Below are 57671 nucleotides of genomic sequence, written 5' to 3'. Positions count from 1 at the left end.
CTATATCCACCATGGTCACGGATCGGACCGAAGAATACTTTACTACTTCTCGTAATGTCGCTCCTTCTCCCCCTCCTATGATCAACACGTCTTCCAATTTAGAATTCAAGAGACATGCCGGATGGACCAAAGCCTCGTGATAAATATATTCGTCGTTTGCGGCGGATTGGAGCTCTCCATTCACAATGAGAGTTTGACCGATCGCAGGCAACTCGACCAGATCAACGTCCTGAGAAGCTGTTTTACCGGAAAAATACGTATCGGTTTTGCGATAAAAATGCATCTCATCCTTGTCAACGTAATCCAGAACCCAGATCCGATTGTCGATTTCCATGCCTAACTTATCTCCGCTATTCTCGATCATTCTCTCTATAACTCTTTTGTAAAGCCTAAGGTAAAATAATAGATCTCTCTCTTGATATGTTGCCCTTGGTATCGATCGATCAATATCTGTTGTAAGAGAGGATTGGAAGTTGCTCCTTCAATCGCAGAGATCACTGCTTGATTCGCAAGGCCATATTGCTTGGAAGGGTCAACTGTTCGTCCGTCCTTGATTGTCATCGATGTCGTCACATTGTCAAAAAAATAGCTGCTGTCATAGATCTCTAAATTCGGTCGATAAGCCATATTCACGCTGAAAAAGAATTTTCTATAATCGACCTTCGCCTGGGTAGTAATATCCGAAAACCCCGAAAGACGATCCGTTGGGTTATTTTGAAAAATGTATCCTACGGAAGTAGAAGCGATAAACTTCAGATCCTTGGTAATATCGAATTGATGCTGTATTTCAAAGGGAATATAAGCTGATCCCTTATTGATCCCGGTAGTATGGGCATCCGTATCCGGATCCGTAGTTTTATAAAATGATAATTTAGGTTCTAGGAATTTCAGGATAGGCAATTTCCATGAAATAAACATTTGGGTCCAAGAGAAACGGTTTTGGGCCAGAAAAGTATTATAAGAGAACAATCCCACAGAAAAGTTCCCAAAGCGATCCGAATCGAGGAGATCGTACTCCAATAGGATCTCTCCCCCATCGTCTCTCTTCAATCCGTTCTGCTCCTTATAAGGATGCACTACTCTAGGATCGAACGGCAATTTACCTTGCTCCAATTCCGGTTGGTAGTATCCTAACAACTCCATTCCAGAAGGCCCCGTCTGCAAAAACCTTTGGTCCGAGTCCCTGTCTCCTTTATGAGTGAGAAAAATATTGAACCAAAACTCTACGGTAAATTTGTTCGTGACCGGAATCTCAATCGAAGGTTGAAACGTATAGGCAGGAAGGAAGGAGCGATATGCGATATCGTCTCTTTGGCTGATCGACTCACTACCGAAAGTATTTCCTCTAAAGATAAAATCGGAAGCGAACTCTATATTTGTCGTTATCTTCTTCTCTTCCTCCTCTTCTTGCTTGGAAGAAGGTTTCGTAATCGAAATATCTTCTATTTCTTTTTCAGAATATAAAGAATATGAAATAAAGAAGAAGAGTCCGATTGCGAATACCGTCTTTCTCATAGAGCGAATCTTTTCGGACCGAATGCTTTACTTTCCGAAATAATCCAATACTTCGATAGCTAACTCGAGGGAGATGAGGATCACGATCGTATATTCTGCGATCATTCCCCAAAACAAGAATCGTTTCTCTTGGATCTTCTCTTTCAATTCTTCGTAAATATGAGAGACCTTATCCGCAGAATTCAGAAACGTTTCGCAGGCTTCTTGAAATTCCTTTTGAAATCCGTTTTGTTTCTTTAAAAGGCCGAAACGATTGCCACCCAAGATCGGACTTCTGAAAATACTATCTAAACGGACCATTCTGGACCGAAGACCGTCGGATCCGAGTCGGATCTCCTGTGCTTGGAATAATTGAGAGACTTTCACTTGGGAATATTTCTGCATATAGCCCAGAGAAAGAAAGGAGGATAGATCCAAAAAACGGTTTGCCTCTTCGTATCTTCCTAAGGCAGCGGCCGCCAAAATGAGATCCCGATCGCTCACCCCTTTGAACTTTTCTCTAGATAATTTGATTTGGATCGGCGTATCTACCCATCGAGTAGAAAGGAGAAGATCCATAGAAGAATGATGGCCTTTTTCGTTTAAGTGGATCCTTTCATTCTCAAATCGATAGGAGACAGAATCAGAAAGAACAAGGCAATCATAGGGGAATCCAAGCGGATACATTCCCTTTTTCTCCAATTCTAGATCCTCAATGGGATCCAATCGGATCGATGGATCCTTTGGGAAGAACACCAAATAGGCTTTCTCTCTCTCTTTCATTCTATGCAATATCTGAATAACGTGAATAAAATCTACATACTTCTTCGAAGAAAAAGACTAAAATTGGCCTGGATGCTGAAAATACGGGCTATTTCAAAGGTTAAACAAGTGTTGACATTTAGTGAAACATAACTAGGGTCGAACTCAAGGTCTGAGCTTTGTCATTCTTTCAAAGAAAAGTCGGTAGAAATTCGTTTAAGAAAGCCGGGAATTTTATTTTTTCCGCCTTCCTTCTGTTTACCCTTTCTTTCGACGCAGTTATCGACTCTATCGAGATCTATATGGGAGAAGAGCCAAGCCTATCTTCTTCCGAATTTGTATACAGAGCAAGATCACCTCGAGCATCCAGATTCTCGGAAACCAATTCGATCTTTGCGGGCTCTTATTACGAAGCCCAAAACAAACCGTCTAAACAAGACTCTATTCATTCCGCTTTTTACTTTGTTCACAAACTTGCCAAAAGCGCAATTTTCATAGCATACGAATCGAAATCATCCATCTATCAGCCATTACTCATCCAATTTTTACTATCCTTACCTCCTCCCCAATCCGCCTAAATCCACGTTAAGCTGTCCTTTCAACGATAAAATTTAAAGAAACGCATAACGCGTACGTAATTTTAGTTGATCAAACTTCAGCAATATAGTATCAATTGTGGCCAAATTGTGCCCAATTCAGTTTAATTTTAATTAATGCAAGGTTTCGCTCGGATCGAGCCTACAAACAGACTTTCACATGAGCTTATTATTTTTGCGATTACGCACATTGGGAGAAAAAATCCCGCAAAACTTAAAGATCATCGGATCTTATTTCACACTCTATTTCCTAACCTTATTCTTAACAAGGTTGGCCTTCGAGATAGACAATAGTAGTAAAATTGCAGGAGAAGGCTTCTACAAGATACTAGTATCATTTGCCCTAGGCGCAAGATTCGACCTAGCGGTTATTGCCATACTGTTAGGATGGATCTGGTTTTTATCCTGCATCCATTATCTGAATCGGATGAAGTATTATAGACTGGCTTGGGGGACTCTTCCCATTCTGATCTATTTCTGGATGATCGGTTATTTAGTCGCGGACTTCGTTTATTATAGAGAATCGAGCAAACATCTTGGTTACGAAGGTTCTCTTTTTCTGACCGGAGATTTCTTCGTAGTGCTCAAATCGGCGATACGTCACGACTCCTTCCTGATCCTATCATCCTTGCTTGTCGTATTGTTCCTTTTACCATTCTCGATGAGAAGGTTTGCTAAATGGGATCCTTATAAAGGATCAAAATCGGCAAAACATCTGGAATATTCTCAAATTCCTTTGGCCTTGATCATCGTTTTCGTCTTAATACGAGGTGGCCTCCAGAGTAGGCCTTTACGAGTCAGCGACGCGGTTTTTTCGGATAATCGTGCCTTAAACTGCTTAAGCATGAACGGGATCTACACGATGGTTGCCGATATGTTCAATCAATCCGTAAATCAAGATCTAAGAATGTCTAAATTACGTTCTTTGAATATAGTAAAGGACAAGATCTCGTATCCGGGCAGCAAATTCATAAACGATTCCTTTCCTCTAATGAGAGAGACCATTCCCAAAACGAACAAAGGGAAAAGCCCGAATATAGTCATTATCTTGCTGGAAAGCTGGACCGGAAAATTCCTAAAGCCATCTGGTTCAGGGATCGTCGACGGAAAAGAAGTCACACCGGAAATGAACCAGTTGATCCGACAAGGCATGTTCTTCGAACATTTCATTGCAACGGGAGGAAGGACTGCAAACGGACTGTTGTCCACTCTCACTGGGATCCCGGATCTACCCGGCTTGACCGTACTTCGCAGGCAAGAAATCGTTAATAAATTCTCGAGCGTTGCCTCTGTATTGAAGCAAGGTGGATACGAAAGCTATTTCTTATACGGTGGAGATATCACTTTCGATAATATGAACGTGCTCTTTAAGAACTGGGGCTTTGATCATATTCTAGACGAAGAACATATAAAAAGCACGGGGAAGTATGAAACTGGAGATTGGGGTTATTTTGATGGGGATACCCTGCAACATCTGCATGAGCAAATGATGGGAGCAAGAAGTCCATTCTTGATGGTCTCTCTTACCTTAACTACTCATTACCCGTACAGGACTCCGAATAAGAGCTTCGATATTTTCTCGAGCAATGTAACGGATTATGATTATCTAAACTCCCTCCATTACGCGGATTGGGCGATCGGCAAATTCATGGAAAAGGCGAAATCTTCTCCTTATTTCGAGGATACGGTCTTCTTCTTCGTTGCGGATCATTCCCATCATAAGCATTTGGAGCCATTCGAAGACAGGAATATTCCGTTTTTAATATATTCTCCCAAATATGTGAAGCCTTCGAAAGAAGATAGGATCGCATCCCAATTGGATGTAATTCCTACCGTCTTAGGCTTCGTAAATAAGAGCGTAAAATTCTCGTCTATGGGTAGGAATCTTCTGGATCTGGACAAGAACGATCCGGGATTCGCTTACTTTGCCTACGGAAATTTGATCGGCTGGGTTGATAAGGATGTTCTTCTCTATCACTTCGTGGATAGCGAGAAGAAGCACACTTACTCTATGGTGGGAGATAAACCCAATTCTTATTGCGAAGAACATGGTATGGAATGCAAGACGGACGACAATAACGCAAAAGCGTTCTTGAATCTAAGTGAAAACCTTTTGGAAAAGAATCAGATCTTTCCGGAGATGATAGGATCCGAAGCGAATAACTCAAGATACTAAGAGATTTTCTGTCATTATAGGCTAGTTCGATCGCAACTCCCAAACATCGGTTTTGCGATCGAATTCGTCTTTTTTATTGTATAGAGAATTTTCTCAAGGGGACTTCTTCTAACAGAAAGCCGTTACATTAGTATATTAGGAAATTTTGAAATTTTCCTCTATTAACGTCTTAAGCTGAACAATTTGCAGAGGCTTTACAAAAAAGCCGAGAGGATTCGTTTTTGCCGCTCTATCCCTAGTAACCGAGTCCTGGTAACCTGTTACGAAGACTATAGGTATATCTGCCTCGAGTTTAATTTCAGTTGCGGCAGTAACTCCGTCAATCTCGCCCGCAAGAGTGATATCCATAAGAATGAGATCCGGCCGGCCAGCCTTCGCGATCCGCACCGCATCTTCCCCCGAAGTCGCAAGATCCAAGACATTACAGCCGATTTTTTCCAGCTCTCTCTTGACTACCATTGCGGTGATAATTTCGTCCTCTACAACGAGAACCTTCAATTTACTCATTCTGATCTAAACTCGTTTCTTATATATATCAATGGGGAAATCGATGGCACAATAGAAGTTCGGTCCCGTCCTGAATGAGATCTTGCCGGCAAGCTGAATTTCAGAGACTCCTTGGACTAACTGGATGCCCAAAGAAGTACTATTCTTAAAATCGTAATCCTTCGGCATTCCCACACCATCATCCGAATAGTTTAGAACATATCTCCCTGAAGGATCCTCAAAAAAAGAAATGGAAATATTCCCTGAAGAAGAATCTTGAAATGCATATTTCATGGTATTGCTTAAGAATTCGGAAAGGATAAGTCCAATAGGGATGGCAACGTCCATTAAAATCTTCTTATCTTCTACGTCTACAGTAAGATTTACGTCACGGGAACTGTCTTCGTTCGCTCTCAACACGTAATCCGCCAATTCAGAAACATACTTTCGGACCGAGATAGAAGAAAGATCCCTCTCCGCAAATAGTAGTCTATGTACCAAGGAAATCGCATGTATACGATCCTGGGTCCTTTGGGCGATCAACCTTACGCTCTTATTTTCAGGATAGGTTTCCGCCTGCAGAAAGATAAGGCTGCCTATGACCTGTAACGTATTATTGGAACGATGATAGATCTCTCGGATCAAAGCCTCTTTCTCGGATAAGGACTCCGCCAGATCGTGACGGACCCTACCATGCTCGATAATCTCCTCTTTAAGAAGATTATTCGTATCCAGCAATTGCTTATACGGTTTATTGATCGAGGAAATGAAAACTCCTTTGTAGATCAAGTAGAAGGAAACAATCTTATAAATATGCCCTAATATATTATATATATCAAATACAGTGGTATACACTGCAAAAACCAATTCACTGAGTATACAGAAAACGAAAGCATAGAGATAGTATTTATTCGGATCCCATCCGTATTTCCGTATCCTAAACCAATAAGCGATCATCGCGAAGATCAATAACCCCATGGCCAAAAATTCGGAATTCCGTTTAAAAGGAGTAAGTCCTTCGGTGGCAGAAAACGTGATCGGTACAAGAGAAGGATAGAAAGTGATTACTATAAAGGAAACAAGTGAGACCAAGAGCGGAAAGATCAAGAATACCCATCTCAAACGGCCCGAGTTATTTTCGTTCGGAAGGAAGGCGCTTATACAAAAACATAGCGCCGCATAAATCCGGACAATAATCCAATATTGGGTGGACTTATTCGGAGAATTCGATGTAACAAAGTCCGGCATACCTGCGTAGGCCAACATGTGCATCATATCCATTAAAGCAATTCCCAGAAATACTGTCCCAAGGAACAGAGTATGCCTATCCTTACTTTGGGGATAAGTAAACCAACCCACACCGAATATGGACATAGATACAAATATGCTGAATGATTCTGCGATATTGTGAAATAGAAGATACGGAGGGATCCGGGATTCGAAATATAAGGAAGAATGAAAAATCTGAATGATCGGAAAAGGAAGTAAAGCTATTAGCAGTACGATTCCTAATCTGATCTTGTTAACCGTCGAATCCAAACTCTCGTTTCCCATTTCTACCATTCTCGATTGAAATGCAACTTCAAGACGAGAATAAACTCTTCTTGAGGATGACTTGCACGATTGATTTTGTAGACGACGTTAAATCGTTCTGTTTTTGTATCTCACCATCATTCCCGAAAAACGATGGGGTTTTGATGTAGAGTGTATTTGTAGAACGAATTTAATTTTGTCATCCAAATTTTGGACGACGCGTAAAGGGCTAAGTTGATAAATATCAAAGATATTATTTTAATAGCTCCGATTCAGGCAATTCTCCTCTGAGAAATTGCATCAATTGAATCGAAGCGATCTCTGCAAACTCCTCGAATACTTCCTCAACAGTCCATCCTATATGAGGAGTTAGTAGAACATTCGGAAAAGAACGAAGAGGGGAATCCTTACTAAGCGGTTCCTCTCCGAATACATCTAAACCGGCTCCAGCCAAGCGTTTACTTTTCAATGCGTTTACGAGCGCGATCTCGTCGAGGATTGCTCCTCTTGCCGTATTGATAAGAATACTGCCTTCTTTGATCTGTTTAAATCTTTCCGAATCCAAAAGCCCTACCGATTCAGGAGAAAGTCTTAAATGAACGCTAACGATATCGCTCTTCGATAAGAGTTCCTCCAAAGGGATCCTTTTATATTCGCCACCTTCTACTTTCTGAGAACCGGGTCTTTCCCATGCAACTACATTCATATTAAAAGCAGATCTTGCAATTTGGGCAACTCTTGAACCATGACGACCGAGGCCGAGTATCCCTAAGGTTCTACCACTCAGAGTCCTTCCGAGCAAGGACGGCCAATTGCCGTTACGCATTTCGATCTGTGCTTGGGGCAAATGATGTACTAAGCTCAACATCATGGCCATCGTAAGTTCAGGAACAGATTTCAAAGGAGCTTGGACCCTTCTTCCTAAAGCGACTTGGATCCCTCTTTTTACTGCTACATCCTTATCCAGATGATACGCATGACCACCGGTCTGAAGGATCAATTTCAATTTGGGCAGTAAGCCGAATACTTCTTCCGAAAGAGTCGTTCGCTCTCTGATCGCCATCAAGAATTCCGCTTCTCGGATCCTTTCGTAATTCGAACTGAGAATCGACTCCTTCAAAAAGTGAATATCGATCTGATCGGTAAGCCCTTTCCAAACGGAAGAAGATTCTATTCTTCCTTCCCAATCGTCTAATACAAGAAGTAACGGTTTCATACTTGCATCCTACACTATTCTTCCCGATCTAAAAGCAATTCTTCAACGACATGCATCGCATCCCTTCCAGCTCCACCTACAAGAGAAGAAGTAAGTCCGAATTGAAAAAGATTTCCGAGAAAATACAATCCCTTCACATTGGAAATCCCTCTCGGAGCGACAGGCCAGCCTAAATCGTCCAATCGTAAATAAGGAACTTGGATCCAAGAAAAATCTGGCTTAAAGCCGGTGCACCATACGATAGTCGAAACTTGTAGGGTTTTTCCGTCCTGCAACAAAGGAAGTCCATCTTTTGCCCCTACAATCCTAGGCACCCTGATCGCTCCCGAAACGTTTAGGTCTTTCTCCGATTCTTTGATCAAAGGGGCTCCACTAGTAAGGACTTGCCTTCGGATCTTTCTACCGATCGGAGTACGGATTGTTAAGATATTGCTAATAAACCACCAATAGAAACCTGAAAATCTAAAAAGAAGATCCGGTATCTTTCCAGGGATCTTTCCGGATATAAAAGTTTTATGAGTATGAGAGATCTCCATCGCCAACTGAACACCTGAAGTACCTGCGCCAACGATCAGAACATCTCCGTCAGAAAGTTCGGAGGGATTCTTATATTGAGAAGAATGTATTTGTTTTATATCAAATTTTATATTGATGCTAAAATCGGGAATTTTAGGAAAAGAATGTCCCGTTGCGACAATGACATTGGAGCAAGAAAACATTTTTGATTTAGTCTCCAAAGAGAATCCCTTCGGTCCCTTCGTAATTCTTTCCACACTGGTATTCGGAAGGATGGGCAAAGAGAATTTGCGTGAGTAATCCTTTAGATAGCTCGCCATTTCATTCTTGTTTGGAAAGGTATTTGCATCTCCCGGAAACGGATATCCAGGAAGTCCATCGAATCTTCTGGGAGTAAATAGAACGAGAGAGTCCCATCTATTCTTCCACGAATCGCCTACCTCTTTGGAAGAATCCAGGATCAGAAAATCCACTCCTTTCGATCTTAGATAATGTCCAGCGGATAATCCGGCCTGCCCTCCTCCGATTACAATTACTTCCCAATGTTCTTTGATATGATCCTGCATAAATTTGATCTAGCCCAGTTCTGTAAGATATTTCTTACTTACTTGGATCTAAGCGAATGGATTCAAAGAATTATCTGGCGAGGAGCAAGCGAACGGGAACAAACATTAAAAATTTATGAATAAGATCTGAAAATGTTTGATGTCTAAATGAATATTGTAAGCAAATACTCTACTTAACATTCGATTTATTTAGTTTATTTTTCAGCCAAGAAACCGTAGTGAAAAGGAGGAAGATCAATAGGTTGAGAGGACTTTATATGAAACCCGACCTCCTCTGCCCAAAGATGTATTTCCTCTGGCTTAGGACGAATTTCCATTTTAGGACCTCTCGGAGTATTCGGATCGTAATTCCAATGAATGAGTCCCGCAATTCCTCCTGGTCTTAAAATTCGAAAAGCCTCTTTTAATATGGATATCGGATTTTCATGATGAAGTAGATTAAAGACCATCACGTAACTGACTAGGTTTTCATTGAGAGAAGTGCCCTTCTCAACAATATCCTTTTCAAAAACATGAATATTCTCGAGTGAATGAATTTTAGCCTTCTGTTTTAGATCTTCGACTAGATCTTTTTCGATCTCGAAAGCGAGGATAGAGTTCCGATTATATCTTGCTAAAGGAAGAGTGAAAGTCCCATATCCGGACCCAAATTCCACGATGATCCCCTTTGCTTCGAAAAGATCCATTCTTTCTAAAACCAAAGGTACGTCGAAAAGAGATTCCCAATATGCTTTCTCAGGCATCCCGCTGTCTCTTACCTTCATACCGGTATTCGAAAATACATTGACAGTCGGTCAATCAAATATTCAAATATGTATTTGAATATTTGAGGAAGCATGGAACAAAAGAAGACCGGCCGAGAATTCAAGAATTTCATTTACACCGTTCTGGCAAAATACGGTAAAGCCATCTCCGATCCGAAGCGTGTAGAAATATTAGATCTTTTGGTCCAGGCGGAGAAGAACGTAGAAATATTATCCAAAGAGATCGGCATGAGCGTGGCCGCCACTTCTCACCATCTTCAAATCCTAAAAGAATGCAAACTCGTTCGAGACAGAAGAGAAGGACGAAATATCTTCTATCAAATAGAAAGTGCGGGAATCTCAGTCTTCGATACAATCTCCTCTGCCGGAAAACAGTTCAATGCGGAGATCCAAGTAGAAATGGATTCCTTCTTTGATCCCGAACAGAAACTAGATGAACTAGAATATAAAGATTTCATAAAACGGGTATTATCCAAAGAACTCATACTGATCGACGTGAGACCCGAGTACGAGTACAATGCAGGCCATGTCCCCGGATCCATTTCCATTCCTTTGAAGGAACTAAGATCCCAGATATCTAAGCTCCCTAAACGTAAAAAGATACTCGCCTATTGTAGAGGAAAGTATTGCGTTTTGTCCGAAGAAGCGGTGAAACTCCTAAGAAGCGAAGGCTTCCAGGCATATAGGGTTGAAAACGGCCCACTTGAATTCTCTAGCTTAGGGGTCAAATTCCGTAAATCATAGAATGAATTTTTGATTGAAAGACGAGAGAATTAAGAAGAACTACTGAACTCAGGAGAAAAAGAAAGTCCAATCTGTAGCAAACTTCTCTCCTCCAAAATGTTACAAACTGAAACGCTCATACTCTGCCTAAAGGCCGCAACAATCACTCAACTAGGATTTCTCATCCTAAACTTTCTCATTCGGGTAAAGTTCTCTTACCAAAATGTTTTAGGGAGCCTGTTTTCCCTCTCCTTGATCGCTTACTTTATTTGCCCTTGGGTCCATCATTCCAATGTGGATCTGTTCTGGGCAATGATCGTGTATACCGGTTGCCACTCCGTTTCCGTTCTATTCTTCCTTTTCGTATCCAGTCTGTTCGAAGACGATTTCAAACTGAGACCCTGGCATGGAGCCTTATTCCTTTTTGTTAATACATATAGCTCTTATATACTCTTGTTCTCAGGAGCAGCTAGCGACACATCCGTTATTTCTAAGATCCTTTTTAGCTCTCCCCAAGTCTTTTATCTCATCTTGATCCTTTGGACCTTAGCAAAAGTCTTAAACGATAAGAAGATCGATCTACTAGAATCTCGAAGGGAGTTCCGGGTAATCTTTGCCTCCTTAACCGGATTGTATAGCATGGGTGTGGTTTTGGTAGAAGTGATCACCAGGCATGAAGAATATTCCGCCACATTGGATCTGGTAAACTCCTTCTTTATTTTTATATTGGTTTTCTTCATCTCTTTTCGGATCTTCGAATTTCGAGAGAATAGTTTTCCGATCCGGGATAAGGAAACTAAAGACGAAGAAGAACCACTGGATGAGAATCTTCTGAAAAAGCTGAACGTACTCTTGGCCGATCAAAAGGTATACCTGCATGAAAATCTTACCATCCTAGGCCTTGCCCAAAGATTGAATGTCCCAGAAAAGAAAGTAAGAAGATTGATCAACAAAGGCCTTGGATATAGGAACTTCAACGAGTTCCTGAATTATTTTAGGATACAAGAAGCTAAGGCTATCCTTTCCGATCCGGGTAAAAAAGAGATCCAAGTCTTGCGAATTGCGATGGATCTGGGCTATGGCTCCCTTGCTCCTTTCAATCGGGCTTTCCGAGAAATTGTAGGAACAACACCTAGCGATTTTAGAAAGCAGAAAGAACTCAGAAAATAACGATCGAATCCGGAATCGATCAGCATTTGGCCGAAATCGATCGGAATCGGAGCACGAAATCTGGTTTAATCATCTGTAGCGCCGAACTGGCGCAAAGGATCGAATATGTGCTTCCAAGACCAATTGCTTACCTATCTGTCGGAGTTAGCTCCTGCAATTCCCACAATCTTCTTAATAGATTTTTTGAGATACCTTGCCTTCGCTAGTTTGGCATTCCTGATCTTCTATATCTGGAAACATCCCTTCCAAAATCGAAAGATCCAGAATAAGACAGCCACAAACTCCCAGTTCAGAAAGGAATTTTTGCATTCTGTTTCTTCCGTCGTGGTATACACCTTAGTTACCTTCGTAGTACTTGTGCTCCGAAAATACGGATACTTTCAGTTTTACGAAAGAATTGAAGATCACGGTTGGGGATATTTGATCCTCAGCACATTACTCATATTAGCGATCCAAGACTTTTACTTTTATTGGACCCATAGACTCATGCATACCCGCTGGCTATTTAAGGCAGTCCACAAGGTACATCATGATTCCATGATCCCTTCTCCTTGGACTGCCTATTCTTTTAGTGTTTGGGAAGCGTTGGTCCATGCTCTAATTCTTCCCATAATAGCCTCTCTGTTTCCAGTCCATCCTCTCGCACTCCTGGTCTTTATGACATTTCAAATCGTGAGGAATGTCCTGGGCCATAGTGGATACGAGATCTTTCCTTCTTGGATGGTCTCGAGCCGGTTCCTAAAATGGATCAATACGAATACGAGCCACGATATGCACCACCAAAGCTTTCGATACAATTACGGTCTATACACTACGATCTGGGATTATGTATTCGGGACAGTTCATCCTAAGTATGAGGAGACTTTTGCAGAGATCACTCGCAGAAAATCAGAAGAGAGAAAGCTGCAAGAAAGTATTTAAACAAGCACAAGGCCTGCCTGTCCCATGGAAATGGCAGGATCCTTTCGAATCAATCTTCACGGACTACTCGGAAATAATTATTATCTTTCCAGGTTTCGTATCTAGACCAGTTGATCTTCTTTCCTTTAGGAATATAAGCGGAATCAACTGGTTTCATTTTAATGCCGTGAAACAATGAATAGATTCCTACTGCAAGAGAGACCGCAGTGTCCCTTCTCCTCTTGGTAAGGATCCTCATGTCCTTCTCCTTATCTATATAACCTATTTCGATATAAGCGGAGATCGCGTTGATAAAGGTAGGCAAACTATAAGTGGATATATATGGATCATTGATCGGCCCGGGAGAGGTTAGCTCCTCGTCGTCGTAAGGGATATTTCGTAAACCGTATTGCACGAATCTCATCAATTCCGCCGCGGCATAATGATTGTCACCGCCGAATCCTTCCTGGCCGTCTTCCCTTCTCCATAGCTCCGGCTCGGCTCTTTCCCTATCCCAAAACTTTCCCTTGGCCGAATACTCGGAATGTTTTTTGGCATAAGGTCCCGGTCCATCTAACACAGCTTTGTCGATCCAACCGGGTGGATCCGCGTACTTCCAAGTCACCATATTTTGGCGATAGCCTTCAAAATTGGAAAGATCCGTTTTCTTTCCGGACTTATTCGGCCAATACCCGTTAAAATAGATCCAAGCATCTGCGACCGCATTTTGCAAACGGGTCCATTCCATTTTAAATCGCATCCATTCGCTCCAAGGCCCATTCTCAAAAGACTTAGAGGAACCTCCTTCCGAGATCTTGCGAAGAGAATAGAAAGTACGATAAGAAGGAGATAGAACTGCAGCCATTCCTCCCGGATGTCCCTTCCAACTTGGATTCAAATGCAAAGATAATACGAGATAAGGCCTAGCCGCATTGATCCTAGAGATCCTCCCCGGCCTTAGCTTGCCGGTCTTCTTGTCCGGATAATCATACAGTCTATAAAATGCGTTCGGATCCGAATTTAGATCGGCTCCTTCTTCCTTTGCCGTTTCTTCCCGAGTCAGATCGGAATCGATGCGGATCCAAGGAAGGGATTCGTCCGTAAATTTTTTCGCATGAGAACGAAACGTCTCGAAGCCGTCCGCAGTTTTAGTAAGATCCAAGATCTCCTTTACCTCTTTCGCAAGAGCTAAGACGACTTCGCTTTCTCTTCTTGTCTTAGTCTGCGCTCCCGCTTTGTACGGTTCGAGATATTTCTTGGAGATGGGATCGTACTTGTCCCCATGTTCTTCCTTGGGCTTTAGATCCAGGCCACCGTGGCCAGGGTCGATCACGATATTATAGTTTTTTTTGGGAGATTCCTGAGCGTTTAGTGAGAAGGCAAATAGGCAAAGAATCAGAAAGGGAAATATCTTCTGGATCACGTAAGGAAATTTTTTTCTCCTAGGGTATCTTACTAAACTGATACCCGTAGGAGATACGTCAAGAAATCCAGAAATTAATTTCTGAGAGAAAGGTCAAAGTTTGGATTCGGCGTAGACCATATTGCGATTATCGCTTAGGTCGATCTTGTATTTCTCTCTTACGTTCTTACTCTCTTCTTCTGTCTTTAACTTGCTCAAAATGGAGATGCCATATTCCTTAGCGATCCGAAGATGCATGAGACTATCCTTGAATCTGGAGTCCCGTCTCATTCTCTCCGCTTGGATGAATTGGTAATAAGCGATCTGCAGCTTGTGTTGATTCAGGGAGATCTCTCTTCCACCAGCGCCTTTTGCAGCATTGCCTGGGCCTTGTTTTTGCTCGATGGCAACGATCGCATCCGCACATTCCCCCAAGAGCTGATCCACTTTTTGGTTGTATAAATCGGAGAATTTTCCGTAGAGCTTATTGGTCTCGTCTTCGGTTTCCCTCATCTTACGACCGGCCACCACATATTTGCGCATTAAAGAATAACGATATGCCTCGTTGTATTTCTTCCAAATACCGTCGAAGTCTTGTTGAGATCCTTGGACCTGAGAACCGAAATTTTTGACCACCACTTCCAAGGCCCCCAGATCTCCCTTCAGTTTATTCTGAGTGGAATCCAAGGTCCGAGCGAAATGGAACTCTTCCAAGTAGTCTCCTTGGTATTTCGGATCTTCCGCTGCGGATCCGAGAGTGGTGCCCTTGCCGTCTCCAGCTGCAGGTTTGTTTTGTGCAGTTACGCCGTACGTAAATAGGACCAAGCAAGAGAGTATCGCAATGATCCGAGGGAAAGAAATTTTTATCATGTTACCGACCCTTCGCGGTAATATAATACGATGCTTAAGAGACAAACAAGCTTTTTATTCGGAAAAATCGAAACATAATATTCCATCACCTACTGGGAATAATGTGTATGGAAGCTTCGAGTCTTGGATCAAGGACCAAACCTTGCGCACAGCTATGTCAGAAGGAGCTTGGTTCGAAGGATCCATGATCCGTCCATGCCATAGAACGTTATCAAAGGCGACTCTGAGTCTACGACCTCTCCCTTGGGACAATACCTTTTCTAGGATCTCGGGATAGCGTATCTTATCGCAGTCTACAAAAAGAAACTCTCTGCTTTGCTTAGGAGAAGATCCCAAAAATACTTGGAGTGCATCCAAGCATTCCCCTTCTTTGAACTCTAGTTCGAAGGATTTAGGATCGAGCCTTGATAAATAGGAGCGAGCAGTTCCTATAAACTGAACCTCTCTATCCACAGTGACTATCTTTGCGAAAGAAGAAAGAGCGGAGATCATCCAAGCAAGAGAGATACCATAGCCGGTTCCTAGCTCCAAAATGCTATCCGGTTTCCAAGAAGCGACCAAGAATGCTAATACCGAGCCGGAAGCAGGACTGAGAACCGGAAACTTATCCTGTAAGGCCTTTTCCTCTAATTCCTTCAACCAAGGAAAAGGCCTAGGCACCAGCTCGGAATGGATCCAATCCTCTAAACCTTCCTTATAGATGGAATTCCCGTATTTTCGATTCGGATCCTTTGTCATAACGTATCAATCCGGAAGAAATAGATGAAAGCGATCCTTTTCCGAATCAGGGATCCTCTTAGATAATACTTTTTTAATATAATGGAGCGGATATCTTTTGGAGAAGTGGATAAGCACGATCTTCTCATTCTTAAACGAGGAGATATTATGAAGGATCTCGTCCAAATGGATATGCCCCCATTCTCTTGCATTCTCCACGTTCCTTTCATGATCGATGTACGTGCATTCTATGAATAGAACCTCGGATTCAGCCACATCCTTATGGGTGAGAACGTATTCGATCTTAGTATCTCCGGAAAAACTTACGACTGGTTTTTCATGGACTTCATTCACATCGATCGATTCTGTTTTTTTTTGGAGCAACTCGCTTTGGCTTAGTCCTTTAAACTCCGGCTTTAGTTTTTTACGTTTCTCATAGACAGTATATCCTTGGGATTCCACTCTATGGAATGTCTTCCATGCCCGAAAAGAATGATAAGGATCTAGCTCCACTTCTTCTCCTTCTCGCAAAGACTTCATCTCATAAAGATAGGGAAAACCTTCTATCTTGGAATACAAAGACAAGATCTCTCTCATAGGAGCCTCTAGACTTTCAGGAAGATAGATCTTAGGTGGGGGAAGTTTACGTAGAGACCTCTGAGAAATATAATACGGCAATCCGGCAGAATGATCCAGATGAGCGTGAGTCAGCAAAAGCCTTTCTATATGGACCCGATTCGGATTCTGATGTCCGATATCGAACATCAGATTCAAGCGAGGCATAACTACGGAAGTCCTGACCCCTCCTTCGGAAATTCCTTCGAAAATATAACCTCTATGTTGGAACTTACTCTCCATTCTTCAAGGAACCGGATCTTCCGGCCCGATCACCTTCTGTCCACTTAGCTCCGAAGAAACGGAAGACTTAGGCCCGGAGACTACCGCGGTCAATTTATCTCTTCTAAAATACGTCTTACCCACTCTCTTTAGATCGGAAAGACTTACTTCTTGGATCTTGTCCCTGTACTTACGAAGATAATCCTTTGGCATCTTATGCTCTCTGAAGCGCACTTCGTTCCTCAAGATCTCCATGGAATCCGTGAAGAGGAAAATGAATTTGTTCAAGATGGCTTCTTTAGCATTTCTTAATTCTTCTTCAGAGATCTTGGAGAAGCTGGAGTCGCTTAAGATCTCGCCCATCAGATTATAGACTTCCATAGTACTCTGGGATTTTGTCTGAGTGAAGAAATACAGAACGGAATGATCCTTTTCAAAAATAGGCTGACTAGAAGAAGAATATGCGAGTCCCTTATCCGATCGGATCTTACTCATGAAGTAAGAGTTAAATCCCCCTCCTCCAATGATATAGTTCAAGACTTGGATCGCATAGAAATCCTTGTCGTTATGCGCCGGCCCAACCCCCATAAACAATACTACGTTCTGAGTGTTTGCCTTATCTACGACTAGGTTCTTGACTTCCTTATCCAAGTTCTTGGAAAGATCCGCCTGGACAGAGACTTGGGGCTCAGTCACCGGACTTCCGGAAAAAGGAGGAAGGATACCTTGCAGGAACTCCGGGATCTCTTCTTCTTTCCATTTACCTGTGACCAAAATAGATCGCCTAGAACTCAAGAGCTGTTTCGTATAGAATTCCTTTAAGGATGCTTCTTGGAGTTGGTCCAGAACGGAAATAGAAACGGATTTACCTTTTACTTTTCCCTTATATACCAACTCGTTGGCCTTGCGGAAAGCAAGACCCATGATATTATCGTTCCTTCTCTTGATCTGCTCTCCCAATTGCAATCTTGCGATCTCGAAAGCATCCTGGCCGAATAGAGGCTCCTTTAAGAACTCGGAGATCAACGCCAATGATTCCTTGTCGTATCTGGAAAGCCAGGAGAAGGTCAAGGTCACAGTCTCCAGATCCGAGGCCACTCTCATCTTGGAACCATAAGATTCCCAGACTTCCGCAAAGGATTCTCCCGGATGAGAAACGGTCCCTCCCTTCTTCCAAGCCTCGGGAAAGATCTCCACAAGTTCGGTCGGAATATTCGGATAAAAAGAAGGTCCTGTATAAAAAGAGATCTCCAGCGTGCGCGTAGGAAACTCCGAGTTTTCCAGGAACAGAATGCGAGTGTTCGCATCCTTTCCGATCTCCTTGATCTCGGGAAAATGGAACTCCAAAGGAGGAATACGTACGTCCTTTACAAAATCTCCGGGAGCCGCATCTAAGCCGGCAAGGCAAACGAGAGAGATCAGACCGAAAGAGCATAAAGATTTTTGAATATTCATTTCTTTTCTCCGTCGGAGTTGATCAGGTCCCCGACAGTCAAATTGCGGGGAGAGAAGTATTTTTGGGTCACTCTCATAATATCTCCGGGAGTTACTCTATCCAGTCGGGAATAATCGTCGAAGATCTCCGTCCAATCTCCCGCGACCAGTTCATAATATGTGAGAACGTCGGCGAGTTTAGAATTGCTGTTTAAGCCTCGGATATAATCTCCCACGATCTGATTCTTGATCTTTAAGAGTTCTTCTTCGGAAACCGCTTCTTTTTTTAGGGATTCTATTTCCTCTAAGATAGCGGATTCGATCTTGTCCGGATCGGCGCCGCGAACGTTGGTCACATAGATCGCGAATAGATTTGCGTATCGCTCCCCAGGCTCTCCCGTCCAACAGGAAACTCTTTGGGCAAGCTTGTCTCTCAGAACCAATCTCTTGTACAATCTTCCTGTTTCTCCCTGAGAAAGGATCGCGTCGATCAATTCCAGTACAGGGCGATCCGGATGAGGAGCGGCAGGGGTCAACCAACCCATAACCTTCATCGGGCCGGAAGAATGTTTTACGGTCACTCTTCTAGTTTCATGGTCGTAGCTTTCTGCAACATTAGAAGGCTTAGGAGACTCTCCATCGGGAATGTTCTCGAAGTATTTTCGCACCAAGGCCTCGGTCTGGGAGAAGTCCACATCTCCCACGATCCCGATCGCCATATTATGAGGTCTATACTTCTTCTGGAAGAAATCCTCAGTCTTATCTATATCAAGAAAAGGTAAATTAGATTCGAAACCGATAACCGGCATGCCGTACGCATGCTTCTCGAAGGCGGTTCCAAGGAACTTCTCTCTGAGAATTCCCATGCCCTGGTTTTCCACCCTCATTCTGCGCTCTTCTAGGACTACATCCCGTTCCGTATAATATTCCCTTAATATAGGATCCTTCAGACGATCCGATTCCAATTTTGCCCAGATCTCCAAACGATTAGAAGGAAGAAGGATCTGATAATTCGTAACATCGTTCGTGGTATACGCGTTGAACCCAGTCCCACCATTCTTATCATAGATATAAGAATCCTCGTTGGACACCACGAACTTACGATGCAATTCGAGAAGGCTCTTGAAGCGACCCTCTAAAACATTTTTGTCTGTGATCAATTTTTCGGGAACTGGCTCGCCCTTTTGGATGAGCTCCCTTTCCTGCAGGCGATAAGAGTCCAGTCTCTTCCCCCATACACGGATCTGATCCAAGTAGATCTTTTCTTTTTCGTAATTGGTGACACCGATATTCTTAGTGCCCTTGAAAAGCATATGTTCCAGAAGATGAGCCGTGCCCGCAATCTCGGGAGTTTCGTCGGAAGAACCTACCAAGAACTTGGTATATACCGCCACAGTAGGAGATCCTTCTCTCTTCATCATCAAGAGACGAATGCCGTTTTTCAGTACGACCTTTTTCACTCTGGATTCGAGAGAAGAGCGGACTTCGGAAAAAATGTCTTCGTTCGCAAATAGGAAAGAATTAGCGAAGAGAGAAAGACTTAGAAAAAGAAAAATGGAACGAAATAGATTCGATTTGGGAAGAAGACTCCACATACCTACAAGATTTCCCCAAAAAGCGAGAATGTCCAGAAGATACCGAGAAAAAATCCCGCTGGTTTTTGTACACGGGAACAATAAACTAGGAACTATGCCGAGGGTCTTAACGGTCTTAATCTTGCTCCTCTTCTTCGCTAAATGCGAACAAGCTGATCCCGAATTCAGAAGAAAGGCTTGGGAAAACGTATCCGATTCCGGCTTCATCTCTCACGATTATTTTCAAGTCGTAGTGACAGTTCCGATCCCCAACCAAGAAAGACCTCTTCTGGAATTAAGAGAAGAATGCAAGGCCAGAGCCTTACGAAAAAGGGACGAAGTTACAGTTACCCTTATCTTGGCCCAACTAACGGAAGAAAGAAAAAGCCTGATCGGGATCGCAAGCACTAGCACGGTCCCAAAGTATGAGACCCCGATCCTTCCAAACACGATCCTTGCCGCTCAGGCATCCAGAGGAGGTGGAGCTTCCATAGCCACGCAAACTCTCATCCCGACCGACAAATCAAACGAAGATCAGGAAGAAAAAAAAGAAAAGAAGAAGACGGAAATCGTAAGTGCTGATTATTTAGCTTACCGCGCATCACTTGCGTGGTTTATAGATAAACTGTTCTTGTTTAAAGAAGACTATAGCGATCCTAAGACCTGCACCATGGTTTTTAGGGTTGTGGATGCGGATTTAATGAAGCGAATCTTAGAATCTCCAATAACTCCTAGAATGTGAGAAAAGGAATCTCTATCTATGTCCATTAAAACGATCTCAACAGTACTGCTCGTTTCGCTTCTGGTAGTCTGTAAAACTCCTCAGAAAGAAGAACCTAAAACCGAACCTCAGAAAACAGTCACCCAAGAATCCGTTCCTACTGAAGACGATCAATTCGTAAAAGCGATCGAAGGCTTTCTGAATTCTTCCACATACCAAGTAGTGGTTTCCTCCTTAGATAGCAACGAATCCGAGGCGTTGGATCTAGCCAAGAAAAGAGCCTTGAACTTATTCATTGCGGAGAAGGGAGATCTTTTCCGTCCAACGGACAGAAAGGTCCTAAAAGAGATCGTAGATAATAAGGGAAAGATCGTAAAAGTCTCTAAGCCGATCCACGGAAAGACCTATTATATTTTCCAGGTCACAGAAAGAGACCTGAAAATGGAATTAAAGAAACAGTAACTTCCTAATAAAACGAAAGCGGCTGCAATCGCCAAGATCACCGGCCGCTTCCTTTCAAGATCCAGAGATCCGATTTAGATACATTACAAATTTATTGTATGACTTCTTTCTGCAGGACCTTCCCGGGAATACAGATATTCCTGTTATAGTCGCAATAAAAGATCTTAGCGTGTATCTCCAAGTCTCCCTTCCCCTCTAGTTTTACCTGCATCGGATCCACTGTCTCAAAGTATTCCTTCTTACGAGTAGAAGTCTTGCCTTTCAACTTAAGATCCGCCGAGACCACTTTAAGTCCAGGCCCCGGGTTCATCAAGATCCTATGAGGAGCATCCTTTTGGACGCCGAAATTATCTGGGTGGACTAGTCTAAGTTGGTAGGTGTTAGGGGAAGACTTCTCTAATTTAAACTTGATCGGATTTTCTTCTTGGGCGGAAACTCCGGATATCAAAAAGATCGAAATAAACGAGAAGATAGAGATGAAATAAAAACGTTTCATGCTGATTAGACCCTTATCTTACTGAATTGTTATTCAAAGCCCTGCAAAAAATCGGCTTATCTTTTTGTGGCATATTTTTGGATCAGAATATCACCTGAAATACCCAAGGATTCCCTGATCAGCCTTTGAAATTCTGGAACTGAACATCGAAGGGAAGATCCGCCGCTTTCAAGAGTCTCATGATCTCCTGAAGATCGTCCTTCTTCTTGCCTTGGACGCGAACGCAATTCCCCATGATGGTCGGAGTCACTTTTAATTTAGAGTCTTTGATGATCTTAGTGATCTCTTTGGTTTGTTCCTTTTCTAAACCATTGCGGATCTTGACTTTCATCCGGACAGTATTTCCGGTCGCAGGTTCTATCTTGGACTTGAAATCGAAGGATTTTAGACCAAGGCCTCGTTTGGCCATCTTATTGATCAGGACATCGATCACACTTTCCAGTTTGGCCTCGTTATCCGAAGTAAGTGTCAGGGATTCTTCTTCTAATTTGATCTCGGACTTAGAACCCTTGAAATCGAAACGGGTCTTGATCTCACTGATCGCCTGAGTGACTGCGTTTTGGAGTTCCGGTCTATCGATCTCGGAAACTACATCGAATGATGGATCGCTCATTTCTTCTCTCCGTTCTTACTTTTTATCATCCAGAGTGTCACTTGCTCAAGCCTCCGTTTAAACCGGCATACGCCTTATCGAAAGCAAGCTGGACCGCTTCTTGGATCTTAGAGACTTCCTTTCCTCCGCCCTGTGCCATGTCAGGTTTTCCTCCGCCTTTGCCGCCTAATATCTCACAGGCGGCCTTGACCAGATCCCCGCAATGCACTTTCTTTCCAGCGATGGAAGGAGAACAGGTAACTACGATACTTGCATCTTCTGCGTTCTTGCTCGCAAGAATAGCAACGATCTCTTTCTCTCTTACTTTCAGATTGTCGGAAAGTCCTTTGAGCGCCTTGGCATCTTTGGAATCGAAAATATAGGAAACGATCTTGGTAGTTCCTATGGACTTGGCTTCGGAAAGGACTTGGTTTAATACTTCAGGATTGTTCTCGAAATCCCTGGACTCTCTATTCTTCTTTTCTTTTAAGAACTTACTTTGGGTTTCTTCGAGTTCTAAGGAAAGTCTTTCGCTCAGATCCCGAAAGGTAACGACTGCGTCCGCTCCCTTTGATGCAAATAAGGCGCGAACTTCGTCCGGCCCGGGAACATTCGTCTTAATAGAAAGAGACGTACCTTCCGCTCCCAACTCTTCTTTGATCTTAAGATTCAGGTTTTGGACGGCCTCAGTCAATTCTGCAAAGCGATTCAGGAAGGTTTCGATCACCACTGGTCCCGCAACCGCTTCTATACGACGGTTCCCCGCACCAGGACTGGATTCTTTCTTAATGAAGAAGTATCCGATATCTCCCGTATTTACCACGTGAGTTCCGCCGCAAAATTCCAGGGATCTATCTCCCATTTTCAGGACGCGAACCTTGTCCCCGTACTTCTCATCGAAAGCAGCGACCGCTCCAGTCTTCTTAGCGTCTTCGATCGCGAGGACTTCCGTTTGGACCGGGATATGACGAACGATGCTCTCGTTCACCCAGGATTCTATATTACGAATTTCTTCTATACTCAAAGGACTCGGATGAGAGAAGTCGAATCTTAGATAATCCGGAGATACGATGGAACCTTTTTGGAGCACGTGATTCCCGAGAAGACTACGAAGCGCTCCATTCAATAAGTGGGTTCCGGAGTGATGGAATCGGAGTTTTTCCCTTCTTTCTTTCTCAACTTCCAGCCTTGCCTTATCTCCCTCGGAGAAGGAACCAGACAAAACGGATCCTATATGTAGGATGATATCGTTCTCTTTCTGAGTATCCAAAACCTTGAAGACAGAAGAGCCTTTTCGGATGAATCCGGTATCGCCCACCTGTCCTCCTCCTTCCGGATAGAACGGACTGGACTTGAATACCAGCACCCCAGCCTCTCCTTCTTTCAAAGAAGGGACTTGTTTATTATCGGCGAAGATAAAACTGATCTCCGACTCCGCTTCTAAAGCATCGTAACCCAAAAATTCCGTCTTATCAGTCTTGATCCCGGTGAACAAGGAAACCTTATTTGCCTTCCAAGTTTCGCGAGAAGATTGTCTGTCCTTTTCCAACTCCTCTTCGAAACCATTCTTATCGAAGGAAAGACCATGCTCTGCAACGATCTCTTCCGTCATCTCAGCCGGGAAACCGTAAGTTCCATACAATAAGAAGCTGTCTTTTCCGGAGAAGATATCGGAGCCTTCCAATTTTGTCTTTAAGACCAGCGCCTCGATCTTCTCGAGCCCGATCTCCAGAGTTTTCAGGAATAGCTCTTCTTCTGCGAGAAGGGTCCTTTCTACGGAAGAAATATGTTTTTCCAGATCAGGATATCTTTCCTTATAGATAGTCGCCACAGGCTTCACTAATTTATAAAGGAAGGGTTCTTTTAGATCCAATTTACGGGCAAATAATACTGCGCGACGGATTAAGCGACGGATAACGTATCCTCTACCGGTCCTATCCGGAAAGATTCCATCGCTTACGGTAAATAGAGCGGAACGAATATGGTCTGTGATCACACGGAAAGGCACCTTTGTGGATCCTTCGTATGTCTTTCCAGAGATCTTCTCTACTTCGGAAATGATCTCTCTCAGCTCGTCCGTATCGTAAACCGAATCCACTCCCTGGAGCAGAAGAGCTACCCTTTCTAGACCGGAACCGGTATCGATCCCCGTTTGTTTGAGGGGATGAAGATTCCCTTCCGTATCTTGGTTGAATTGGTTGAATACAATATTCCAAAATTCTAAAAAACGATCGCAGTCGCAGCCCGGACGACATTCGTATTTCACTCCGCAATCCGGAAGTCCCTTCTCAGGTCCTCTATCCAAGTATAATTCGGAGCAAGGTCCGCAGGCACCGCTATCTCCCGCAGGTCCCCAGAAATTGTCCTTCTTTCCTAAGCGAGTGATCCTTTCTTTTGGAATTCCTTTGGAGAGCCAGATCTTCTCCGCCTCATCGTCGTTCTCAAATACGGTGATCCAGATCTTCTCTATAGGAAACCCAAGACGGTTCACGGAACAATCCAAGGCGAATTCGATGGCTTCTTCCTTGAAATAATCCCCGAAGCTGAAGTTCCCAAGCATCTCGAAGAAGGTGCAATGTCTTTCGGTCTTCCCCACATTCTCCAAGTCTGTGGTTCTTAAACATTTCTGAGCGGAAGTCGCTCTAGTATAAGGAAGCTCTACCGCTCCGGTAAACAAAGGCTTGAACTGTACCATTCCCGCAGTGGTAAATAAAAGAGTGGGATCTCCCGCAGGCAATAAGGAAGAAGAAGGGACCACAGTATGTCCTTTCTCTTGGAAGTAATTCAGGAAGATTTTGCGGATCTCGGAGACTTTTTTAAAATTCATGCAACCTCTAAAAACAGAAAATGCCCGAGGTCTTGATGGCAAGAACTTCAGGCATTCCCAAAAACGGATCTAAAAAACGAAGTTTATCGTTTAGAGAACTGGGTTCCTCTACGCGCTTTGTGTAGACCGTATTTCTTGCGCTCCACCATACGAGGGTCACGAGTGAGTAGACCTTCTTTTTTAACGGTGGCTCTGAACTCCGGATTATAACGGCAGATCACTCGAGCAAGAGCGTGACGGATCGCGCCAACTTGACCAACGATCCCTCCCCCGGAAACATTCACCTTAAGATCGAACTTTTCGGCTACATTCATCAGGGTTAAAGCAGTAATGGCTTCTTTAATATTAGAACGGCTGTTTTGTAGATAGTCTTTGATATCCTTATCATTAACTACGATCTTGCCGGAACCTTCTTTCAATTTCACACGGGCGATTGCGTTCTTACGACGACCTACTGCCCAGATTTCCTTGGCGCTTGCCATATTCTAATATTCTCCTAGAGTTCCAGTTTCACCGGCTTTTGTGAGCCGAGGTTATGCTCGCTTCCAGGGAAGATCCGGAAATGAGTCAACATTTCTGCGCCGAGTTTGCTTTTGGGAAGCATTCCTTTTACAGCTTCATAAAGGATTTTTTCAGGGTGTTTCACTCTCATGTTTTGAAGAGAGGTGGCAGTCATCCCGCCCGGATAACGTGAATGGTGGAAATATTCCTTTTGAGATTCCTTGTTTCCGGTTACGGCAACTTTAGCCGCGTTAATAACAATGATATTATCTCCGCAATCCACGTTCGGAGTAAATGTAGGCTTATGCTTACCGCGAAGTCTATGAGCGATCTCCGAAGCGAGACGACCTAAGGTTTTACCCTCTGCGTCCACTACATACCAAGCCTTGTTGGCTTGTTCCTTTTTCAAGGAAGGAGTTCTATGCGGTTTAGATACGATTGGCATGTGAAAAAACGTCCTGTATAGGCCAATTTCGCGTACCGGCCTAATGGGTCAAGGAAATTTAGACAAGACGGCAAAAGCCTGTTAGAAGCGGAAAGAAAGTCTGGCCTCGGCACCCCAACCTAGTTTTCCGGGGATCAGATCAGGCTTAGGAGAAACCCCCCAAGTGACCGGAGCATCCGCCTGACCTGCCCAGGAGCTGCCCAGAAAATAGCTTCGGACCAATTGGGTCAGATAGACTGCTCCTAAAACGTAAACGGCTTCGTTATAATGCTGTACCGCTGCGCTATACTCGGATCTGGCGCTCGGAACCTGAGTGTACAGGAAGTAATTTGCCAAGCCTCCTCCTAAGATATATGTCCCGGTAGTGCCGCTTTTGGAGACCACATCGTCATAATGTTTTTTAGCGGATTCCGCTTCCGATCTGGCCGCGACAGCAAGGGCCACAGTGCCCAAGAATACGCTTCCGGTCAAAATTGCCTCGCTACGATTCTCGGTATAAGACTGCCCCCAACCTGGAAGGATTGCAGATCTCCATACTGCGCTCCATTTATTTCTTCCTGGTCCGATTGCTTCCTGCTTAGGAGGTTCTATAATAATGATGGGCTCTTCGATTTTTTGCTGAGGGTTTTCCTGCAGCTTCTTCTCTTCTTCTTGGCGGATCCGTTTCTCTTCTTCTTTAGAAACATCTTTATAAATAATCTTTAAAATATCCCGTTTGCTGATGTTTTTCTTTCCGACATCGGTCTGAACAGTGATATTCCTTTCCGTATGACCCACTACGGACCCTACTACTTTTCCGCCGCTCCTGAGCAGGACCGTCTGCTGGCCGAATATCCCTATCGGAAAATAGAATAACAGTAGAAAGATGGCAATTCTGAGACTTCTGGTCAGGGTATGTCGCATAACATTGAGATGCAAAAGTGAGAAGAATACGTCAAGCAGAATGATCCTTCGGATGATTGGATCTTAGTAATCAATATGAAATATTCGTAAACTAGTATAATTACGGATATTCACTTCGGATCTATTCCTTAAGAACCGTATTTCTACTAGAAAATAATCGCTCTGATCCTGTCGTTCCATTTTCCAGCATAGCGATTACGTAAACTTCTTGCCGAACAATTTATGCGAATACGATACTGCGCATATGAAGCATCCAGTCCTAGCACTCATACTCTTTTCTTTTTTATCGCAGGGATGTTTGTCGGAAAAAACTTGTTCTAGCCAAGACAGGGGTTGCAATGCGGAACAACAAGTACTGTCTTTATTCTCCGCTCCCTCCGGAGTGTACATCTATCCTACTTCGACTAGTTATCAAGGGAACTTATCCATCCTGGGGTCCGGTACTTTGGATGCTAGCCTAAGTGTGATTTGCGAACGAGACAGGCTTCTAGCTCCGATTGTAGATCTAGGTTGTTCCAAAGTGGCGCCGATGGTCTCCACTTCCTTGGTATCGTTCAATGCGATCAATACCTTCTATGCGGATATCCCTTACACCGGAACTCCAGTGAGAGGACCAAAAGGAACCATCATTGCAGATGATCTATCCACTTTATTTAGTGCGGATCTGAAAGTGTCTCTCTCCACAGCCGGACTTGGTATTGGAAGCCAGTTCTATTGGACTTTTTCGGATGGCTCGGGGGCCTATGCTTCGGATAATTGCAATAACGGAGTAGATAATACTACCATCTTCAATGGAGCCGTCGGAAGTACAACTCTTGTCACTGCCGGCACTTGGTTCAATCCGACCATTGCATCTTGTATCGAACGTCACAGAGTGCTTTGTCTCTGCTATCACCCACTCAGTACGGTCCAAGGCGGTTGATCGATCCTCCCAATAGCAGAGGATACATTCAAAATATATAATGCGGGATCGGCTCGATCCCGCTCGAAAGATTTACTTACAGTCCTTCTTCAATTCGGACTTGATCGCAATCTCTACATCCGGCCAAAGAACGGATTTACCATCTTTACTCGTATGCAATTCCTTGCACAGATCGTTCAGGGCCTTTAACGCAGCACCGGCATTCCAATGATTTAGATCCACGGAACCTTTCGCGTTCAGTATATTGCCATTTTCTAATGTAAATTGCAGAGGGACAGGCTTGGTTACTCCGTTCAAGGTCAGATGGACCACACCCTTGCCTGATTTCTGATCCGCTTCCAGACTGATGGAAGAAAGAGAACCTGAGATCTTTCCGCCCGACTTCAGGTTTCCAAAGAATGCGCCCTTGATCTTTGGATCTCGCTCCGTATTCCCGCTATTCAAGTCAGCGGGATCTATGGAGAACTTTAATCCTTTCAGCGCTTGTGTGACCGAATCTCCCGGCTTGGTTCCGGAAATACTTACCTTAGTGAACTTGCCGCCCACTCCGGTCTTTTCGGTAAACTTAAATGCCTTCCATTCCAAACTGGTTTGCTCCGCAGCTACGGAATACTTACAAGAAGTGTCCGCAGCAAACGTTTTGGATTGCCAAGCCCCGCTTAGAATGGATGCTAAGAAAAGGCCTAAGGATAAAATTCGAAAGTAAGAAGAATTGATACGAAATTTCATAGCCTTATACTGAGGTTGAAAGAAAACAAAGTCAAGATCTTTAGAAGGGAATCTCAAAAGGAAACGGTTTGAACGAAGAAGAACTCATCTCCTCTCTATATCCTCCCGGAAAGGAACAGGAAAACGACTGTTATTCGGACGGGAATGGAACTCTGATCACTACGGACACGATCGTAGAAGGAACGCATTTCCGTTTGGATTGGAGTCGCCCTCAAGATTTGGCAAGCAAACTGGTAGAAGTGAACGTATCGGATATCGCCGCGGCAAACGGGATCCCGGAAAAGGCCTTCTTCAATTTCGGGCTTTCTCCTTCTTGCAATCGAAAGGAATTCCTAGAGCCCTTCGTAGATTCATTTAAGAAGGCGCTCATCTCCTATGATATAGAGCTTTGCGGTGGAGATACGTATAGGACCCAAGAACTGAATCTTTCACTGACCTTGCTCGGAAGATCGAACTCTCCTTTGGATCGAAAAGGAGGAAAGCCTGGAGATAAACTCTATCTAAGCGGCCATATCGGAGCTTCCTTACTTGGTTATAAGATACTGGAAGGAGCGCATATTTCTCTACCTCCCGAGCTAAAGGAGATCGCTCTCGACAGACATCTTCGCCCTAAATCAAGGTTGAATTTAAGCAAATCGTTATATTCTAAAAATAAAATACATGCGGGAATGGACCTAACAGACGGACTTAAACAAGATGCGTTCAAACTCGCAAAATCCTCCCGAGTCTCCATAGAAATAGAATTGGATCGACTACCCTTTCAGAATGGGGTTAAGGAATCCATTGGTATCGAAGGGATCCTAACTTCCGGAGAAGAGCTCGAGTTGCTCTTTCTCTCCCCGGAAGAATTACCCGAACTCTGGGAAGGGATCCCGATCCGAAAGATCGGTTTCGTGAAGGGTTTAGGTCCGGGAGAATCTCCTAACGTTCGATATTCGTATGAAGGAAGGTCATACTCTCCGAAAGAATCCGGCTTCCGTCATTTTTGAAGGAATTTAGATCGCAAAATTACTTGGAGAAAATCCGAAGAAAAGATTCACTGATCCATATGCTTGCGCAAAAACGGATCGGTTTTATAGATTTCTTAAGGGGTTTTGCGCTTTTCGGGATCTTAGTAGTCAATCTCCCTTATTTTTCTAAGCCTATGTTCCTCGTGGCTTCCCAACATGAGAACGCAACTCTCTTGGATTCCATCGCTTCCTGGATCGTGGCCTTTTTCTTCGAATCCAAGTTTTACGTACTATTCTCCTTCCTATTCGGCTACGGATTCGCGACACAAATGGGAAATACGGAGGATCCACAGGCAAACGCCAGATATTTCAGAAGGATATTCGCTCTTATTATATTAGGGATCTTGCATGGGATTTTTTTGTTCTTGGGGGATATCCTTCTCTCCTATGGAATTCTGGGCCTAGCATTATGGTTCCTAAGAAAGAAGAGCCCGATCTGGTTATTGCGTTTCTCTTTCTTTTTCCTATTAGTTGCGATTGCGGGAAGGATCTCTCTATTTGCAATGGAACAGTCCTTTCGGGACTTTCTGGCAAATAATATATCTCGCATCCTAGAGGAGACCAGAAAGGCCTATTTAGGGAATTTTTGGGAGAATGCGATCCAAAGGTCCAAGGAATCATTCTCTTCTTTCCGATTTTTGGTTTTGTACCAATGGCCTTCTGTGCTTGCAATGTTCTCTCTGGGCTTAGCTGCTGCAAAGAGATCCATTTTCAGCAATTGGGAAGAAGCAAAGCCTTCGCTGAAGAGATATTTCCCCTGGATGTTAGTTCTGGGAGTTTTAGGAAATCTTCTTTATACCTTCCATTCTAGGCATATTTTCCCCGAGGATCTAAACAAGACCCTGAAATTCTTCTTGGTTTGTCTAGATGCTCTTAGTGCACCTGCACTTACTTTCTGCTATGTGTATCTATTAGGAAATTATTATGCTTCTTCCAAGAGTGAGGCGGATAAACCTTGGCTGGAAAATGCCGGTAGGTCCTCCTTAACAGTCTATCTGGGAGAATCCTTGGTTTGTTGTTGGATCTTTTGCGGATGGGGACTTGGGTATTTCGATCAGCTTGGCAGTTTTATCGTGCTATTACTCTCAGTCCCGATCTGGATCTTCTGGACGGGCTTCTCGGTACTTTGGGGTCGCTTCTTCTCGTTGGGACCAATGGAGTGGATCCTTAGATCCTGGACATACTGGTCCTTTATAAAACTAAGAAAGCGGGGAAATTAATCCGTATTCGGCACAGACCAAAGCATTTCTCCGAACTCAATGTAGCCATTTACGGAGCATTTTCGCAAAGTCCGCTTTGACTGCTGGTTTACTCATATAATCGTCCATTCCCGCCTCTATACACTTCTCTCTTTCTCCGGAAACGATCCCTGCGGTGACTGCAATGATAGGAACATGAACACCAGCACTTTCTAATTTTCTAATATATCTAGTAGCCTCGTACCCGTTCATCTCCGGCATTTGTATATCCATAAAGACCAGATCCGGTCTTTCGGCCTCGTATTTCTGGACGGCCTCTTTGCCATTTTGCGCCTCCACACATTTCGCAGCCGGAAGGATACGCTTTACTATGTTTGTGGCGAGCATCATATTCACCGAATTATCTTCCGCGATCAGGATTGTGAATGCCTTACGGAGCAAATCTTCATCGTTCATATCGGGAACTTCTGTTTGCTTGGAACTATCAGCACTATGAAGGATCACGGGAAGGGCCCCATCTTCTCCATTTCCTTCGACAGTATTTAGATTTAGATCGAAATAGAAACTACTTCCCTTGCCAAACTCACTCTCCAATTGCAATTCACTCCCCATCATAGAGAGCAATTTATTCGAGATAGTAAGTCCGAGCCCGGTTCCTCCGAATCTGCGAGTAGTGGACACATCTCCTTGGGTGAATGCATCGAAGATCTTCTTTCTATTTTCCGGAGCGATCCCGATCCCGGTATCCTTGACAGAGAATCTAAAACTAGATTCCGTTTCTGAGATCTTTTTCACTACTCCGACCTTGAATTCTATGCTTCCTTCTTCCGTAAATTTGACCGCATTACTGAATAAGTTCAAGATGATCTGCCTGAGACGAACGCTATCCGCTTTCACGAATTTGGGGACTTCAGGCGCAATACTCACTATAAGTTGCAGTCCCTTCTTCTCCGCTTGGAAGCGGATCATATTTACGATCTGGCTACATAGATCGAACAGATTCATCCTATCGTAAGAAAGCTCCAGCTTACCGGCTTCTATCTTGGAAAAGTCTAAGATATCATTAATAATATCTAATAAAGATCCAGCAGACTGGAACACAGTCATAACGTACTGATGCTGGACCTCGTCCAGAGAGGTTCGAAGAAGAAGGTCCGTAAATCCTATAACTCCGTTCAGAGGAGTTCGGATCTCATGGCTCATGTTCGCAAGAAAGTCGGATTTGGCCTTGCTCGCCTGCTCCGCCTGAAGTTTAGCCTTCTTCAATTCTTCTCTTTGCAGGCAACTTTCAGTGATATCCTGAGTGAACATCATGATCCCGCCTATGGAACCGTCCATCTGGTACCAAGGACGAACCTCCCAACGAAGATATTGATCGTAATCCCATCCGTTCGGTCTCCAGATATCCTCATCGTTCTTGATGACTTCACCTAAAAGGCATCTTCGATGAATCTCCTTCCAATGTTCGGAGATATTCGAAAAGACTTCGTAGTGCGAAAGCCCTAGGATATTCCTTCCGAGCAAATGGTATTCCGATAACCATCTCTGGCTTACTGCGACATATCGAATCTCGGTATCGAACATCGCAACTGCGGCAGGCGCATGCTCTACGAATGCAAGTAGCCTGGATCTTTCCCTGAATAGTTCCAGCTCCGCTTTCTTTCTCTCGTCTATGTCCATGATCTGGGCTATGTATTGGATGGGCTTTCCGTCAGCACCTTTTACTACGGACGCGGAGAGCAGGATCCAGATCACGTCCCCATTTTTCTTAATATAACGTTTTTCTAAATGATATCCTGTCCTTTTCCCATCTATCATTTCCTGTAAGAGGGATAGATCCGTTTCCAAGTCATCCGGATGAGTTACATCTCTAAAGGTAAGGTCATATAATTCCTCTCTTTCGTAGCCGAGCAATTTTACCAGATTGTCGTTTACCTTTAACCATCTTCCTTCCGGATCCAATACCGCCATTCCTATGGAGGAGAATTCGAAAGCGTTCTGAAAGGATTCTTGGATCTTTCTTCTTTCCCCTATATCCCTTCCGATCTCGGAAGAACCGATCATTCTCCCCAAAGAATCGAACATAGGTGAAAGAGAGATGGACATTTCCATCAGACGACCATCTTTACCGCGTCGGACCGCCTCATATTGAACTGTTTCCTTTCCTCTCAACATTCTAGCTTCGCTTCCACTTTCTTCCGCCACGGATTGCTTAGGAATCAATGTCTGGATGGGAGAACCGATAATCTCTCTCTCGGAATATCCGAAGATCTTCTCCGCACCCGGGTTCCAGGAAATGATCTTGTCGTTCAAGTCCCTGCCGATGATCGCATCGTCAGAAGACTCGACGATCCTTGCTAAACGAATATTGGCGCTCTCCACCGTCTTGCGTTCATCTATGTCCTGTATGATACCGAATAATCGTTTGCATTTGCCATTCTCGAAGTCGGGTTGCCCGATCGTGCGAACCCATTTCAGGCCGCCTTTTTTATTATAGATCTGTAATTCTAGATCCCAAGAGATGCCTCTCTCCGTCGCGTCTTGGATCGCTTTAGAGATCTTGGTCCTGCAATTTCCTTCGGAATAGATGCGGATCATTCTCTCCAGATCCGATACTTCGTTTTCAGTGACTTCACAGATCTCCATAGCGACATCGGACCAATAGCGAGTGCCTTCTTCGAAGTTGATCTCCCAGCCACCTACCTTCGCGACTCTGCTACTTTTTTCTAATTGTTCCTTGGCTCGAACGAGTTCCTGTCTCGCCTTTTTAATTTCGGAAACATCGTTGGAGATGACAGAGAAGCCTACCACTTTCCCATCCACGATGTCCGGAATATAGAATGTAAGCACATGTCTCACACCGCTTCCATCTCGCAGAGGGACTTCTCTTTCAAAGACCTGCCTCTCTCCTCTCAAAGCTCCTTCTATCTGAGGAAGGTTCTGACGATACAACTCCTCTCCTAGGACTTCCTTGATATGCTTCCCACCAATTTCATCTATTCCGACCCCAAGCCATTCCAAGTAGGAAGTATTTGCTGCTCGGTTGCGCTGGTCTGCATCCCAGTATCCGATCAGAGCGGGAAGATTGTTCGCAAGAAAAAGAAAGTCGATCTCCCTCTTCTTAGAATGGAGTTCCGAATCAGGATCGCTCTTAAGGTTTACACATCCCACACAGATGCGCTCTCCATTTAGAGAATTAAAATAGATCTTGGTATGAGCGGTAAGGATAGAACCGGAAGAATGCTTATAATGCAGAGTAATAAGAGAAGATCTTTGGTCCTGAAAAAAACCGGGCCCGAAAGATTCCAGATCCTTAGCAGAAAGGATGCGATCCCAGGTAATATCCTTATCCTTAACACCCGGAAGCTCCAAACCTAAAACGGATCTGAGTCTCGGATTGATCCAAAGATCGTTCTCTCTATTTAGATTCTTTGCCCAAACCCCGTCCTGGCCGAAGTCTTGCATGAAATGGAAGAAATCCTCATCCGTTTTCACCCATTCATAAACGAACTTTTCAAGATACTCTTGCATTTTTAAAAGTAAATTAGATAAGACGACGAGAAAAGAGTCTTAAAGACTAGAAAGAAATAAAAGCCAGTCAATGAAAATTAGCTTAACCCCTTTTAAAGATATAAGGAAATTCTGTGTCTTTTAGTTCAGATCCGTTAGAAGGAAAAAAATATGCAAAAAGAACTTTGGTTATTTCCGATCGGAGCATTAGCCTTATTAACGTTTTTTGTATTAATACAGGTCCCCATACGACGCTTCTACGCCGGTTTTAAAGGGATGGTCACTGCCAAAGATTTCAAGTATGGAGAATCCAAGAGAGTCCCGGATTGGGTCGTAGTAGTGAATCGGAACTATATGAATCTCTTGGAAGTCCCGGTCCTCTTCTATTTGATCTGTCTGATCCATTTCCTAACGGATAGAACGGATGCACTCAGCCTAAGCCTCGCATGGATCTATGTAGTAACTAGGATCGTTCATAGCACAATCCATCTCACCTACAATCACGTATTTCATAGATTGGGTGTCTTCGCATTTAGCAATCTGATCCTAGGCGGACTCTGGCTGGACTTTTTTCGTTATTATATTTGATGGAAACTAGTTCTTATCCTTCTTCAAAGAAGAAGGGACCGGCTTCTTGAAAATTCCCTGAGCCTGGGCCGTTTGCAACGTCTTAACAGCCATATAACGTGCTAAACTATCGTATTCCCAAGACGGAAGATAGAAAGGCATTAGAAATAAAAAGAAGATCTGATAATAGTATTCGTATTTCTCGGAAAGATCCACCGAGCCCAAATGATTTCCTTCGGAATCGTAAAAATCGGTACTCACTAAGAAGCTACCTTCTTCGCGGTATGGACGAAATCCGTATCCTTTAGAGAGAAGATAACCGATGCTTCGATTCTCAGCTTCTTGCTCCACGACCTTTACTCGGATCTGAATATCCGCTCTCTCTTCAAAGGAAACCGATTGGAATAATTCGGAGTCCTCGCAAACGGATAAAAATAGATCCTTCCATTCTCCCTGTCTGTCTGCTTGTTCCTCTTCCTCCAAATGATAGAGGGAATCTCCCTTAGCAGGAACGTACATTACCTGCAAAGAAGCATTCTTATAAGCGCTGCGGACCTGATTTTCGTTGGAAGAAAGTTTAGAAGGATCCGCATGCGTGAGTACAATACAATTTCCTAAAATGAAAATAGGAAATAAGGAACGAGTAGCTAGAAAAAGTTCAGACGATATGGAACGAATGATAACAAACATAGAACAGAAAACTCTAATATAGAACAATAATCCGGAGAACCCTCCTAAAATCCAATCCAAATTTAGGACATAGATAATCCAAACCGGCTTTAGATCCCTAGATGCAGGATCTATTTGTTTTATATAAAAATAATAAACCGGATCCGGTCGGAAGAAAATTATTTTTTCTTTATATAACTCTTATTTTTCTTTTCGGAGGACTTCCAGGTGATCCCTAGACAAGATCCATAATGTGGAGCCTGGGTCGATTACCACCCCGGAAACCCCCTCATTCTGCAAACCGACCGACCATAATTCCTTGGCGGTGATCGGAGCGAGTTGTGTCTCCTTCCCGAAATATAACATGGATTCGGAAGGATGAGAGAACGCAGGAAGATACACCCTTCCCTTCTCGTCACTGATGTATAGTAAAACGATCGGCTCCGGTTCGTTCTTAACGGTCTTCTTCTTCTTTTTCTTGGCTGCAACCTTCTTCTTAGGCTTGGCTTTCTTCTTTGCCATTGCCTTTTGGTCCGTATAAGGGATCAGGAAGTAGGCCTTAGTCAATTCCGTAGAAAGCGTATCTAGGTTCTTTTCGGAACGATTCCTGGAATAACGATAGATCGCTTCTTGGAAGGGAGCATTCTCTCCTTCGAACTTAGGAATAGGAGTGAAGTAGTCTTTTAAGAAAGAAGAAATCTTTTTGATCGAACTCATTTCTTATTTATGAAGCTCTGCCGACTTGGAAAACCGAAGCTCTGTGAGATCCTTCGGTTGCAGGAAATACCAACCAAAGAGAACCGCTGCCAAGCAAAATGCGGATACGAACACCACCCCATAGCTCGTCTTAGGCGGAGCCACCTGAGCGATCTCCCCGTCCGTGGAACTCATATAAGCGGAGATCCCTACCTTCACATAGTAATACAAAGCCAGCGCAGAATTTGCGATCCCTCCGATCAACAAAAGTCTTCCGATCGCATTCCCGTTATCCGCGATCCTCTGGAACAAGAATAACTTCGCCCAAAAGCCGCCCAACGGAGGAATCCCAGCAAGCGATAAGAAGAAAAGAAAGAGAGCTAAACTTGTCCAAGGTCTGGTCTTTGCGAGACCCGCAATGGATTCGTAGGTGACATGCTTGTTCCCTTCTTCCAAGAAAGAAAGAAGAGCGAAGGCTCCTAGACTCATGAAAGAATAAACGATCAAATAAAAGATCGCTTCCTTCTCACAACCCAACGAAATCCCTGCAACCACATAGCCTGCATGAGCGATAGAAGAATAAGCGAGCACTCTCTTCAGACTGGACTGTTGCAGAGCCACGAAATTTCCGTACGTCATGGATAAGAAGGCCAAGATCCCCATGACCCAAGCCCATTCACCGTCAGCAACCGGACTGGGAAGTTTAGAGAACACAACCATGAGTAGCCCCATAGAAGCAGACTTGGAAGCGGTAGCCATAAAACCGGTGACCGGAGTCAGCGCACCTTCATACGCATCCGGAGTCCAAGAATGATACGGGAACAAAGCGATCTTGAATGCAATTCCAGTTAATAATAGCAATAGCCCGATCTTAGTGAAATTGGACTCGAAGCCTGCAATGGTAAGAGGTTTCAGGGATTCCTGGAGATGAGTGGTCCCTGATCCTCCGAACAAGAATGCCATTCCGAGCAAAAAGAATCCGGTAGAGAAACTTCCTAACAGAAAATACTTTAAGCTCGCTTCTAAAGAGAACACATCGCTTCTAGCCATTCCCACGAGAACATAGAGAGAAACACTCATCAGCTCCAATCCCACAAAGATGGTGACTGTGTCCGTTCCGGAAGTCATGAGGAACATCCCCACAACGGAGAAAAGAAGAAGAGGATAGAATTCCGGGAATTCCATATTATGTTGTTCTAATACTCTTGGCGAGGCAAGAATGGTCCCGAATGCCATGATCAAATACAGACAAGAGAACCAGAAACCTAGGTTAGCGATCTCGTAATGACCACCGAAATAATTCCCGAGACCCGGTAGATAAAAGTGACTCGCAAGCAAGGAAGCGAACGCGAACACCAGGATCAGGCCGGAAGTGAATCGAATGATCCGAAACTCCGATCTCTGGAAGATGAATTGCATTCCTAAGAGTAGAATACCTCCTCCTGATAGAATCAATATCGGGAGGATCGCCAATAGATCGTTCGGACTCGGGATTAAACTCATTCTTCGGCCTCTTGCGCCACGGTTTTCTTGCCAGGGATCCCGCCCGATCTACCGGAAGGGAGTCTTTCCTCATAACTGATCACATTCGCACCCAAGGTCTGATAATTCGTATATTTCTTTTGAGTGGGCCTGAGAGAACCTTCTTGTTCTGCGAAGGCTCTTTCTCGAAGCACTTGTTGAGAGGTACTGTTTAATATTACTCTCGCACTCGGGGTTAGGTACTCCAATAGCGGCTTCGGATACACGCCTGTTACTATGATAATTCCTGTAGTTGCAAACAGGATAAATTTCTCCCTAAAGCCGAGAGGACTCAGGCCTGCAGAAAGCGGATTCGGTTCTCCGAATACCAGGATCTTAGCAAAGTACAGCATGTATCCTGCTGCGAATATGACTGCGGTACCGGCTAATACACCGAACAATAGATTGTATTTGAAGGTTCCGATCAGGATCAAGAACTCTCCCACAAATCCATTGGTACCAGGAAGGCCTGCACTCGCAAAGGCGGCTATACCGATAAACGCAGCCAGCAGAGGAGCGGATTTTGCGAGACCGGAATACTTGTTTAGCTCGTTCGTTCCGGTACGTTCATGCAAGAACCCTAATATAAAGAAAAGCAGACCGGAAGTAAATCCGTGGTTCACCATCTGCATCATTCCCCCGGCCACACCTTCTTCTGTGAGAGAAAGGATCCCCAAGATACAGAAGCCCATGTGAGAAAGGGAAGAGAATGCTACTAGACGTTTGCTATTCTTCTGAGTAAGAGCGACTACCGCTCCGTATATGATCCCCGCTACGGCCAAGGCTGCAAAGAAATTCCTATATTCCAAGAACACTTGAGGGAATAAAGGAATGGCAACTCTTACGTACGCAAATAATCCGATCTTCAACAAGATTCCCGCTAAGTCCACGGAACCCACAGTAGGAGCTTCCTCGTGAACGTCCGGCATCCAAGTATGCAAAGGAAAGAGAGGGACCTTGATCGCGAACGCAAAACTGAATCCCATGAACAACCAAAACCTAAGATCGGAAGGGATATCATTCAAGGAAGCGACAGCGAGTTTTTCCAGATCTAAAGTATGCGTATAATTGTATAATACCAAGATACAAGCCAGCATGAAGACGGAACCGGTAAAGGAGAAGATCAGATACTTCATCGCAGCCTTGATCCTTCCCGCTTCTCCCCAAATTCCTACCATGATAGTGAAAGGAAGCACCATCCATTCCCAAAATACATAGAACTGTACCAAGTTTACGGAGAGAAATACTCCGAGCACTCCCGTTTCTACGAGAAGAAGAAGGATGAAAAATTCCCGCACTCTATGCTTTACATTCGAAAAAGCTGATAAAGCCGAGAAGAAGAAGAGCAACGCAGACATAGCGACGAGCAATAGGGAGAACCCGTCGACGGCCACATAGTAATCCAGACCTCCCGATTCGAAATCCAGGAAATTCCAGATATGATGGGAGAATTGAAAACCGCTACTGCCTCGATTGAAATCCAAGAAGAGAGGGATCGTCATTCCGAAAACACCAAAGGTGAATACGGAGGCAACGCTACGGATCCACTTTTCGTTCTTAGAGAAGAATAAGAATGGGATCCCGATCACGGGCAGAAAGAGTAGAACGCTCAAATAATACTGAGGCACTTAGATTCCCCTCCATAGAAATGCAGAAAGGATGAGGACCGTTCCGAGAACGATCAGAAAAGCGTAATCAACCACGGTCCCGGTCTGGATCCTACGCAGGATAGAAGCCACTCCTCCGGAAACTTTTCCAGCTCCGACAAGAACTGTATCGATCCAACGCTTTTCTACCACTTCGGATAAGAATTCGGAGACCCAAGAAAGAGGACCGATGAAAACATTTTGAAAGAACTCGTCTATATAATACTTATTCGCAGGAAGAGCTCTCCATCCCGTATAAGACGACTCGTCCTGAGGAAGCTTTTCTTTCTTCGCGAAGAAGACCCAGTAGATCCCAAATCCTAAAGCGATCGCTCCTAAAGAACAAAGAGCAAGGATGATCTCCTCTCCCGGCGCAAGATGATGAACGGCAATCGAAGCATTCTTCAGTTTAGAGGAATAACTAACTCCTTGTGCGAATACAGGAGCGAAATATCTTTCTAATACATCCACTCCTCCACCCAGAGATTCCGGAACAAGCAGGTATCCGGAAAAAGCTGCACCCAATGCAAGAATAACTAACGGAACTGTCATGGTCCAAGGACTTTCATGTGGATGTGTGCTCGGAGCCACTCTGGATTTTCCGGTAAATGCCAAGAGAGTCAGACGGAACATATAGAATGTAGTTAAGAATGCGGTTACAATTCCCATCGCAAAGAAAACGGGATGAAAGAAATAAGCTTTTTCTAATATAAGATCCTTGGAGAAGAAGCCACTAAAAGGAGGAGCACCCGCAATCGCCAAGGTTCCCAAAAGAAAGGTCCACCAAGTGATCTTCATCTGGGACTTGAGTCCGCCCATTCTCCTCAGATCCTGCTCGTCATGGAGGGAATGGATCACAGAACCGGAACCCAAGAATAAAAGCGCCTTAAAGAAAGCGTGGGTCAGAAGGTGGAAGAGCCCAGCCACATAAGCCCCCGCTCCCATAGCCACAAACATATAACCGAGCTGAGAAACGGTAGAGTATGCCAGGACTTTCTTGATATCGTTCTGATATACACCGATGGTCGCGGCAAAGAATGCGGTAAATGTCCCGATACATACGATCCAAAAACCGACCTGAGGAACTAACACGAAGATATAATTCAATCTAGCGATCAAAAATAGACCTGCAGTCACCATGGTAGCTGCATGGATCAGAGCGGAAACAGGAGTAGGACCTGCCATCGCATCCGGTAGCCAAACATGGAAGGGAAATTGAGCCGACTTGCCCATGGCTCCCACAAAGAAACAGATCGCAACGATCGGAAGCGCCTGTTGGAAGAATTTCACCTGAGGCAGATTCTCCGCAATCTTTGTAAAGGAAACCGATCCAGCCAGCCAATACGTAAGAGCGATCCCAGCGATCATCGCTAAGTCCGCGATCCTGTTCGTAATGAATGCCTTGATACTTGCGTTCGCCGCATTTTCCTTATGAGTATCGAAACCGATCAATAAATAAGAACAGAGCCCCACTCCTTCCCAACCGAAGAATAGCACGACTAGATTCTCCGCGAGAACCAGATGCAACATGGCAAATAAGAAAAGATTTAAGTAGGAAAAGAACCTAGCGATCCCCGGGTTTCCTTTCATGTAACCTATGGAATAAAGATGGATCAGGCTTCCTATCCCAGTGATGATCAGGGTCATAAAAAGAGAAAGCTGGTCCACTTGGTAGGCAACATCCACCTTGAAGCCGCCCACTTCCAACCAAGGGAAGAAGTTAACGATCTGAGGGACTTGGTTCTCGAAAGGATGATATTGTAAGTATGCGATCACTCCCGCCCCGAAAGAAGCGAAGGAGAAAAGAGTTCCCAGAATGCCGGCGAAACCTTTCAAGAACCTGCCAAAGACAGCATTCAGGATAGAGCCCGCAAGAGGGAGAAGAACAAGAAGAGGTATGAGAATTTCCCAGCTCATCTAGATTACCATTTCATTAAGTTCATTTCGTCCACGAAACTGGTCTTCTTCTTTCTATGAATCGCGACTACCAGTGCTAAACCGATCGCAGCTTCTGCGGCGGCGATCGCCATTACGAAGAATACGGCCACTTCTCCTTGCACTTGTTGCAAGGACTTGGAAAAGACCACAAAGACCAGATTCACGGAATTCAACATGAGCTCTATGCACATAAAGATCACTACCGCGCTTCTTCTAAAAAGAACTCCGGCCACTCCGATCGAGAAGACAATGCAAGCGAGAATGAGCAAGTATTCGACGGGAATACCGGCGATCATCGGTTTTAGAACTCCAGGATTCATACGTCTCCTTCTCCGGATTTTTTACCTAAATTCTTCTTTCCTAATATAACTGCGCCGAGTACGGCCGCGAGCAATAGGATGGATACGATCTCAAAGGGAAGAAGATAGTCCAAGAACATAGAAGTTCCCACAACCGCAGTATTCCCTTCCGCAAATACAGGTTTCTTGCCTTCCTCACCCGCTTGAGTAAGAGGATACTCATAGGTACCCGAACTGGAATAACCTTTAGGAGAAAGATCCGTGTTCGGAATTCCTTCTCTTACCGCGTTAACCAACACCACTCCTAAAAGAACCACCACCACTAAGACCAACACTTTCTTGAAAGGATGGTTCCAAAGCTTAGTGATCCCTTCTTCATGCAAGGAAAGAAGCATTAGAACGAATACAACGAGCACCATAATAGCACCCGCATATACGAGCACTTGCATGGTAGCCACAAAAATGGAACCGATCACGGCATAGATCCCGGCTAACGCAAAAAAAGTAAGCACAAGAAGGATAGCGGAGCTGATCGGATTCGGATGGAATACTACTCCCAGAGCGCCTGCGATCAGCACTCCTCCAAAAATAAAGAAGAGAAGAAGCTGAGGATTATCGAATACTCCTACCATTTCCAGAAACCATCCAATCCTACGTATAGGCTCGCGATCACGATATTGGCAACCGCCCAAGGGATCATTTTCTTCCAACCGATGGTCATCAATTGGTCGTAGCGGAATCTAGGCAGAGTCCATCTTACCCACATGAATAAGAATGCGAAGAAAAGAACCTTTACCATAAACAGTCCGAGACCGGCCCAAGCCTGCCATGCGGAGCCTGCCAACCAACCGAAAGGAAGATGATATCCTCCGAAAAATAGCAGGGTCACCACACAACTCATAGTGATCATATTCATGTATTCCGCAATGAAGAAGAGTGCGAATTTAAAGGCTCCGTATTCCGTGTGAAATCCTACAACCAACTCGGATTCTGCTTCCGCTAAGTCGAAAGGCAAGCGATTCGTCTCTGCGAACATGGCGACTACAAACACACAGAATGCGATAAACCCCGGAAGTTTGAATATATTCCAAAGTCCGATCTGTGCATCGTTGATATCCGTGAGCTTCAAAGAACCTGTCAGGATCACGATAGCCGCAACGGACATTCCCAAAGGAAGCTCATAGCTGATCATCTGAGCCGTAGAGCGGATCCCACCGATCAAAGAATATTTATTATTACTGGACCAACCCGCAAGAATGATCCCATATACGGAAAGACTAGAGATCGCAAATAGGAACAGGATCCCAGTATCCGGATTTGCGATCTGAAGATCCAAAGTAGAAAAACCGATCTCTTTCGAAAGCCATTCCGGTAAAACGATGGAACCTCCTAAAGGAACCACTGCCCAGGCCATGATCGCACAGGTCATGGAGATCCCGGGAGCGATCAAATACATGATCTTATTCACATTCTTAGGAAAGATCTCTTCCTTTGTAAGGAATTTGATCCCGTCTGCAAGAGGCTGCAACAAACCGAAAGGACCCGCACGGTTCGGGCCTTTTCTATCCTGGATATAACCGGCTACTTTACGTTCTGCTAATGTATAGTAGGCGCAAGCAGTGATAAAAACGAAGAAGAATAGAACACTCTTGAGAAGCCAGAGTAGAACCAAATGCCAATCCATTCTTTAAACCCCGGTTGCCGCAGGCTGAGCGGCCTTGTCTTTCAATCTTGCCTCGAACTCATGCTTGAACTTCAGGATCGTAGGACGGACCGCGCCCACGCAAGCGTCCGAAAGAGGACAGATCGTAGTCCCTCCTTCCATATTCCTGGATAAGGAAAGGATCAGCTCTAGATCAGCGCTAGTACCTTCTCCCTCTCTGATCTTATGAAGAAGGTCTCGTACCCAATGAGTCCCTTCTCTGCAAGGAGTGCATTGTCCGCAGGACTCGTGAGCATAGAATCTAGCAAAACGATAGGTGGTCTCTACAAGATCCGTTCCTTCTCCGATCACGATCACCGCACCGGAGCCAAGCATGGTCTTATGAGCCGCCATGGATTCGAAGTCCATATTCGCAGTTTTACATTCTTCTGCAGTTAGGATAGGAACAGAAGAACCGCCAGGGATAACAGCCTTCAAAGGCATATCATCCAACATTCCACCGCAAAGATCGTTGATCAGATCCATGAGAGGAGTTCCCAGAGGGATCTCGTACACTCCTGGACGTTTCACATGGCCAGAAACGGAGAACAGACGGGTTCCAGGGGATTTCTCCGTTCCGATCTTGGAATACCAATCTGCCCCCTTATCGATGATATGAGGAACTGTAGAAAAAGTTTCCACGTTATTCACCACGGTAGGACAACGGTAGAGACCGGAAACCGCAGGAAAAGGAGGCTTTAATCTTGGATGGCCCCTACGGCCTTCCAAAGAATTGATGAGTGCTGTTTCTTCTCCGCAGATATAAGCGCCTGCTCCGGCATATAAGACCAGATCAAAGTCGAATCCGCTACCCAGGATATTCTTTCCCAGATATCCTTTTGCATAGGCCTCGTCGATTGCCTTCTGCATGGAATCGATTCCCTTATTGAATTCTCCACGAATGTAAAAGAAGCCTTTGTTCGCACCGATCGCCTTGGCGCCGATGACCATTCCCTCAATGATCTGGTGGGGAAGGTTCTCGATCAGTTTACGATCTTTGAATGTACCAGGCTCTCCCTCGTCCGCATTGCAGATGAGATATTTCGGTTTAGGGATATCCTTCGGAATAAAGGACCATTTCAGACCGGTAGGAAAGCCTGCGCCTCCCCTGCCTCTGAGCCCGGATTTCTTGACCACATCCACGATCTCTTCGGGAGCCATTTGCAAGGCTTTCTTCATCCCGTCGTATCCGTGAACGGATTCATAGAATTCCAATTCGTTCGAGCGAGGATCGTCTATATATTTGGTGAGGATTTTCATTTCGGCCATCGTATTCCTCCTAATTCAGATCCTTCAGGATTTGATCCATCTTTTCAAACGTTAGATTTTCATAATATGCGTCGTTGATCTGTACCATGGGAGCGTATCCGCAGGCTCCCAAGCATTCCACTTCTTCCAAAGTGAATTTTTTATCCGGAGTAGTCTCACCCAGTTCTATCCCGAGCTTAGAGCAGAGATGCTTTTCGATCTTATCATTCCCTCTCATATAGCAACTAGAAGTGCCGCAGATCTGGATATGGAACTTGCCCACCGGCTTCTTATTATAGAGAGTATAGAAGGTGGCTACCCCGTATACTTGTGCGAGAGAAATAGGAGAGCCTATCTTTTCAGCCAGAGCCTCCATTCCTTCTCTGTCCACGTATCCCAATTCTCTTTGGAGAAGGTACAGTCCGGGAAGAATGACACTTCTCTTATCAGGGAACATTTCTAGGAGTTTGTTTAAACGAGATTCGGATTCGGGAGAAAAACGATACGACATCAGCAATCCAGCTCCCCTGCGATCACATTCATGGAGCTCATGGTAGCGACCGTATCCGCGAGAAGAGAACCCTTTACTAATTCAGGAAAGGACTGATAAAACCAGAAACAAGGCCTGCGCACATGCACTCTCCAAGGAGACTTTTCTCCTTCGGAAACGATGTAGAAACCAAGCTCTCCATTGGCAGCCTCGGTAGCCATATAGTACTCGCCAGGAGGGACCTTGATCCCGTGCATGATCAATTTGAAATGGTAGATCAACTCTTCCATATTATGATACACTTTTGATTTCTCAGGCAGATAGATATGAGGGATGTCCGCATGATGAGCGCCTGTTGGAAGTCCGTTGATCAACTGCTCTACGATCCGTAGAGACTGTCTCATCTCTTCCATACGAACTAGAGTCCTGTGAAGAACGGAACCGTCCTCGCCCACAGGAACATCGAAGTCCACCTTGTCGTAGAACATATACGGATCGTCCTTGCGAATATCCCAAGGAACTCCAGCGGCCCTCAGGTTCGGACCGGAATAACCGTAAGCGATCGCATCTTCCGCAGAGATACCGCCGATCCCATCAGTGCGATCCATGAAGATCCGATTGTTTACGAGAAGATCCTGGAACTCCTCGATCGCAGGACGAAGTCCTTTGATAATGGTCTTCACATCCTTCTCGAATTCCGGATAAATATCTTTTTCCAAACCGCCTACACGGCAAAAGGTAGTGGTCAACCTGGCGCCCGTGAGCTTTTCCAGAACTTGGTAGATATTCTCTCTATGATGGAATAAGTGCAACATCCCGGAGAATGCGCCAAGATCCACACCCAGAATCCCGTTACAAATAATATGATCCATGGTACGAGAAAGTTCGGACACGATCATTCTCACATAGGTCACCTTGTCCGGGACTTCAATGCCAAGCATCTTCTCTACTGCAAGGATCCAACCTATATTGTTCAAAGGAGTGGATACGTAATTCATCCTGTCGGTACAGACCAGGAACTGATTATAAGTATAACGTTCGCCTAATTTCTCAAAGCTGCGATGCACATAACCGATCACAGACTCTGCATCTACGACTCTCTCTCCATCCAGCTGGATCACATTCTGCAGGATCCCATGGGTAGAAGGGTGAGAGGGACCCAGGTTCACAAGCAGATGGCCTTCCGGCAATTTTCTCTGCTTGAGGCTGAAATGCTCGGCCGTTTTTTCGTACATAGCCGTCATAATTGGTCCTCCATATCCTCTTTCAAATGGATGGTGAGAAGGTCCTCTACCAGATAATCCTGGCCGAAACCTTCTAAAGGATAATCTTTTCGTAATGGATGCCCTTGGAAATTATCCGGCATAATGAGTCGATCCATTCGAGGATGACCCGTGAAACGGATCCCGAAAAGATCGTATACTTCCCTTTCCGGCCAGTTTGCACCTTTAAAAATACCGAGTATGCTCGGAACTTCCTCTCCATCCTCCAACCCTACTCTGAATTGTACTCTTGTGGAGGATTTGTTTCCGGAGCGGAGAAGATAACATACCTCGAAGCGAGGAGACTTCTTGCCCAACCAATCGATAGCGGTAAGATCGTTCAGATAATTCAGTTCGATATCGGGAGCCGTTTTCAAAGCGGAGAGGACCGGAACGATCCCCTCCGGTTTCAGGAAGAAAATAGGAAGATTGGAATGGAGCTCTTCTTCCTTGGAGATAAAATGAGGAAACTTGTCTTTTAGGAAACTCTGGACTGTTTCTTTCATCTGACGACCAGGGGTTTGTTTCTTTCGTTCATTTCCCGGATCTTATCCATGACTTCTTGCCTTCTGGCTTCCAAGCCTTGCGTTTTTACTTTTTCTTGCAGTTTGACTACAGCATCTAATAGCGCTTCCGGCCTTGGAGGACAACCTGGAACATATAGATCCACAGGAAGGATCCTGTCGATCCCCTGCAAAACGGAGTATGCGTGGAACATTCCCCCGGAAGAAGCGCAAGCTCCGTAGCTGATCACAAATTTAGGCTCCGAGAGCTGATCGTAGATCTCTCTCAGAACGGGCGCCATCTTGTAAGTGATGGTCCCTAAAACCAGGATCATGTCCGCCTGTCTGGGAGAAAAAGAAGGTCTCTCCGCTCCGAATCTTGCGATATCATAGTCCGCACAAGAAGTACTCATGTATTCTATTCCGCAACATGCGGTCGCAAACGGATAAGGCCAGAGAGAAAAACTCCTGCCCCAGTTGATGACAGAGTCTACACTCGCAATTTGAAAGGAATCTCCGTAGGAGGTCCCCGGCTGGCTGAGTTGCTCGTTCAATCCCATTCCAAAGCTCCTTTCTTCCGAATATAATATAATCCCACGATCAGGGTGAATAAGAATACGAACATCTCGATCAGAAGGAAACTCCCGAGTCCCGCTTCCTTAAATGATCTCAAATTCACTGCGTATGGGAAAAGAAAAATGGCTTCGATATCGAAAAGTATGAAAAGCACCGCAACCAAGTAGAACTTTATATTAAAAAGTCCCTTGGCATCCCCGTAATACGGCACTCCGCATTCGAAGGTATCATGGGGTTTGGATCTTTTTTTAGGATTTAGGAGAAAGGCAAGACCGAGTATGAGAGCGGAGAAACCTACTCCCAGTAGGAATTGGATCAGAAGGGGGCCTAGATGCTCTGGCGAACTTCCCATATCTGACTTCTATCGAAACCCGCACAGGCGACTATGTCAATCTAAAATCCCAAACGCTGCCCTTTTACGCGAGAGGAAGACCGGATTCTATTATTTTTGATTTTGGATTTTTTCCCGGATCTAGAAACTTTTCTCTTTTTCGAAATTCGGAAACCAGAAGAAGCAAAAAGCCGCTTCGCTCTTCAAACTGAGAATGCCTTTCAACAACGTTTTTAAAAAAGGGAATGAACATATACTAAAAACAGAACGAACGTTCTAAACTCTTGCGATATCGTTCGCTTGTGTGTATAACGTATGTTACCTTTTCATAAAGTACCATTCACTTCCTCTTTTCTTTTTTTACTTTTCAGGAAAAACAAACTAAGGACTTTATATTTTCGTAAAATAAAACGAGCAAGTTGTGGATTGTTCGTATGTATTACTAATTAATATAAAAGCGAAAAAGTCAGGATATGATTTAAGAAGTATCCGAAATCGAATTAATTTTACCGGTAAACAGAACAGTCGTTCTACTTTTTGCCAAAAAGTTGGTGACAAAACTATTTAACCGGTTACTCTAAAACCATACAGAAATCCGGCCCATCCGGAAGGGAAGAATCATAATGCCTAAACTAGTTATCTCCAGTTTTGCAGAACTACAAGCCTATGAAGGGAAAGTGTTGGGAGTTTCCGAACCTCACGAGATCACTCAGGCCCAGATCGATAAATTTGCAGATGCCACTTTGGATCATCAATGGATCCACACCGATCCTGCCAGAGCAGCCAAGGAATCCCCTTTCGGGACTACAATTGCCCACGGATATTTGACACTCTCTATGGCTCCTTATCTGCTCAGTCAGATCTTGGAACTAAAGAATATCAAGATGGGGATCAATTATGGAATGGAAAAGCTCCGTTTCTTGGATCCTGTCAAGGTAGGCTCGAAACTCCAATTAAAAGCGGAGTTGGTTGAACTCAAGGATCTAAAGGGTACCGCAAGAATGACCCTAAAATTGAGTTTCGAGGTAGTGGGTGCTCCTAAGGCTGCGGCAGTAGGAGAAGTTATCTATTTGTACCAATTCGCTTAATCGGCAAGTGAAAGTGGGTAACAATGAATCCTCGTACAATTATATATCTTATTTCCAGAATTAGAGATGAATTTCACAGAAGACTGAACTCCGAGTTAAAAGATAAGGGCCTGGGCCAGCTCACCACTACCCATGCAGATATTCTTTTTGCTCTGGCAATGTCCAAAAAGGTCCCTATGCAGGAGATCGCGAGAATGATAGATCGCGACAAATCCACTTTGACGGCCTTAGTGGACAAGCTTCAGGACCTAGGTTATGTGGAAAGAGTGAAAGACGGACAAGACCAAAGGATCGTAAACCTTCAGCTCACCCGCAAGGCTTACTCCATACGCCCGGTGATGTTAGGTATTTCCAGATCTTTATTAGCGGGTCTATACAAGGGATTTTCCGAACCGGAAAAGAAGGACCTAGTCCGACTCTTGGATAAACTTTATAAAAACTTAAAGTAACTCTACTCAGATCCCGAGGAAGAATTCCTGCTCTATCTTTTTTAGAGTGGCCTCTTCTTCGGGATTTTTAATCCTCTTTTCCCCTTTTTGCCTTCTACCTGGAGTCCAAGGTCGGATCATCGTTCTATAGTTCTGTAGTAATTTCTCTATCTTATCTTTTTCGGACTCTTTTAGTTTTCTGAAATCAGGTACGATCAAGGAATTCAGATCTCCGGGTTCCACCTTTCTGAGTCCTTGCGCATATTCTCTAGTTCTGGACTCCAATTCCTTTCTGACATGAGGAGTGATCAGATAGGCAAATAGGAATTCCTCAAAATGGGAATACTCCGGTTTAGAGGAAAATCCGTGAAAACATGTAAGGTGCACTGCGGGACTTTGATTGAATACGAATCTGACCTCTTGTCTATGAAAGGAAGTAGCCAAGATCTTGCAGGGTCGTCGATTTTCCTGAGAGTGCCATGGCTTTCTTTTAGAAGGAAGGAAACGAGTAGGAACTCCTCTCTTAACTCCTTCTTCCAGATAGAGATTGATCCCTCTCGATTGCTCTCCCTTAGGTACTTCCTTAGCATCCAGAAGCCAAACTTTCGCTCCCTGGGATTTCAGAATGTCCCAATCGTCACCCGTGAAAAATGGAGAAAGTGCATACTGAGCCTTAGGAATGGAAGATCTGAGAAAAGAATGAGGGATGGAAAGATTAGCTACGTCCTTTTCAGAAAGAAGGAAGTAACGATTGTCCCCAGTCGCGATTCCCCTTCTGAAACTTCCAAACTCTTTGATGGGGACCCAACCGGGACGCTCTCCTTTAGACATAGTCACATAATTATTGTTAGGTGAATTTTTATCATCATTTTTTATATTTTCAGGTTCGTCTGTACTTTCTTGCAGAAGTCTCGTCCATTTGGTTTCGGCACCGAGTCGGATTTTCTTCCACTTCAGATCTATTAGACGGATACTTTCTCTGTCCTTAAAGGAAGCGTCCGTCCTTGACCAAAGAAATCCTTCTTCCTGTTGGACCGAATTTTCAAGAAACAGTATACAAGAAGAAGTTACTGCGCCAGAGAATAAAGACCAGGAAGAATCTAGGATCAGTATACGACGCAATAGTCCAGAATCGGTGATGGCTTTTTTGATCGGAACGCCATACCCTGCATTTAAGAATTCGAACGGAACTAACACAGAAGCTCTTCCGCCAGGACTTAAGAGTTTTAGTATACGAAGTAAAAAGAATACATACAGATTTGCGGTCCCAGGAATCTCTGCTTGGATCTGCTCTTCGAATCCTTCTATAAATTTCTTTCCTAATTTAGAATGACTTAAACGAAGATACGGAGGATTGCACAAGATCGCGTCAAAAAGTTCTTTCGGTTCTGCTTGCAGAAAATCCTCTCTATGCAGAAAGAGATCCTCTGAAGAGATCCCGGAGGCTTGTAGATTTTTTGAACATTCTTCGTAGAGTTCGGGATCGATCTCCCACCCGAAGAATTGCGAACGCAAGTCAGGAAATAGGCGATGAAATTCCTCAAAGAAGATCCCCTTGCCCGTGCCGGGATCCAAGACTTTGATATTGCATTTGTCAAAGAATCCTTCCCTCTCGGAAACCCAATCTAGCATAGGTCTCACCAGAGATTTGGGCGTGAAGAATTGACCTAAAGCTTTGCCTTTAGATTTTAAACCCGAATCTTCGGAAGGAAATTTTAATCTATCCGGAAATGAAAACCGCATTAACGCTATTTTCGCCTATATAGCGTTAATATGACGACCTATCTCCGTGACAACCTTACAACTGTTAAAGGAAATAAGAAAAAAGTCGAGATAATGGAAAATTAGGTTAGTATACAATAACTGTATACTAAAGCTTTAAGTCACTGAGGTTTAGCGGAAAGTTTTTCTGTCAAAACTCGCTCTAATTCATCAAGATGAAATTCTTTTGCCAGATCTAAGGCCGTCTTACCCTGATTATCCGTTAAAGAAGTATCCGCTCCTAGTTGAAGAAGCTTCAAGGCAACGGAAGTATTCTTTCTCTGAGCAGCTTCCATGAGAGGAGTTCTTCCTTCGGCATCTCTATGGTTGATATTCGTGCCTGCTTTTACGAGAACATCTAAGATCTTTAGGTCCATTTGAGCAGTTTCAGTCGCGAAATGAAGTGCGTTTCTTGCGCCCACTTGCTTTATCCCGACGGGAGTGGCAACATCCTTGAGGCGACTTGTAAATACTGCCTTGGAACCGTTCGCTAACAAAAATTCTGTGATCGGAAGACTAGGAGGAGAAGAGGCCCCGCCCACTGCGAGAAAAAGAGGATATTCTTCGATCCCACCAGGATCGTGATTCGGATTGGCTCCATTCTCTACCAAAAATTTTACCAGTGAAAGACTTTGGTGCCGGATGGCCATGTTCAAAAGAGAAACCGGATGAGCATCCTCTCCCTTTCTTGCCATGTACTCTACAAGAGCTCCGGACTCGATCAAACGTTTTGCCTCGGCCAGATCGTCCATGTCCGGGATCTTGACCTTTAAGATCGGGATCAATCTGTAGAATAATACCGAATTTCCATCCGCATCTTGCGCGTTAATATTCGCTCCGTGCTTGATCAAAAATTCTACTACATCCTCCCCTTCGGCGAGCATAAGAGCAGTACGACCATCGTCGTCTTTGGCGTCGATGCCTGCCCCTTGAGTGAGTAGTGTTTCTACTTTCTTTAAGTCGCCTTCCTTAACGGAGGATAGGAACTGACGATCTATCTCAGTGGTGGCAGAAAGAACGGAAAGGCTCAAACTGAAAATCAGAGCCAGCCCGGCTTTCCAGCCGAGTTTGTTTTTTTGTATATAGGAATTCATCCGAACGCACCAATAAGGCCCATATTGATTTTACCCTGGATTCTATAAATGAAAATTCCCCCAGCCAAGGGATTATCCTTGACCCAGGCGGCTCCAGGTTTATGCCTCTGTCCCTTAGAGTCATTCAAACAGAGAATAGTTCCCATTATACGGGAATTCGGCTGAAACATAAGGCCTTCGACCCTGTCCTAAACTCTATCAGACTCAACTCCGGCGGTAATTATGACCCCTTTAAAACATTCATTCGATTCCTATGATACGATCGGCCTCTCCGAACTAGTACGAAAGAAGAAGGTCCAGCCCAGGGAATTATTAGATTTTTCTGAAGCGAAGATCAATAGGTTCAATCCCGATCTGAACGCAGTTATTCTAAAAACCTTGGACCAAGCAAGAGAACAATTACGTGCTAACAAGATCCCCAAAGGTCCGTTCTATGGGGTCCCTCTTTTACTTAAGAATTTGTTACACGAGGTAGAAGGACAGAAGATCACCTCCGGTTCCAAAGCCTTACTCAATTACGTGGCCGCAAAAGATAGTGAATTCGTTTCCAGATTGAGAAAGGCGGGATTTCTTTTCATAGGTACCACGAATGTTCCGGAATTTGCTTTGATGGGAATTACCGAGCCAAAGGTATATGGTCCGACTCGAAATCCTTGGGATCCGGAAAGAACTCCGGGAGGATCCAGCGGGGGTTCTGCGGCTGCAGTCGCTTCGGGAATGAGCACCATCGCAACCGCTTCCGACGGAGGAGGATCCATCCGAATTCCAGCAGCGTACTGCGGATTATTCGGATTAAAACCGAGTCGCGGTATTGTTCCAGTCCATCCTCTCGGAAGAGTTTGGCAAGGTGCGTATGTGGATCATGTTCTTACAAAAACTGTCCGGGATAGTGCTGCGATCTTTGATCTAGTCTCCGGCACAAGCATCTCCGAAGCTTTCCATTTGGAAAAACAAAAAGGCACCTATCTTTCGGAAACAAAGAAATCCCCCGGAAAATTAAAGATCGCTTATTCGTTTACTTCGCCGATCGGGACTCCGGTAAACCAGGATCACATCGACGCGTTACACGACACAGTGAAGCTTTTGAAATCTCTCGGGCATAAATTAGAAGAAGCCTCTCCGAACATAGACGGAAAGAGACTAGCCAAGTCCTATGTAACTATGTATTTCGGGGAAGTTGCCTCCGAGATCCCTCGCTTAGAGAAAGTGCTAGGAAGAAAAGTGAAGATGAGCGATCTAGAATCTACGACATGGATCTTAGGACTTCTCGGAAGAGCTATAAGCGCAGGCGAATTCGTATCCGCGATCCGGTATTGGGACGAAGCCGCTTACATCGCTGAGGATTTTCTAGGATCTTATGATCTCTACTTAACGCCTACGACTGCGGAGCCTCCTGCGAAAATAGGCGAGCTCGCTCCCAAACTATATGAAGAAATTGCAATGCAGATCATCGGCAGAATAGGCGCGGGAAAACTACTCTTGGCGACAGGAATGGTGGACCAGATCGTAGAAAAAAATCTGGCCAGAACTCCTTTCACCCAACTGGCAAATCTAACCGGACAACCGTCCATGTCTGTTCCTCTTTCCAGAACGAAACTAGGCCTACCGATCGGGATGATGTTCACCGCAAAGAGAAGCAGAGAGGACATTCTATTCCGTCTGGCAGGACAATTGGAGAAGGAAAAACCCTGGGCGGATATCTCCAAAGCTTAAAGTAAACTTTAAGAAGGATTTGTAAAATCCGGAAAATTCCTCCAATTCCTCTTTACAAATCCTGTCCTGGAATCTATCTACTTCTTATGTCTTTGAGCCCAGACGAATTTAAGAACGCACTCTCTCATTTTGCTTCCGGTGTTACCGTTGTGACTTATTCCGATACCAGCAGATCCGGTGGTCTGACTGTGAGTAGCTTTAGCTCTCTTTCCCTGGATCCTCCTCTGGTAGTATTCAATCTTCAAAAAAATATTTCTAGTCACGATCCACTTCTCGCCTCGGGACAATTCACGATCAATATTCTCTCTGGCGAACAACAGGACCTCTCGAACCAATTTGCTTCCGGAAAAATAGACAAACATGAGCTGATCCAAAAGTTAAGCTGCGATCTAGGGCATAATGGTGTTCCTTTTCTAAAAGGGAATCTATCCAGAATAGAATGCCAATTGGAAAAGCAAGTAGACGGAGGAGACCATACCATTGTGATCGGAAGGGTAATGTATGCAAGCTCGGACGATTCCAAAAGACCTCTTCTGTATTATAGAAGAAACTATTACAATATTTGAATATAATCAGGAAGAGGATCCATTTCAAGATCGAAATGGACTTCTTCCTATAGATAGATATCCTCTGCTCGTTCATTCTTTCCCGAAAATCCGATCCTATCCGCTCTGAACTCTCTCAACAAAAGAGCGATTCCAAGAAAACACAATTTCTCTACGAAAAATTTTTGGAATAAATATTCCGCGAAATTCCAATTCACTTTAGAATAAAATATTTTTCTAAAATAGAAAAATAGACAAAAAAATTCGAGCACTTCACAGAAAACAATACCAGAATTACTTGAAAACAATTGGAAAGGAGGATCAGAATGGGATTAGAAATATTACCGAGACCATCCAAAAAACTCAGAGCCACACTCGGCCAGGAGGCTACGGAGAATCTCGAAGAATACGTTCAAAAAATGACGAGGTTTGAAAACAAGACTATGACAGAATTGCTGTTCGAAAAATTCGAACGACGGATATTAGAGGAAGTGGGAAAAGTCAGAAAGGAAATCCATAGCCAGACCAAATGGGTTCTGGCAGCCATTTTCGGAGCAGTTCCTTTCTATATGGCCATTTACAAGTTATTCGGTTGAACCATTGCCAGGCTGATCCATCTGAAAATACATATTTTCTAGTCGATCAAGCCTGGCGAATCCCTGATCAGAAGCGCTCTCTTCTCCCTAAAATAGTTTTCAGGGGGGCCTAAGCAGGAAAAACTGGTCCCGTAATGGAAAAAGAATCCGTTTCCCTCCAAGATGCACTCGAACACGGACTTACGTCAGAAGAATTTACCAAGATCCAGGAAATTCTAGGCCGGGTTCCGAACTCTACCGAACTCGGGATCTTCTCCGCAATGTGGTCGGAACATTGCTCGTACAAGAATTCTATTCTTCAGTTAAAAACACTTCCTACAAAATCGGACAAACTACTCGCCCAAGCAGGCGAAGAGAACGCAGGGGCCATGGATATCGGCCAAGGCCTCGCAGTAGTATTCAAGATAGAAAGCCATAACCATCCAACCGCAGTGGAACCGTACCAAGGTGCCGCAACCGGAGTGGGCGGGATCATGAGAGATATCTTTACCATGGGAGCAAGACCGATCGTCTCCTTGAACTCTCTTCGTTTCGGGAACCCGGATGAGCCTCGCAATAAATACTTATTATCCAGAGCAGTAAAAGGGATCGGGGACTATGGCAATTCCTTAGGGATCGCAGTCTCGGGCGGAGAACTATTCATAGACGAATGCTTCTCTAAGAATCCCCTAGTGAATGCAATGACTGTAGGGATCGTGCAGCATGACCAGATGGCAAGCGCGACTACCGGAGGAAAGATCGGTAACGCAGTCTTTATCGTAGGATCCACCACAGGAAGAGACGGAATACACGGAGCTTCCTTTGCGTCCAAGGATCTCACGAAAGAATCCGAATCCAAACGTTCTGCCGTACAAGTTGGCGACCCTTTCATGGAAAAATTACTGATGGAAGCTTCTTTGGAAGCCATCCAAAAGAAACTCTTGGTCGGGATCCAAGACATGGGAGCGGCAGGAATTTCCTGTGCTACTTCCGAGATGAGCGCGAAAGGAAAGACTGGGATGAAGATCGATCTAGACCTTGTTCCCTTCCGCGAGACCGGAATGAACGCTTATGAAGCGATGCTCTCCGAAAGCCAAGAAAGAATGCTAGTCATTCCCCAAAAAGGAAAAGAAGAAGAGCTCGTTTCTATATTCAAAAAATGGAATCTAAACGCGGTCCAGATCGGAGAGGTCACAGACACCGGTCTCCTAGAAGTTTATAAAGATGGGAACTTGAAAGCAAAGATCCCTGCAGAGTGCCTCGTTCTTGGAGGAGGAGCTCCTCGTTATGTTCGAGACACCAAACGTCCCGAATATCTGGACAAGGTAGCAAATTGGAATTCAGACTCTTCTTCCGATCTGGAAGAAGGAAAACTAGGGCCTACCCTTCTCAAACTATTGAGTTCTTGGAATATTTCCTCTCGTAAGCCGATCATAGAGCAATATGATACCGAAGTAGGCTTGGTTAAGCTCATAGGGCCGGGAGCCGACGGAGGCCTATCCGCCATCCCGAATACGAACATGGCTTTGGCTACCGCAACCGATTGCAATTCCAGATTTACTTATTTGGATCCGTATAAAGGCGCAGCATATGCGGTATGCGAGGCGGCCAGGAATGTGGCAGTCACAGGAGCGGAACCTTTAGGCGTCACAAATAACCTGAACTTTGCGAATCCGTATATTCCGGAAAACTATTATATGTTTTCCGAATGTGTTAGAGGGATGGGAGACGCTTGCAGGTATCTGGGACTTCCGGTAACCGGAGGAAATGTTTCCTTCTATAACGAATCTCCTGAGGGACCGATCTTTCCTACTCCTACGATAGGAATGGTGGGGATCTTGGAGAATAAAAACGAAGTAGTCTGGGCTGCTCCTAAGAAAGCGGGACTGAAAGTCGCACTGATCGGAAAGTTCCGTCCTAGTCTGGGAGGGAGCGAGTTCCAAAAGATCTTTTTAGGAACAGTACAAGGAGAGATCCCTCCGTTGGAACTCTCCGACGAAAAATCCCTTTTAGAAACATTGGTCGCTCTCAGAAAGAAAGGAGAACTTTCCTTCGCGAAAGATCTGTCCTTAGGTGGGATCGCTCTTGCCCTGGCAAAATTAGTACTTCTTTCCGGTTTCGGGATCAAGGCCAGCCTGGAGGCGATCCGCCAATCCAGAAAGGACCTAACTCTTTTTGGAGAAAGCTCCGCCAGTGTACTCATCGGCTATGAGTCTAAGTATGAAGAAGGCATTCGCAATTTCGTTCAATCCAAAGGATTAGAATTCCATTCTATCGGAAGCGTAGAAGAAACTCCGGAACTCTCCATCCAAGAATACGGGATCCGATTGAGCGAATCTCAATTGAGAGAGCCTTACGAATCCGGACTCAGGGAAGTTTTCAAATAATGTTCAGTAAAAAGCAGTTATTTCCTCTTCTTATCCTTCTCTATGTTTTTTCTGCTGACTGCAGAAGATCTCCACAAGAGATCCTAGCGACTGCCGCAGAGAATCCTACTATCATAGACAAGTTGGATCTTGGTCTCGGGCAGATGGGCCAGGTTCCTCCGGTGCTTTTCACCTTCCCCAATCTTAAATGGCTGGACCTGAGGATGAACGAGCTCACCTCTCTTCCGGAAAATACCGGAGATTGGAGTAATTTAGAATATTTGAATATTTATGGGAACGATATCGATAAGCTTCCCGCTTCCTTTCAGAAGCTCCCTAAATTGAAATTTTTCTTTGCGGGGAATAACGACTTCGAGAGCATTCCCCTTCAATTGACTGGCACTCAAGTGGAAGCTGTCTATTTGGATTCGAATAAGATCTCCTGGAATGAAGCGGATGTAGAAACCGTTCTCCAGATCAAAAACTTGGAAGTCTTGGATTTGGCTCGTAATCGCAAGATCGTATCCATGCCTAAGAACCTAAGCTCTCTGGCAAATCATCCCAAACTCAGAATGATCATCCTCAAGGAAACAGGATTGA

Annotated in this window: 56 protein-coding genes (2 of these 56 running past the window's edge); 18 read left to right on the top strand and 38 right to left on the bottom strand. The window is 44.4% G+C overall.

The window, feature by feature from the left end; genetic code table 11:
- The 3 genes in view from EHO57_RS15635 to EHO57_RS15625 are tightly spaced (at most 27 nt apart) and all read right to left on the bottom strand, a layout consistent with a single transcriptional unit that may run on beyond the window.
- Positions 1–364 carry the start of a spermine/spermidine synthase domain-containing protein gene (locus EHO57_RS15635; protein WP_246050728.1) on the bottom strand. 611 nt of this gene lie to the left of the window's left edge, so 364 of the gene's 975 nt are visible here — the first part of the coding sequence; the start codon lies at positions 362–364; its stop codon lies off the left edge, out of view.
- Between the two features lie 5 nt (positions 365–369).
- The gene (locus EHO57_RS15630) at positions 370–1515 is read right to left on the bottom strand and encodes a hypothetical protein (protein ID WP_135645802.1); all 1146 of its coding nucleotides are present in this window, start codon (positions 1513–1515) and stop codon (positions 370–372) included.
- A 27-nt stretch (positions 1516–1542) separates the two neighbouring features.
- Positions 1543–2277: a hypothetical protein gene (locus EHO57_RS15625; protein WP_135645803.1), complete on the bottom strand. Its 735-nt coding sequence runs from the start codon at positions 2275–2277 to the stop codon at positions 1543–1545.
- 158 nt (positions 2278–2435) lie between these two features.
- Between EHO57_RS15625 and EHO57_RS15620 the strand changes: the two genes are divergently transcribed.
- A complete protein-coding gene (locus EHO57_RS15620) occupies positions 2436–2834 on the top strand; it encodes a hypothetical protein (RefSeq protein ID WP_135645804.1) in 399 nt (132 codons plus the stop codon).
- A gap of 178 nt (positions 2835–3012) precedes the next feature.
- A complete protein-coding gene (locus EHO57_RS15615) occupies positions 3013–5028 on the top strand; it encodes an LTA synthase family protein (protein WP_135645805.1) in 2016 nt (671 codons plus the stop codon).
- 135 nt (positions 5029–5163) lie between these two features.
- Here the strand turns inward: EHO57_RS15615 and EHO57_RS15610 are convergent, their stop codons facing one another.
- The 5 genes from EHO57_RS15610 to EHO57_RS15590 all read right to left on the bottom strand — a co-directional run bounded on the left by EHO57_RS15610 (position 5164) and on the right by EHO57_RS15590 (position 10109).
- A complete protein-coding gene (locus EHO57_RS15610; RefSeq protein WP_135645806.1) occupies positions 5164–5535 on the bottom strand; it encodes a response regulator in 372 nt (123 codons plus the stop codon).
- A 6-nt stretch (positions 5536–5541) separates the two neighbouring features.
- A complete protein-coding gene (locus EHO57_RS15605; protein ID WP_135645807.1) occupies positions 5542–7068 on the bottom strand; it encodes an MASE3 domain-containing protein in 1527 nt (508 codons plus the stop codon).
- Positions 7069–7300: 232 nt separating this feature from the next.
- Entirely contained in the window at positions 7301–8263 is a 963-nt protein-coding gene (locus EHO57_RS15600) for an NAD(P)-dependent oxidoreductase (protein ID WP_135645808.1), read from the bottom strand.
- Positions 8264–8277: 14 nt separating this feature from the next.
- Positions 8278–9345 (bottom strand): flavin-containing monooxygenase, encoded by a 1068-nt coding sequence (locus EHO57_RS15595; RefSeq protein WP_135645809.1) that lies wholly within the window; start codon positions 9343–9345, stop codon positions 8278–8280.
- 194 nt (positions 9346–9539) lie between these two features.
- Positions 9540–10109, bottom strand: coding sequence for a class I SAM-dependent methyltransferase (locus EHO57_RS15590; protein WP_135645810.1), 570 nt, complete (start codon positions 10107–10109; stop codon positions 9540–9542).
- A 72-nt stretch (positions 10110–10181) separates the two neighbouring features.
- Here EHO57_RS15590 and EHO57_RS15585 point away from each other — a divergent pair, with 72 nt between their 5' ends.
- The 3 genes from EHO57_RS15585 (at position 10182) to EHO57_RS15575 (ending at position 12923) form a co-directional block, all read left to right on the top strand.
- Positions 10182–10853, top strand: a complete 672-nt coding sequence (locus EHO57_RS15585) for an ArsR/SmtB family transcription factor (RefSeq protein WP_135645811.1) — start codon at positions 10182–10184, stop codon at positions 10851–10853.
- 96 nt (positions 10854–10949) lie between these two features.
- Entirely contained in the window at positions 10950–12002 is a 1053-nt protein-coding gene (locus tag EHO57_RS15580) for an AraC family transcriptional regulator (RefSeq protein WP_135645812.1), read from the top strand.
- A gap of 105 nt (positions 12003–12107) precedes the next feature.
- Positions 12108–12923: a sterol desaturase family protein gene (locus tag EHO57_RS15575; protein ID WP_135645813.1), complete on the top strand. Its 816-nt coding sequence runs from the start codon at positions 12108–12110 to the stop codon at positions 12921–12923.
- A 49-nt stretch (positions 12924–12972) separates the two neighbouring features.
- Here EHO57_RS15575 and EHO57_RS15570 read toward each other — a convergent pair whose 3' ends face one another.
- The 6 genes from EHO57_RS15570 to EHO57_RS15545 all read right to left on the bottom strand — a co-directional run bounded on the left by EHO57_RS15570 (position 12973) and on the right by EHO57_RS15545 (position 19757).
- Positions 12973–14322: an N-acetylmuramoyl-L-alanine amidase gene (locus EHO57_RS15570; protein WP_425460799.1), complete on the bottom strand. Its 1350-nt coding sequence runs from the start codon at positions 14320–14322 to the stop codon at positions 12973–12975.
- Positions 14323–14418: 96 nt separating this feature from the next.
- A complete protein-coding gene (locus EHO57_RS15565; protein ID WP_135645815.1) occupies positions 14419–15174 on the bottom strand; it encodes a hypothetical protein in 756 nt (251 codons plus the stop codon).
- A gap of 54 nt (positions 15175–15228) precedes the next feature.
- The gene (locus tag EHO57_RS15560) at positions 15229–15912 is read right to left on the bottom strand and encodes an O-methyltransferase (protein ID WP_135645816.1); all 684 of its coding nucleotides are present in this window, start codon (positions 15910–15912) and stop codon (positions 15229–15231) included.
- A 6-nt stretch (positions 15913–15918) separates the two neighbouring features.
- Complete coding sequence (locus tag EHO57_RS15555) at positions 15919–16749, bottom strand: MBL fold metallo-hydrolase (protein WP_135645817.1); 831 nt, start codon at positions 16747–16749, stop codon at positions 15919–15921.
- Positions 16750–16752: 3 nt separating this feature from the next.
- Complete coding sequence (locus EHO57_RS15550; RefSeq protein ID WP_135645818.1) at positions 16753–18183, bottom strand: M16 family metallopeptidase; 1431 nt, start codon at positions 18181–18183, stop codon at positions 16753–16755.
- Positions 18180–19757 carry a M16 family metallopeptidase gene (locus EHO57_RS15545; RefSeq protein ID WP_135645819.1) on the bottom strand — a complete coding sequence of 526 codons (1578 nt, stop codon included), beginning with the start codon at positions 19755–19757 and terminating at the stop codon, positions 18180–18182. The genes EHO57_RS15550 and EHO57_RS15545 overlap by 4 nt, the downstream gene beginning before the upstream one ends.
- Positions 19758–19785: 28 nt before the next feature.
- On the opposite strand from EHO57_RS15545, the gene EHO57_RS15540 reads away from it, so the two are divergent.
- Together EHO57_RS15540 and EHO57_RS15535 are read left to right on the top strand one after the other, a co-directional pair.
- A complete protein-coding gene (locus tag EHO57_RS15540) occupies positions 19786–20478 on the top strand; it encodes a hypothetical protein (RefSeq protein WP_246050727.1) in 693 nt (230 codons plus the stop codon).
- Between the two features lie 18 nt (positions 20479–20496).
- On the top strand, positions 20497–20919 hold the full coding sequence (locus EHO57_RS15535; protein ID WP_135645820.1) for a lipoprotein: 423 nt from the start codon (positions 20497–20499) through the stop codon (positions 20917–20919).
- 91 nt (positions 20920–21010) lie between these two features.
- Here the strand turns inward: EHO57_RS15535 and mpl17 are convergent, their stop codons facing one another.
- The 6 genes from mpl17 to EHO57_RS15505 form a co-directional block, all read right to left on the bottom strand.
- A complete protein-coding gene (gene mpl17 / locus EHO57_RS15530) occupies positions 21011–21415 on the bottom strand; it encodes a cell surface protein MPL17 (RefSeq protein ID WP_135645821.1) in 405 nt (134 codons plus the stop codon).
- A gap of 118 nt (positions 21416–21533) precedes the next feature.
- Positions 21534–22028 carry a YajQ family cyclic di-GMP-binding protein gene (locus EHO57_RS15525; RefSeq protein ID WP_135645822.1) on the bottom strand — a complete coding sequence of 165 codons (495 nt, stop codon included), beginning with the start codon at positions 22026–22028 and terminating at the stop codon, positions 21534–21536.
- Between the two features lie 37 nt (positions 22029–22065).
- A complete protein-coding gene (alaS, locus tag EHO57_RS15520) occupies positions 22066–24834 on the bottom strand; it encodes an alanine--tRNA ligase (protein WP_135645823.1) in 2769 nt (922 codons plus the stop codon).
- Between the two features lie 83 nt (positions 24835–24917).
- On the bottom strand, positions 24918–25316 hold the full coding sequence (gene rpsI / locus EHO57_RS15515; protein ID WP_135645824.1) for a 30S ribosomal protein S9: 399 nt from the start codon (positions 25314–25316) through the stop codon (positions 24918–24920).
- Positions 25317–25330: 14 nt separating this feature from the next.
- Positions 25331–25780 (bottom strand): 50S ribosomal protein L13, encoded by a 450-nt coding sequence (gene rplM / locus EHO57_RS15510; RefSeq protein WP_135645825.1) that lies wholly within the window; start codon positions 25778–25780, stop codon positions 25331–25333.
- A gap of 81 nt (positions 25781–25861) precedes the next feature.
- Positions 25862–26683, bottom strand: a complete 822-nt coding sequence (locus EHO57_RS15505; protein ID WP_246050726.1) for an LA_0442/LA_0875 N-terminal domain-containing protein — start codon at positions 26681–26683, stop codon at positions 25862–25864.
- Between the two features lie 298 nt (positions 26684–26981).
- Between EHO57_RS15505 and EHO57_RS15500 the strand changes: the two genes are divergently transcribed.
- The gene (locus EHO57_RS15500) at positions 26982–27605 is read left to right on the top strand and encodes a hypothetical protein (RefSeq protein ID WP_246050725.1); all 624 of its coding nucleotides are present in this window, start codon (positions 26982–26984) and stop codon (positions 27603–27605) included.
- Between the two features lie 72 nt (positions 27606–27677).
- Here the strand turns inward: EHO57_RS15500 and EHO57_RS15495 are convergent, their stop codons facing one another.
- Positions 27678–28334, bottom strand: coding sequence for a YceI family protein (locus tag EHO57_RS15495; protein WP_135645827.1), 657 nt, complete (start codon positions 28332–28334; stop codon positions 27678–27680).
- A gap of 68 nt (positions 28335–28402) precedes the next feature.
- Between EHO57_RS15495 and thiL the strand changes: the two genes are divergently transcribed.
- Positions 28403–29323, top strand: coding sequence for a thiamine-phosphate kinase (thiL, locus tag EHO57_RS15490; protein WP_135645828.1), 921 nt, complete (start codon positions 28403–28405; stop codon positions 29321–29323).
- A gap of 23 nt (positions 29324–29346) precedes the next feature.
- The gene (locus tag EHO57_RS15485; RefSeq protein WP_246050724.1) at positions 29347–30564 is read left to right on the top strand and encodes a DUF418 domain-containing protein; all 1218 of its coding nucleotides are present in this window, start codon (positions 29347–29349) and stop codon (positions 30562–30564) included.
- A 36-nt stretch (positions 30565–30600) separates the two neighbouring features.
- On the opposite strand, the gene EHO57_RS15480 is transcribed toward EHO57_RS15485, so the two are convergent.
- A complete protein-coding gene (locus tag EHO57_RS15480; RefSeq protein ID WP_135645829.1) occupies positions 30601–34074 on the bottom strand; it encodes a PAS domain S-box protein in 3474 nt (1157 codons plus the stop codon).
- Positions 34075–34224: 150 nt separating this feature from the next.
- Between EHO57_RS15480 and EHO57_RS15475 the strand changes: the two genes are divergently transcribed.
- A complete protein-coding gene (locus EHO57_RS15475) occupies positions 34225–34641 on the top strand; it encodes an MAPEG family protein (protein ID WP_135645830.1) in 417 nt (138 codons plus the stop codon).
- 6 nt (positions 34642–34647) lie between these two features.
- Here EHO57_RS15475 and EHO57_RS15470 read toward each other — a convergent pair whose 3' ends face one another.
- The 14 genes from EHO57_RS15470 to EHO57_RS15405 all read right to left on the bottom strand — a co-directional run bounded on the left by EHO57_RS15470 (position 34648) and on the right by EHO57_RS15405 (position 47522).
- The gene (locus tag EHO57_RS15470) at positions 34648–35310 is read right to left on the bottom strand and encodes a hypothetical protein (RefSeq protein WP_135645831.1); all 663 of its coding nucleotides are present in this window, start codon (positions 35308–35310) and stop codon (positions 34648–34650) included.
- Between the two features lie 180 nt (positions 35311–35490).
- On the bottom strand, positions 35491–36006 hold the full coding sequence (locus EHO57_RS15465) for an SseB family protein (protein WP_135645832.1): 516 nt from the start codon (positions 36004–36006) through the stop codon (positions 35491–35493).
- 3 nt (positions 36007–36009) lie between these two features.
- On the bottom strand, positions 36010–37488 hold the full coding sequence (locus EHO57_RS15460; RefSeq protein ID WP_135645833.1) for an NADH-quinone oxidoreductase subunit N: 1479 nt from the start codon (positions 37486–37488) through the stop codon (positions 36010–36012).
- On the bottom strand, positions 37485–39134 hold the full coding sequence (locus EHO57_RS15455; protein WP_135645834.1) for a complex I subunit 4 family protein: 1650 nt from the start codon (positions 39132–39134) through the stop codon (positions 37485–37487). Before EHO57_RS15455 ends, EHO57_RS15460 begins: the two co-directional genes overlap by 4 nt.
- Positions 39135–41069, bottom strand: a complete 1935-nt coding sequence (gene nuoL, locus EHO57_RS15450; RefSeq protein WP_135645835.1) for an NADH-quinone oxidoreductase subunit L — start codon at positions 41067–41069, stop codon at positions 39135–39137.
- Between the two features lie 5 nt (positions 41070–41074).
- Positions 41075–41410, bottom strand: coding sequence for an NADH-quinone oxidoreductase subunit NuoK (nuoK, locus tag EHO57_RS15445; RefSeq protein ID WP_135645836.1), 336 nt, complete (start codon positions 41408–41410; stop codon positions 41075–41077).
- Positions 41407–42021 (bottom strand): NADH-quinone oxidoreductase subunit J family protein, encoded by a 615-nt coding sequence (locus EHO57_RS15440; protein ID WP_135645837.1) that lies wholly within the window; start codon positions 42019–42021, stop codon positions 41407–41409. Before EHO57_RS15440 ends, nuoK begins: the two co-directional genes overlap by 4 nt.
- On the bottom strand, positions 42015–43073 hold the full coding sequence (gene nuoH / locus EHO57_RS15435) for an NADH-quinone oxidoreductase subunit NuoH (RefSeq protein WP_135645838.1): 1059 nt from the start codon (positions 43071–43073) through the stop codon (positions 42015–42017). The genes EHO57_RS15440 and nuoH overlap by 7 nt, the downstream gene beginning before the upstream one ends.
- Positions 43074–43076: 3 nt before the next feature.
- A complete protein-coding gene (nuoF, locus tag EHO57_RS15430; RefSeq protein WP_135645839.1) occupies positions 43077–44360 on the bottom strand; it encodes an NADH-quinone oxidoreductase subunit NuoF in 1284 nt (427 codons plus the stop codon).
- A 10-nt stretch (positions 44361–44370) separates the two neighbouring features.
- Positions 44371–44850, bottom strand: coding sequence for an NADH-quinone oxidoreductase subunit NuoE family protein (locus EHO57_RS15425; protein ID WP_135645840.1), 480 nt, complete (start codon positions 44848–44850; stop codon positions 44371–44373).
- Positions 44850–46064: an NADH-quinone oxidoreductase subunit D gene (locus EHO57_RS15420; protein WP_135645841.1), complete on the bottom strand. Its 1215-nt coding sequence runs from the start codon at positions 46062–46064 to the stop codon at positions 44850–44852. Before EHO57_RS15420 ends, EHO57_RS15425 begins: the two co-directional genes overlap by 1 nt.
- A gap of 5 nt (positions 46065–46069) precedes the next feature.
- Positions 46070–46597 (bottom strand): NADH-quinone oxidoreductase subunit C, encoded by a 528-nt coding sequence (locus EHO57_RS15415; protein ID WP_135645842.1) that lies wholly within the window; start codon positions 46595–46597, stop codon positions 46070–46072.
- Positions 46594–47154, bottom strand: coding sequence for an NADH-quinone oxidoreductase subunit B (locus EHO57_RS15410; RefSeq protein ID WP_135645843.1), 561 nt, complete (start codon positions 47152–47154; stop codon positions 46594–46596). The genes EHO57_RS15415 and EHO57_RS15410 overlap by 4 nt, the downstream gene beginning before the upstream one ends.
- A complete protein-coding gene (locus tag EHO57_RS15405; RefSeq protein ID WP_135645844.1) occupies positions 47145–47522 on the bottom strand; it encodes an NADH-quinone oxidoreductase subunit A in 378 nt (125 codons plus the stop codon). Before EHO57_RS15405 ends, EHO57_RS15410 begins: the two co-directional genes overlap by 10 nt.
- A 602-nt stretch (positions 47523–48124) precedes the next feature.
- Between EHO57_RS15405 and EHO57_RS15400 the strand changes: the two genes are divergently transcribed.
- On the top strand, positions 48125–48589 hold the full coding sequence (locus tag EHO57_RS15400) for a MaoC family dehydratase (protein WP_135645845.1): 465 nt from the start codon (positions 48125–48127) through the stop codon (positions 48587–48589).
- 23 nt (positions 48590–48612) lie between these two features.
- Positions 48613–49038 carry a MarR family winged helix-turn-helix transcriptional regulator gene (locus tag EHO57_RS15395; RefSeq protein WP_135645846.1) on the top strand — a complete coding sequence of 142 codons (426 nt, stop codon included), beginning with the start codon at positions 48613–48615 and terminating at the stop codon, positions 49036–49038.
- Between the two features lie 6 nt (positions 49039–49044).
- Here the strand turns inward: EHO57_RS15395 and EHO57_RS15390 are convergent, their stop codons facing one another.
- Positions 49045–50760 (bottom strand): HsdM family class I SAM-dependent methyltransferase, encoded by a 1716-nt coding sequence (locus tag EHO57_RS15390; protein ID WP_135645847.1) that lies wholly within the window; start codon positions 50758–50760, stop codon positions 49045–49047.
- A gap of 140 nt (positions 50761–50900) precedes the next feature.
- Complete coding sequence (locus EHO57_RS15385; protein ID WP_135698426.1) at positions 50901–51872, bottom strand: ankyrin repeat domain-containing protein; 972 nt, start codon at positions 51870–51872, stop codon at positions 50901–50903.
- A 222-nt stretch (positions 51873–52094) separates the two neighbouring features.
- Here EHO57_RS15385 and EHO57_RS15380 point away from each other — a divergent pair, with 222 nt between their 5' ends.
- The 5 genes from EHO57_RS15380 to EHO57_RS15360 all read left to right on the top strand — a co-directional run.
- On the top strand, positions 52095–53585 hold the full coding sequence (locus EHO57_RS15380; protein WP_135645849.1) for an amidase: 1491 nt from the start codon (positions 52095–52097) through the stop codon (positions 53583–53585).
- Positions 53586–53671: 86 nt separating this feature from the next.
- Entirely contained in the window at positions 53672–54151 is a 480-nt protein-coding gene (locus EHO57_RS15375) for a flavin reductase family protein (protein ID WP_135645850.1), read from the top strand.
- Between the two features lie 305 nt (positions 54152–54456).
- Positions 54457–54726 carry an LA_3696 family protein gene (locus EHO57_RS15370; RefSeq protein ID WP_135645851.1) on the top strand — a complete coding sequence of 90 codons (270 nt, stop codon included), beginning with the start codon at positions 54457–54459 and terminating at the stop codon, positions 54724–54726.
- A gap of 134 nt (positions 54727–54860) precedes the next feature.
- Positions 54861–57092, top strand: coding sequence for a phosphoribosylformylglycinamidine synthase subunit PurL (purL, locus tag EHO57_RS15365; RefSeq protein ID WP_135645852.1), 2232 nt, complete (start codon positions 54861–54863; stop codon positions 57090–57092).
- Positions 57092–57671, top strand: the 5' portion of a protein-coding gene (locus EHO57_RS15360) for a leucine-rich repeat domain-containing protein (RefSeq protein ID WP_135645853.1). It continues 59 nt past the right edge of the window; only the first 580 of its 639 coding nucleotides appear in the window; the start codon lies at positions 57092–57094; the stop codon falls past the right edge of the window. The genes purL and EHO57_RS15360 overlap by 1 nt, the downstream gene beginning before the upstream one ends.

The organism is Leptospira langatensis (assembly GCF_004770615.1).
Classification (GTDB): domain Bacteria; phylum Spirochaetota; class Leptospiria; order Leptospirales; family Leptospiraceae; genus Leptospira_B; species Leptospira_B langatensis.
This window is presented reverse-complemented; position numbering and strand designations above follow the sequence as displayed.

Coding starts and splice junctions, on each gene's coding strand:
- EHO57_RS15630 (WP_135645802.1), bottom strand. CDS start 1,515: ATGAGAAAGACGGTATTCGCAATCGGACTCTTCTTCTTTATTTCATAT.
- EHO57_RS15625 (WP_135645803.1), bottom strand. CDS start 2,277: ATGAAAGAGAGAGAGAAAGCCTATTTGGTGTTCTTCCCAAAGGATCCA.
- EHO57_RS15615 (WP_135645805.1), top strand. CDS start 3,013: ATGAGCTTATTATTTTTGCGATTACGCACATTGGGAGAAAAAATCCCG.
- EHO57_RS15610 (WP_135645806.1), bottom strand. CDS start 5,535: ATGAGTAAATTGAAGGTTCTCGTTGTAGAGGACGAAATTATCACCGCA.
- EHO57_RS15605 (WP_135645807.1), bottom strand. CDS start 7,068: ATGGGAAACGAGAGTTTGGATTCGACGGTTAACAAGATCAGATTAGGA.
- EHO57_RS15600 (WP_135645808.1), bottom strand. CDS start 8,263: ATGAAACCGTTACTTCTTGTATTAGACGATTGGGAAGGAAGAATAGAA.
- EHO57_RS15595 (WP_135645809.1), bottom strand. CDS start 9,345: ATGCAGGATCATATCAAAGAACATTGGGAAGTAATTGTAATCGGAGGA.
- EHO57_RS15590 (WP_135645810.1), bottom strand. CDS start 10,109: ATGAAGGTAAGAGACAGCGGGATGCCTGAGAAAGCATATTGGGAATCT.
- EHO57_RS15585 (WP_135645811.1), top strand. CDS start 10,182: ATGGAACAAAAGAAGACCGGCCGAGAATTCAAGAATTTCATTTACACC.
- EHO57_RS15580 (WP_135645812.1), top strand. CDS start 10,950: ATGTTACAAACTGAAACGCTCATACTCTGCCTAAAGGCCGCAACAATC.
- EHO57_RS15575 (WP_135645813.1), top strand. CDS start 12,108: ATGTGCTTCCAAGACCAATTGCTTACCTATCTGTCGGAGTTAGCTCCT.
- EHO57_RS15565 (WP_135645815.1), bottom strand. CDS start 15,174: ATGATAAAAATTTCTTTCCCTCGGATCATTGCGATACTCTCTTGCTTG.
- EHO57_RS15560 (WP_135645816.1), bottom strand. CDS start 15,912: ATGACAAAGGATCCGAATCGAAAATACGGGAATTCCATCTATAAGGAA.
- EHO57_RS15555 (WP_135645817.1), bottom strand. CDS start 16,749: ATGGAGAGTAAGTTCCAACATAGAGGTTATATTTTCGAAGGAATTTCC.
- EHO57_RS15550 (WP_135645818.1), bottom strand. CDS start 18,183: ATGAATATTCAAAAATCTTTATGCTCTTTCGGTCTGATCTCTCTCGTT.
- EHO57_RS15545 (WP_135645819.1), bottom strand. CDS start 19,757: ATGTGGAGTCTTCTTCCCAAATCGAATCTATTTCGTTCCATTTTTCTT.
- EHO57_RS15540 (WP_246050727.1), top strand. CDS start 19,786: ATGTCCAGAAGATACCGAGAAAAAATCCCGCTGGTTTTTGTACACGGG.
- EHO57_RS15535 (WP_135645820.1), top strand. CDS start 20,497: ATGTCCATTAAAACGATCTCAACAGTACTGCTCGTTTCGCTTCTGGTA.
- mpl17 (WP_135645821.1), bottom strand. CDS start 21,415: ATGAAACGTTTTTATTTCATCTCTATCTTCTCGTTTATTTCGATCTTT.
- EHO57_RS15525 (WP_135645822.1), bottom strand. CDS start 22,028: ATGAGCGATCCATCATTCGATGTAGTTTCCGAGATCGATAGACCGGAA.
- alaS (WP_135645823.1), bottom strand. CDS start 24,834: ATGAATTTTAAAAAAGTCTCCGAGATCCGCAAAATCTTCCTGAATTAC.
- rpsI (WP_135645824.1), bottom strand. CDS start 25,316: ATGGCAAGCGCCAAGGAAATCTGGGCAGTAGGTCGTCGTAAGAACGCA.
- rplM (WP_135645825.1), bottom strand. CDS start 25,780: ATGCCAATCGTATCTAAACCGCATAGAACTCCTTCCTTGAAAAAGGAA.
- EHO57_RS15505 (WP_246050726.1), bottom strand. CDS start 26,683: ATGCGACATACCCTGACCAGAAGTCTCAGAATTGCCATCTTTCTACTG.
- EHO57_RS15495 (WP_135645827.1), bottom strand. CDS start 28,334: ATGAAATTTCGTATCAATTCTTCTTACTTTCGAATTTTATCCTTAGGC.
- EHO57_RS15480 (WP_135645829.1), bottom strand. CDS start 34,074: ATGCAAGAGTATCTTGAAAAGTTCGTTTATGAATGGGTGAAAACGGAT.
- EHO57_RS15475 (WP_135645830.1), top strand. CDS start 34,225: ATGCAAAAAGAACTTTGGTTATTTCCGATCGGAGCATTAGCCTTATTA.
- EHO57_RS15470 (WP_135645831.1), bottom strand. CDS start 35,310: ATGTTTGTTATCATTCGTTCCATATCGTCTGAACTTTTTCTAGCTACT.
- EHO57_RS15465 (WP_135645832.1), bottom strand. CDS start 36,006: ATGAGTTCGATCAAAAAGATTTCTTCTTTCTTAAAAGACTACTTCACT.
- EHO57_RS15460 (WP_135645833.1), bottom strand. CDS start 37,488: ATGAGTTTAATCCCGAGTCCGAACGATCTATTGGCGATCCTCCCGATA.
- nuoL (WP_135645835.1), bottom strand. CDS start 41,069: ATGAGCTGGGAAATTCTCATACCTCTTCTTGTTCTTCTCCCTCTTGCG.
- nuoK (WP_135645836.1), bottom strand. CDS start 41,410: ATGAATCCTGGAGTTCTAAAACCGATGATCGCCGGTATTCCCGTCGAA.
- EHO57_RS15440 (WP_135645837.1), bottom strand. CDS start 42,021: ATGGTAGGAGTATTCGATAATCCTCAGCTTCTTCTCTTCTTTATTTTT.
- nuoH (WP_135645838.1), bottom strand. CDS start 43,073: ATGGATTGGCATTTGGTTCTACTCTGGCTTCTCAAGAGTGTTCTATTC.
- nuoF (WP_135645839.1), bottom strand. CDS start 44,360: ATGGCCGAAATGAAAATCCTCACCAAATATATAGACGATCCTCGCTCG.
- EHO57_RS15425 (WP_135645840.1), bottom strand. CDS start 44,850: ATGTCGTATCGTTTTTCTCCCGAATCCGAATCTCGTTTAAACAAACTC.
- EHO57_RS15420 (WP_135645841.1), bottom strand. CDS start 46,064: ATGTACGAAAAAACGGCCGAGCATTTCAGCCTCAAGCAGAGAAAATTG.
- EHO57_RS15415 (WP_135645842.1), bottom strand. CDS start 46,597: ATGAAAGAAACAGTCCAGAGTTTCCTAAAAGACAAGTTTCCTCATTTT.
- EHO57_RS15410 (WP_135645843.1), bottom strand. CDS start 47,154: ATGGGATTGAACGAGCAACTCAGCCAGCCGGGGACCTCCTACGGAGAT.
- EHO57_RS15405 (WP_135645844.1), bottom strand. CDS start 47,522: ATGGGAAGTTCGCCAGAGCATCTAGGCCCCCTTCTGATCCAATTCCTA.
- EHO57_RS15400 (WP_135645845.1), top strand. CDS start 48,125: ATGCCTAAACTAGTTATCTCCAGTTTTGCAGAACTACAAGCCTATGAA.
- EHO57_RS15395 (WP_135645846.1), top strand. CDS start 48,613: ATGAATCCTCGTACAATTATATATCTTATTTCCAGAATTAGAGATGAA.
- EHO57_RS15390 (WP_135645847.1), bottom strand. CDS start 50,760: ATGCGGTTTTCATTTCCGGATAGATTAAAATTTCCTTCCGAAGATTCG.
- EHO57_RS15385 (WP_135698426.1), bottom strand. CDS start 51,872: ATGAATTCCTATATACAAAAAAACAAACTCGGCTGGAAAGCCGGGCTG.
- EHO57_RS15380 (WP_135645849.1), top strand. CDS start 52,095: ATGACCCCTTTAAAACATTCATTCGATTCCTATGATACGATCGGCCTC.
- EHO57_RS15375 (WP_135645850.1), top strand. CDS start 53,672: ATGTCTTTGAGCCCAGACGAATTTAAGAACGCACTCTCTCATTTTGCT.
- EHO57_RS15370 (WP_135645851.1), top strand. CDS start 54,457: ATGGGATTAGAAATATTACCGAGACCATCCAAAAAACTCAGAGCCACA.
- purL (WP_135645852.1), top strand. CDS start 54,861: ATGGAAAAAGAATCCGTTTCCCTCCAAGATGCACTCGAACACGGACTT.